The following is a 53,884-nucleotide window of genomic DNA, read 5'->3' as shown; positions in this document are numbered from 1 at the left end:
GAGCCAGGCGCGTGACGGGTAATTGTAATAGCGGCCGAGCTCGTCCCGGCCCTCTCCGGTTCCAGCCTTGAAACTGGCATGAAGCCTGCCGCCGGGCCTCAGCGCAGCAAGGATGCGGATGAGTGCGCCGGCGAGCTCGGCGCGCGGTACGTGCAAGAGGCATGCTTCGGCCCAGATGCCGTCGAATGCCTCGTTCCAGGTGAGCTCTTCGCAGCGGACGATTTCGACTTGGCGATCAAGCAGGCGGGCGGCTTCGGCGGCCAGTTCCGGCGAGGCGTCGGTCGGCGTTACCTCAAAACCCCGGGAGATCATGTAGGCGCTGTCCTGGCCGCCGCCGCAGCCGAGTTCGAGCACCGCGGCGCCCGGCTTCAGCGCGGCCAGGAACTGATCGAGCCGGGTCGCCGGCGGCTTGCGCTCGCGACTGGCATAGGTTGCGGCATTCTCGCGATAGAAACGGGCGGTGGCGTCATCGGCGGCCATGACAAAGAGCCTTTTCTGAGGGATGTAGCTACAGGTAGCACGGCGCCCCCCTTTGGCGGCAAGGAGGATGACGGTTCGAGGATAATGATTTGCGCACCGGCTGTCCGGGCATTCGCCCGGAACCTGCCGTTGCGGGGTCGCTGCGAGAGCCCGCACCCTGTATGCTTTGCCCGATCGACGAAACAACTTGTGGTGCGCTGCCGGGAGATGGCGCCCGGTCGAGGAAGGAACTGATGTCAGACATGCGTCGCAAGCTGACGACAATTTTCTCCGCCGACGTTCAGGACTATTCGCGCCTGATGGGAGCGGATGAGGAAGGAACGCTCGCCACTCTGAAGCGGCATCGAGATGCCATGGCGCGGCTTATCCAGGCGTATGGCGGCCGCGTGGTCAACACCTGGGGCGACGGTCTGATCGCCGAGTTTCCAAGCGTCGTCGAGGCCGTGAGGGCGGCGATCGACGTGCAGAACGAACTGGCGGGACTGAACGCCGACCGGCCGAGCGCGGCGCGGATGCTCTATCGCATCGGCATCAATCTTGGCGACGTTATCGCGGACGGCAGCGACATTTATGGCGACGGCGTCAACGTCGCGGCGCGGCTGCAGGCCTCGGCGCCCCCGGGCGGCATCGTGATATCGAGCACCGTCTATGACCAGGTCCGCAACAAGGTGGCCGTCGGTTTCGAATTTCTGGGCCAGCTCGCGGTGAAGAACATCGAAGGCGGCGTCGCGGGCTACGCTGTCCGGATCGGCACGGCGGAAGACGAGGCGGTGCCGGCGAGGCCTGCCGATGGGTGGGGTCGGCAAGGTGCCGGCAACGACCGGGCGCCTGTCGGCGAAGAGACGAAGACCGGGACCGCCGGAGCACGCAACCGCGTCTTCGGCAGTCTCGGGTTTGTGGCGGCCGGGATCGTCGCCATCAATCTCCTGTCCTGGGATGGCGTATTCTGGGCCCGCTGGCCGCTCCTTGCTTTCGCCCTGGTCGCGACGCTCTTTTGGATAAGGAGGACGACGCAGGTCGATCGCGGCCTCGCGCTGCTGGGCGCCGCCGGAGCCACCGTCGTCGCGGTCAATCTCCTCTCCTTTGAAGGGACATTCTGGGCGGTCTGGCCGTTGCTTGGAATAGCGATTGCCGCAGGGCTTCGATGGCTCGCGCGCGGCCGCGGCGGGGCTCGGCGATGATGGCGGCAGCGCGAGCCAGATGAAGGTGCGAAAATGGAAGTGATGACAGGAATTTTGAAGGGTGAGGCCTTGTCGACGCGCAGGCCGGCAAGATCGCCGGTCAAATGGTGCGTGCTGGCGGCCGCCCTGCTTCTTGCGGGATGCCAATCGGCGCCCGAATCCCGCACCACGGCTCGCCCGAGCCGGCAGGCTGCACCGGCCGACCTGCAACTCATCTGCGCCAATGCCGTCGTTCCCCGCGCCGCCGGCGCCAGGATCCGGCCGACCCGGTCCAGCCAGATCGATGCGAGGCGCTATAGCGTCGACGTCGATGCCGGCGGGCGCAAGTTCAATTGCATCATCGATACGAGCGGCAGAGTCAGGTCCGTTCGTCCGGCCTGAAATGAGCAGGCGCGGCTTATAGTAGGAGAGCCGATCATATCCTGATATACTGGCCGCCAGGAGGAGTGGCCATGGCGACAGTTCTGCAGCATTTCGCTCTCTTCGATCTGCTGATCCTGGCTGCGATCTGCTTCCTGCTCGTCTGCAGCTATTTTGAGGGCGAGGCCTGAGCGTTTTCCGGCAGCAAGTGCAGCTTGCCGCTTGTTGTGCCGGCGCGTCTATGCAACTTTGCCGTCATGTACCATGACGCCATCTCTTCCCCGTGCAGTTACGAAAAAGGCAATGGCGAACCTGCGTGTCGCTTCCTTCCGGTCGTGCACCGCACTCCTGCTGTGCGCCCCGAATGCTGCCGGTTCACTCTGCCCATAGATGCCCAAAGAGAAGCGCCTGCCGCATGGCACGACAATCCGGCGGAGTGTCGCCGTCGCGTTCGTCCTGCATGTGATCATCGGCTTCGCTTTGTCGTCCCTTCCCCTCGTGCGCCCTATGCCGGCGCCGCGCGACGAGGTCGTTGCCGTCGAGCTTCTTCCCCCTCGAGCGATGAAGGCGCCGACGCCGTCGGTTGCCGCGGATCCAGGCAACGCGCTTGCCAGCGCCCGATCGACGCCGCCGGCCAAGGAAGGAAGCGGGCCGGCGTCCGCGTCATCGGCGCAGTCCGAGACAGCGGTGGTCCGGGCGACCGAATTCTTCGCGGCGAGGACACTGGCCGATCCGCGCAGCAAGGCTGCCCGCGAGGCATTGCAGCAACTGGCCACAGGCGAACGGATCGTGCAGCTTTGCAACGTCGAGGCGATGGAACAGGTGCATCGCTGGGACGCCGATTTTCAGCCGGATTTTCTGGTTGCCTATGCGATGGCGGACCCGGTCCTTTCCGGGCGCGTGCTTCGGGCCGAGGGCGGCGCGTTTCGTAGCCGGCGGAACTGGTACAACATCCGGTTCAAATGTGAGATCGCCCCGGACATGGCGAAGGTCGTGGCGTTCGAATTCTCGGTCGGCAGCGCAATTCCGCGGGAGGAATGGGAGGCGCATGCGCTGAGTGCGGACGACGAAGCAACCGAATAGAGCGATAAAGAATGGCGAAATAGGTCAGGAATATTGACTTAAATCATGCCGTGTGGTCATCTCCGGCCTTCGCGAACGGGAGGACCCCATGCTGAATTGGGAAAGCATTTTAGCCACGCGCTCGAGCCGCATGAAGGCTTCGGAAATCCGCGAACTCTTGAAGCTGCTGGATCGTCCGGACATCATCTCGTTCGCCGGCGGCATTCCCGATCCGGAGCTTTTCCCCGACCGCGAGTTCGCCCAAGCCTATGCGGATATTTTCGGCGGGCCGGCGGTCAGTGCCGCGCTGCAATATTCGGTAAGCGAGGGCTATCGGCCGCTGCGCGCCTGGCTCGCCAAGGAACTGGCGGCGATCGGGATTCCGGCGACCGTCGACAATATTTTCATCACCTCCGGTTCGCAGCAGGGGCTCGACTATCTCGGCAAGCTGTTCCTCTCGCCGAAGGACACGGCGCTCGTCACATGGCCGACCTATCTCGGTGCGCTCCAGGCCTTCAACGCCTATGAGCCGACCTATGACCAGTTGAACCCGGCCGGCAATCGCACGCCGGAAGCCTACGTCCAGGCCGCAACGGAGGCGGGCGGACGCGTCAAGTTCGCCTATCTTTCCGCCGATTTCGCCAATCCGACCGGCGAGACGGTCGACCGCGCCGGCCGCGAGCGCGTGCTCGACCTCGCCGAGGAACTCGGCATTGCCGTCATCGAGGACGCGGCCTACCAGTCGCTGCGCTACGATGGAGAGGCGATCCCGCCGATCCTGGCGCTGGAGATCGCCCGCAAGGGCGACATCAACACAGCCCGCACGATCTATTGCGGCAGCTTCTCGAAGACACTGGCGCCGGGGCTTCGCGTCGGCTGGATCTGCGCCGCCGAGCCGGTGATCCGCAAGCTGGTGCTGATGAAGCAGGCGGCGGACCTCCACTCCTCGACGATCAACCAGATGGCGATCGCAACCGTCGCCGAGCGCGGCTTCCAGGCGCAGGTGGCGAACGTGCACAAGGCCTACAGATACCGCCGCGACGCCATGCTCGCCGCGCTCGAGAAATACATGCCCGCCGGCGTCACCTGGACCCGGCCGGAAGGCGGCATGTTCATCTGGGTGACGCTGCCGAAGGGAACCGATGGGGCCGAGCTTCTGGCGAAGTCGATCCAGACGGCGAAGGTCGCCTTCGTGCCCGGTCGCGCCTTCTTCGCCGACGGCTCGGGCGAAAACACGCTGCGCCTGAGCTTCTCCTGCGCGAATGACAAGATGATCGAGGAGGGGATTCGCCGGCTCGGCGATTTGATTCGCGGAGAGGTGGCACAGGCCGCCTGAATTCAGACGTTCGTCAAAGGCCGCAAGCCTTTCTGCAGCGCTTTTGCTGCTGGCCTAAGCCTTTGCTTTCGCATAGATTTTTTCCATCGGTCGTGACGAACGGAGGAAGGTCCGACGCGGCCGGCCCTTATTGACGCCACATTGTCGAACAGGATCGCGCCCGTTGTGCCGTGTCGCAGCGAGGCTGCTGCGATGCATCATGGAACTTTGCCTCCCGCCTACTGAGGGCATCAGCAGGGGGCGACCAAGGGACAGGGCATCGGTTGGTATGAGTTTACAGGCAGCCTCGGCAAGCTTTCGCCCGGACATCGAAGGCCTGCGCGCTTTGGCCGTGTCCGGCGTCGTCGCCTTCCATTTCGGGATGACGGACCTGCCCGGCGGATTTGTCGGCGTCGATATCTTCTTCGTCATATCGGGCTTTCTGATCACCCGGCACCTGCAGCAGGAGATCGCCAGGAGCGGCACGGTCGACCTCTGGCGCTTCTACGCGCGCCGTGCGCGCCGGCTGCTGCCCGCCGCCCTGTTCGTGATCTTGACGACGCTGATTTTCGGTTATTTCATCCTTTCGCCCTCCGAACAGCAGTTCTATTCCAAGGGATCGCTCTTCGCCTCGGCCTATATGATCAATCTTTGGCTGATCCGGTGGGCGGTCGATTACTTCGCCTCGGACGCGTCGAACAACCCGTTCATTCATTTCTGGTCACTCTCGGTGGAGGAGCAATTCTACCTCGTCTGGCCGGCGCTGCTTCTCGTCTTAGCGCGGCTTCGGCCGGGAAAGGCCGGCCTTTTCCTTCTCCTCGGTGTCGTCGCGGCTGTGTCCTTTGCATTCTGCTGGCACATGACGGCCGTGTCTCAGCCCTGGGCCTTCTATTTCTCACCGCTGAGAGCCTGGGAATTCGCCTTCGGCGGCCTCGCCTCGATGGCTCTGCCGCAGGAATGGGCGCGGCGCTTTCGCTTCTCGCCCGCCCTCGGCTGGCTCGGCCTGCTGCTCATCGCCACCGCCTATCTGACCGTGACGGAGGAGATACCCTTTCCGGGCTCGATCGCGCTCGTTCCGGTTCTCGGAACGGTGATGGTCCTCTTGAGCGGCGCGCATGAAAGCCGCGCCGGTCCGAAGTCCGTTCTCGCCTTCCAGCCGCTGCAAAAGATCGGGAAGCTCTCCTATTCCCTTTATCTGTGGCACTGGCCCGTCATCGTCTATGCCGGCATTCTCAAGCCGGAGCTGACGATCATCGACCGGCTCCTGTGTCTTGCCGCCACGCTGCTCCTGTCGCTCTTCAGCTATCACTTCGTCGAAAACCCGGTCCGACATAACGGCTGGCTGGCGGCCCGGACCGGTCGATCGCTGGGACTGGCGGCGCTGCTCACGGCAGCCGGCACGACGCTCGCCTACGGCAGCGCAGCCCTGGCGGGCTACAGCCTTGATGGCGAGCAGCGGCTGATCCAGGAAAGTGCCGAACGCAAATCGGCGGCGCGCGAGCTTGATTCGGCATGCGTTCTCGAGCGGGAGGCGGTCGAGCCCAAGGCGTGCCGGTTCGGCGCCGCACATCCGAAGAAGACCATCGTGCTTTTCGGCGACTCCCATGCCGACCACTGGTCGACGCCCCTGAAGAAGATCGCCGAGGAGAACGGCTGGCGGCTCGTCACCTATCTCAAGTCATCCTGCCCGGCGGCGGATGTCTCGACCTGGAATGGCGTGCTGATGCGGAACTATGACGAATGCGATCAATGGAAGCGCCTCGTGTTCGGCGAGATCGCAGCGCTGAAGCCGGACGTCGTGATCCTTGCGCAATACTCGTCGAGCTACGTCCGCAACGCCATCAACCACATATCCAGCCATCAGATGGATGTTCGCGACTGGGCGAGGGGCCTCGAGCGCTCCGTCGCGAGGCTGGAACGCGCCGGCAGCGACGTCGTCCTCCTTCGCGACGTGCCGGTGCATAAATCCTATCTCGACAAATGCGTCGCCCGGGCGCTTTGGCAGGAACGGAGCCCGAGCGTCTGCGACACGCCGCGCAGCGAAGCGGTGGAGGAGACCATTCCCGCCGCCGAAAGAAAGGCGGCCGTGGCGATGCGCGCGTCCTATGTCGATGTCGTCGATCTCTTCTGCGACAGGACGACGTGCCCTGCGGTCATCGACGGCAAGCTGACCTTCCGCGACCGGCACCATATCGCTACGCCCTATGCGGAGTCGCTGGCGCCGTCCCTTGAGCGGGCGGTCTTTGGAGAGACGCGCGTCGGAGCGGTGCGGCCGTAGAGGAGTTAGAGGGGGCAACCCCGCGAGCGCTTCGCTTGAGACCGCGCCACGCTCACACATGCGGGCCCAGCAGCGACAGGTCGGCCTCGCCGAGCCGGTCCTTGGCGGTCCAGAGCTGGTGCCAATAGGGGTAGATCACGGGCGGGAGGCTGACGGCGCCGGGGAGACGTTGCGTTCCGCGGCGATCGCCACCAGCATGTCGACGATCTTCCAGAGCCGTTCCTCGTCGCGGATCGGCGGCTCGTTCCAGCCGGCGAGCTGGCGGGTGCCCTCCGGCGTCTCGCCGCGCCGGTGCTTGCCGGAAAGGAGGCCCCCCGCGAGCGGGCTCCAGACGAGGATACCGAGGCCCTGATCGATCGAAATCGGGATCAGTTCGTATTCGGCATCGCGGGATTCCAGTGTGTAGTGGATCTGCTGGCTGACGAAGCGCTGGCGATGTTCGAGCGCGCTGATGCCGAGGGCCTTCATGATGTGCCAGCCGGAATAGTTGGAGCAGCCGATATAGCGCACCTTGCCCTGGCGCACGAGCGTGTCGAGCGCCTCCAGGGTTTCCTCGAGCGGCGTCTGGCCGTCCCATTCGTGCACCTGGTAGAGGTCGATGACGTCGGTCTTCAGCCGCCTGAGGCTCGCCTCGCAGGCGCTGATCAGATGGTGGCGCGACAGCCCGCCGTCGTTCGGTCCAGGCCCCATGGAGAAGCGCGCCTTGGTGGCGATGAGGACGCCGTTCTTGCGCTTGCCGCCAAGAACCTCGCCGATGATCTCCTCGCAGGTCCCGGTCGAGTAGATATCGGCGGTGTCGATCAGGTTGACGCCGGCATCCAGGCAGAGATCGACATAGCGGCGAGCGTCCCCGACCCCGACATCGCCGACCTGGGCGAACTTGCCGCCGCCGCCGATCGTCATCGTTCCCATGGTGACGGTCGAGATCCTGAGGCCGGAGCGGCCGAGCTGACGATATTCCATTGTCTCGCTCCTTGCATGGTTGGTCGCCGGATAGCGTAGCGGGCGGGGGCGTGAGCGCAAGTGGTCTCTTCAGAGAGGGACCCGGCCGCCGCCATCAGCTCGAATGCGTTTCCCGGGCCTGCCTGAAGGCGGCGACGAAGTGCTCCAGACTTTCCTTGACGAAAACGGTGACCGGCACGCGTGGATCGAAGCTCCACCAGAGAAGCGCGCCCTGCCATTGTGCGGCCATCATAAGGCCGATGCCGGCCGGCGCGCCTGGCATATGTGCGAAGCGCTCCTCGAGGGCGCCGGAGAGGACGTCGCGCCAGGAGGCGCCGCGGGCGCGCAGGAGAGGGTCGCGCAGGTCCTCCCGCAGGATCAGGAGGTCGTCCGCATAGCTTTCTATCGCGCCATAGTCGCCGGAGAGGCCGACGAGCAGCGCCACGGCGCCCGCCGGCGTCTTGGCCGTGCTGGCCGCGAGTTCTGCGGTCAGCCGGTCGAGCCGGTCCCAGGCCTGCAGCAAGGTGGCCCGGACGAGACCGGTTTTGGTCCCGAAGCGCTGCACCAGGGTGGAGGCGGAAAGACGGCATGCGGCGGAAAGGGCCGCGAAGGTCAGGGCGTCAGGTCCCTCTCTGCGAATAATTGCAAGGGCGGCGTCGAGCACCTCCTCGTTGGGGAGGGTTTTAGGACGAGGCATTTTTTTACCTTTATTTATAACCGAATAAGCGTTTATATATCGGTGGAGCGGCATAGGCCAGATGATTTTCCCAGGGAGGAGGAGATGATGCTCGAAGGCAAGGTGGCGCTGGTCGCGGGTGCAACACGCGGCGCCGGCCGCGGTATCGCGGTAGAACTCGGTGCGGCGGGCGCTACGGTCTATGTCACCGGGCGGACGACGCGCAGTGAACAATCGGACTATCAGCGACCCGAGACGATCGAGGAGACTGCCGAGCTTGTGACCGCCGCAGGCGGGAAGGGGATCGCCGTGCAGGTGGATCACCTGAAGCCGGAGGCGGTGCAGGCGCTCGTCGAGCGCATCCGCCGCGAGACGGGCCGGCTCGACATGCTCATCAACGACATCTGGGGCGGGGAGAAGCTCTTCGAGTGGAACACGCCGGTCTGGGAGCACGACCTCGACAACGGGCTGAGGATCCTGCGGCTGGCGATCGACACGCATCTGATCACCGCCCATCATGCGCTGCCGCTCTTGATCGAGCGGCCCGGCGGCCTGCTCGTCGAGGTGACCGACGGCACGGCCGATTATAATGCCGGTCACTACCGGAATTCGCCCTTCTATGATCTCGCCAAGACCGCTGCCAACCGCATGGCCTGGGTACACGCCAAGGACCTCGCGCCGCACGGCGCCACCGCCGTCTCGCTCACCCCGGGCTGGCTGCGCTCGGAGATGATGCTGGAGGCCTTCGGCGTGACGGAGGAGAACTGGCGCGACGCGACGAGACATCAGCCGCACTTCGTGATCTCGGAGACGCCGCGTTTCGTTGGTCGCGCGGTGGCCGCTCTCGCGGCTGATCCGGAGAAGGCGCGCTTCAATGCGCAGTCGCTTTCGAGCGGCGGGCTCGCGCAGGTCTACGGCTTCACCGACCTCGACGGTTCGCGGCCCGATTGCTGGCGCTACATGGACGAGGTTGTGGAGGCGAACAAGCCGGCGGATGCGACGGGGTACCGGTGAGGCGGCGGCAGAGCGTGCACCTGACGCAAGGTATGGCCAGCGTCGCAACATTCAGAAATGATCCCAACAACCTGAAGGCGCAGCACTTTCCCTCGTCACATGAATGGCGCTTCGGAAAGGCTGCGCGAGGACGTATGATCCTTTGGTGAGGGCCGCCGGCAGGCGCGGTCCATCGACAAGGGGAGAAGGGCCATGGCGGAAAAGGACAAGCTCTTTGCCGGGGCGATACCCGAGATCTACCAGCGGCTGATGGTGCCGCTGATCTTCGAGCCCTATGCGGCCGATCTCGCCGAGCGGGTGGCGCGGCTGAAACCTCTCGACGTGCTCGAAGTCGCCGCCGGCACCGGCGTCGTCACCCGGGCGCTGGCGGCCAGACTCGATGTCGAGGCGCAGCTTGTCGTAACCGATCTCAACCAGCCGATGCTGGATGTCGCCCATGCGAGTCTGGCCGACGACGATCGGATCGTCTGGCAGCAGGCGGATGCGCAGGCGCTGCCCTTCGACGACGAGAGCTTCGATGCCGTCGTCTGCCAGTTCGGCGTGATGTTCTTCCCCGACCGGGTGGCGGCTTACCGCGAGGTCGCCCGCGTCCTCAAGCCAGGCGGACGTTTCCTCTTCAATGTATGGGACCGGATAGAGGCGAACGAGCTGACGCAGGCGGTGGTCGAGGCGCTGGAGGCCCGCTTTCCGGAGAACCCGCCAGGCTTCATGCGGCGCGTGCCGCACGGCTATGCCGACCCCGAGCGGATCCGCGCCGACCTCGCGGCCGCCGGCTTTCGCGATATCGCGATCGAGGCGCTGGAGAAGCGGAACGGTGCCGCCACGGCCCTGGACGCGGCGACCGCCTTCTGCCAGGGAACCCCGGTCAGAAGCGAGATCGAGGAGCGCGAGGCCGCGGACCTGATGGAGGCGACGGCGGCTGCGGCCGAGGCGCTCAAGGAGCGGTTCGGGAGCGGAATGATCGAGAAGCGGATCAGCGCCTTCGTGGTGGAGGCGGTGCGGTAAATCGGTCGTCCGATCATCAACTGTGGATTGTTGCGCCAGCCTCTTGCCTGAATCGCGATTGCCGGCCATCAATTCCATCGCGATGCCCGTCATCGTTCACGCAATGCCAGGGGCTGGAAATTTCGCATGTTCATCGCGCATCTGCCCGCCGGCTATCTGCTCACCCGCCGGATCGTCGGCACGCGCCAAGGGCTTCGGCGTGCCGCCTTCGCCACCGGGTTGACCTTTTCCGTCCTGCCAGATTTCGACCTCCTCTATTTCTATCTCATAGACGGGCGGCGCACGCTGCACCACGATTACTGGACCCACACGCCGCTCTTCTGGCTGGCCGTTGCCGCCACCCTGGCGCTCGCGTTACGGCTTGCAGGCAAGCGCCAGTACCTGATCCTCGTCTGGGTCGCGCTTGCCAACGTCCTGCTGCATCTCTTTCTCGATTCCATCGCTGCCGATATCCGCTGGTTCCATCCGGTGCTGGAGACGCGCTTCAATCTCGTCGAGATCCCGGCGCGGTTTCAGCCTTGGTACTTGAATTTCATCCTGCATTGGACGTTTGCGGCGGAAGTGGCGATTTGCGCCGCGGCAGCGTGGATTTGGGCGAGGGCGCGGCTCGCCGCGCGGCCGGTGGAGGCAAGCGCGTCCGAGTGAGGCGTACGTGAACCAGGGGCGAAACGATCCGGTGGTCGGAGGTGACTGACCAGAGTGGCGGTCGCTGGTTTGCGCAACCAACCAGCCCTGCTGCATTTCTCCTTAAATCGACCTCGATTGACGGACAAAGACATGCAGATCAACGTACTGCCGCGACCTGTGCACATCTGATAAGGCGCGCGGCGCTGGAGGGTCGCACGTTGACCAGAAGGTGACGGCGACCGCTCCGCGACGGAGGCTGCGCGCTCATGTATTTCATGGCCCTTGCGACGGACTATGATGGAACCCTGGCCGACCATGGCACTGTCCGGCCGGAAACTCTGGAATCGCTGAAGAAGCTGAAGGAGACTGGGCGCAAGCTATTGCTCGTTACGGGACGTGAGCTGCAGGACCTCAAGCGGGTCTTCCCGCAAATGCATCTTTTCGACAAGGTGGTTGCGGAAAACGGCGCCGTTCTCTATTCGCCCGACACGGATGAAGAGAAGGTGATTGCACCGGCGCCGCCGCCGGGGTTCGTTGCACGGCTGAGGCAGAAGGGCGTCGACAACATATCGGTCGGACGCTCCATCGTCGCGACCTGGGAACCTCATCAAGCCGCCGCGCTCGAAGCGATCAACGAGCTTGGCCTCGAACTCGAGATCATCTTCAACAAAGGCGCCGTCATGGTGCTTCCGACCGGGGTCAACAAGGCGACGGGTCTCAAATCGGCCCTGAAAGAGATGCAGCTTTCCATGCTGAACGTCGTGGCCGTGGGCGATGCGGAGAACGACCACGCGCTGCTCCGGATGTGCGGGTGCGGCGCCGCCGTGGCGAACGCGCTGCCGGCGCTGAAGGATACCGCCGATCTCGTTCTCGAAGGAGAGAGGGGTACCGGTGTCGAGGAACTGATCGCCCATGTCATCGAGCGCGAATATACGCTCGTTGGCAGAACGAAATGAACCTTCGCGCCCTTGCTGCAGACAGCCGAAGGCGAGACCTGGGAGCATCATTTCAGAGCGGGCGGCTCTTCAAAAAGGTTTGCCGAGCGCATCGGCGATCCGGGACTCGCCGAGGAAACCGCGGGGATCGAAGAGGATCGTTCGCTCTCGTCCGCGGAGAGCCGGCAGAGACAGAAGCGATGCGCCGGCGTTATACTGCGCCGGCATCGGTGAAACATTAAGAGCGCGGCGTTGCCTGACTGGACGGTCTACCGCTTGGGCTTCTGCTTCGCGCCCGCGCTCCTGCCGTCCGAGCTTCGGGAACGCTCCTCGAAGCGATCGGCGCCTTTGGCGAGATCCGACCCCTTCTGCGCCTCGACCTTTTTCTCTTCTTTCGCGGTGCTCTCGTGCAAGTCGCGCGCGGATTTCCTGCCTCTTTTCGTCGGGGCCTGATCGACACCCATCGCAGCCACTCCCGCATTGATGAAGGACGCAGTTTGAACGTGGAAGGACGTCTCCTTGTTCCTCGACGCATGGGACTGGCTTCAGCCATTAAGGAGACGGTCCGGCTGCCTCGCACGTAGCTGTGGACTTGCCTTGTTTTTGCCCCTCTTGCCCTCTCCCTGGCTTTTTTGAATTCCTAGACTGGAAGCGCCTGATTCGCGCCGCACCGCTTTCGATCGCAGCTTCCCGCCCAGCGGGAACTGCCCAAGGAGAAGAGCCATGACAGAGTACAAGAAGCCGATCATCACCGAGATGCGTCCTAAGATCACTGTCATCGGCGTCGGCGGCGGCGGCGGCAATGCGATCAACAACATGATCGCGGAAAACCTGCAGGGCGTGGATTTCATCGCCGCCAACACGGATGCGCAGGCGCTGTCGATGTCGAAGGCGGCGCGGCGGATCCAGCTCGGCGCCGCCATCACCGAAGGTCTCGGCGCCGGCTCGGTGCCGGACATCGGCAATGCGGCGGCGCAGGAATCGATCGACGAGATCATGGACCATCTCGGCGGCACGCATATGTGCTTCGTCACCGCCGGCATGGGCGGCGGCACCGGTACCGGGGCGGCACCCGTAATCGCCGAGGCGGCGCGGCGGGCGGGCATCCTGACGGTCGCGGTCGTCACCAAGCCGTTCAGCTTCGAGGGCCGGCGGCGCCTGCAGACGGCGGAGCTCGGCATCGAGCGGCTGCGCGAAAGCGCCGACACCGTCATCGTCATTCCCAACCAGAACCTCTTCCGTATCGCCGATGCCAAGACCACCTTCGCCGACGCCTTCATGATCGCCGACCGGGTGCTCTATTCCGGCGTCAGCTGCATCACCGACCTCATCGTCAAGGAGGGCCTGATGAACCTCGATTTCGCCGACGTGAAGACGGTGATGAAGGGCATGGGCCGGGCGATGATGGGCACTGGCGAGGCGGCCGGCGAGGGCAGGGCGATGATGGCGGCGGAGGCGGCGATCGCCAACCCGCTGCTCGACGAAGTGTCGATGCGCGGCGCCAAGGGCGTGCTCGTGTCGATTTCGGGCGGCATGGACATGACGCTCTTCGAGGTGGACGAGGCGGCGACCCGCATCCGCGAGGAAGTCTATGACGAGGCCGACATCGTCGTCGGCGCGATCTTCGACCGCGAGCTCGACGGAACCTTCCGCGTCTCCGTCGTGGCGACCGGCCTCGACAGCAACCGCGGCGCCGAGACGGCGCCACCGGAGGCGATGAACGGCCAGCCGGCGCCGGTGCGTACGCTGCAATAGGCGGGCGCGATACGATAAGTTCCGCAGCGCTCGGGCAGCGGGATTTGCCCTTCACCCTAACCCTCTCCCCGCACGCGGGCGCTCGCGGGGAGAGGTACTGGGGCGGCGCCGCGCGTCCCTCGTGAGGACGGGGAGAAGGTGGCGCAGGCCGGGTGGGGCAAGCGTGCGCCTTAAGAGATCATCCCGGCAGGCGGGTGAAGGGGCGGACGTGCCAACAAGGCATCACTCCGGCACGCCGGCGTTGCGCAGGTCCTCGACGAAGCGATCGATGAATTCCTCCGACATTGCCGGGATGCTGCCGAAATAGAATTCCGCGCGCGCCTTCTCGAGCGTCATGTCCGGCCGGCGGTGCAGGAGTGCGGCAACCGCGGCGCGCGCTTCCTCCGTGCGCCCTTCGGCGCCGAGAGCGGCCGTCAGCACCATGGCCGGCCAGAAGGTGGCATTCACCTGGCGCAGCGATGCGCGGGCGGCCGCGGCGGACTCGTCAAGCCGGCCCGACTGGTAGTGGGCGATCGCCAGCATGTTGTGGAAGGTCCACAGGTGCGGGTCCCGGGGGCTCAGCCGGAACGCCTCGCCGATCTCGACGATGCCGTCCTCCGGCCGATCGACGTAGCAGAGCGCCTGGCCGAGCGCGAAATGAGCCTGGGCAAAGCTCGCGTCTAGTCGCAGCGCATGGCGCAGGTGGTCGATCCCGCGCAGCGGCTCGCCACCGAGCGCCAGTGCACGACCGAGCGCCAGATGGGCGGCCGGCTCACGGCTGTCAAGGGCAATCGCCCTTTCGGCAAGCGCGCTGGCATCGGCGATCCGCTCGGCGCGTTCCTCGAGCGGGCCGTACCAGCCGAGCTGGATGTGGACATAGGCAAGCCGGGCATGGGCCTGGGCGAAGGCGGGCTCGAGACCGATCGCTCGCTCGAAGAGTGTCCTGGCGATCTTCAGATCGTCGAGATTGAACTTGTAGAGGTGCCAGAGGCCCTTGAGATAGATATTCCAGGCATCCATGTCGGCGGCCGTCTGGCCGCGCAGCGCGGCGAACTCGATCATGCCGAGTTCCGGTTGCACGGTGCCGGTGATCTGGCCCGCGATCTCGTCCTGCAAGACGAAGATGTCGTCGAGGGTGCGGTCATAGCGCTCGGCCCAGAGCAGCGTGCCGCTTTCTCCGCTCAGCAGTTGCGCCGTGATGCGGATGCGGTCGGCCGAGCGGCGGACGCTTCCCTCGATCACATATTTGACGCCAAGGTCTTCGGCGACCTTCCTGACGTCGACGGCCATGCCCTTGTACGTGAAGGAGGAGTTCCGAGAGACGACACGCAGCCAGCGGCAGCGGGCGAGCGTGGCGATCAGCTCCTCGGTGAAGCCGTCGGAGAAATGCTCCTGTTCCCCGACGCTCGAAAGATTGGCGAAGGGCAGAACGGCGACCGACGGGCGCTTGTAGTCCGCGAGTGCGCGCGCCTGCGCAGGAGTTGCCGGAGCGGGGACCTCCGGCGTCTCGTTCGGCAGCCATCGCCATACACGGACGGGCTTGGCGATGTCGCCAAGCCTTCTTCGGCCGAGTTCGGTCGCGGGAAAGTCGAGCTTGGCGCCAATCTGATCGTAGACATGCTGTGAAATGCAGATGCCGCCGGGCGGCGCCATTTCCTGGAGGAGCTTTGCAACCACGACGCCGTCGCCATGAATCTCCCCGTCCTCGACGATGACGTCGCCGAGATGGACGCCGATGCGCAATTCCATGCGGCTGGTTTCGCCGTCTCCGTCATGCGCGTGCATCGTCCGCTGGATCGCGACCGCGCAGGCGACCGCATCGACGACGCTTGCGAATTCCGCAAGCGTACCGTCCCCCGTCTGCTTGACGATCCGCCCGCTATGGCCGGTGACGGCAGGCAGGATGAAGGTGTTGCGGCAGGCTTTCAGCGCCTGGAACGTGCCGGCCTCGTCGAGCCCCATCAACCGGCTGTAACCGACGATGTCCGCGTCAAGGATCGCTGCCAGCCGCCTCATCCCTAACCCCCAAGCCACCCGATCCGGATCAAGCCTCCGCCGGGACGCGGCCGCAAATCGCCCGCGTTACCCTGCTCCCGGCCCCGAAGGCGCGTGGCGGCACGTCGTCGCGCGCCGCGCCGCAGGTCCCTGTTTTTATGCATGTCGCTGCCCCAAGGTCGCTGCCCAGTCTTGGGGCGACATGCATGAGACGTGAGATGCGGGTTGTCCACGAAAGCCCTCCCGCGCGTTTCCCGATCCCGCTTGTGAACACTAGCAACGGCTGAGATGGGTGTCCATTAGGGGAAGCGCATGGACGACGTGCTCGACGAATGCTGCCGCCCGGTTGAAGCGGCGTTCCTGTCGCCGCAGGGGCTATGCCGGCCTGCTGTCACAAGGGCTTTCGCAGCCGCACGCTGGGGAGGGCTGCACGCACGCCTGGAGCGGCCAGCTCACATGCGTTCGCGCCACCGCTGCCCGCTCGTCTTTGCCGTGTTTGTGCGACGCCAGGTACCGCAAATCCCCTAAACAACACAGGACCCGCCGTCGGCAGCGGGCCCTGAAAATTCGCGGCGAAACATTGCCTATCACAGTTAACGACAGAAACGTTGCGCCCGCAGTTAATGGGTTTCGGGCCATATCAATTCAGCATCCGCCCGGGCGCCGCCGCTCGCTCGACCCGGGTTGCTCTCCCAATCAGAGCCCACCATTCGGCGAGCTCTGATCTAAATTGATACTGAAATCATTTCGATGATTTGCACCCTGATATTTGCCGGATCGGCGGCTCCGGTCCAGTAACTTTTGCGGGCGATCTGTAACGAAGCACGATCGATTCTTGCGCGTTGATTGTATCGATCGCCACGACCAAATCCGCCGGTCGTGGGCTCAACGGTGGCGCGGGACATGCTGCCATCAGCCGACCGCTACCGGAACCGGGCCAGACAGCCATGCGTTGTGACAATGTGACCAGTACGGCGATGGAGAAGACCAATGGCACATCCCGACGGAAATCCCGCTCATCACACGCAGAAGATGAAAGGCGAACTCAACGCCATCATAGATCATCTGCGCGAGGACATAACCAAGGTCGACGATCCCCAGTTCAAGGCGATGTTCGAAACCTCGGCGGAAGTCCTCGGTGGCTTGGTGAAGGCATTCACCCATTATGAACAGAAGAGCGAGGCGGCCTGGAAGGGGTAACGGACGCTTGAAACGCGGCGGCGAAAAATTGCCTCCGATGGTCTCGCTGCCGCAAGCATTCCAAGAATTCCTTAAAAACTGAGGGGATTTCCTAACGCTTCGTAAATTAGTCAATGCTTAAGTAAAGCGGTGGTGTCTGTTGGGGGCGAAGGCTATGAGGGCCGCGACATTCCGCTTGCAACTAAGAAGGCTGGTGCGCAACGAGGATGGGAACTTCGCCGTACTCGGCGCAATCGGGTTCATTCCCATCATCGGAGCTGCCGCGCTGACGCTCGATTTCGTCGGGGCGTACCTTGAAGCAGAAAAGATCCAGAGCGCGCTGGATGCGGCAGCGCTCGGGTCCGTGCGGGCCTACGGCGAGGGAGCGACCGAGGACGAGGCCCACGAGACGGCCGAGAAATTCTTCTGGGGCAACTACGCCCTGCCGCAGCAAAGCGTCGTCGATGCCCTGGCGGCGCCCACCGATCCGGCCACGGTCGCGTTGTCGGTGGATTTCACGCGAAGCGTAAACGAGGACACGGCCGCGGCCGCGTTCAACTTCGAATACAAGCCGCTTTTCCTCGAGCGCCTGCCGCTGCAAATCCGGCGCCAGGCTGTTGCCACGCGAACGGCCGGAGCCGAGGCTTGCATCCTGGCGCTCCACCACACCGCGGACCGTGCGTTCGAGGTCAGCGGCAGCGCGGCGGCAGACCTCACCGGCTGCGCGGTCCTCTCGAATTCCAACGACGACCAATCGATCTATATCGGCGGGACGGGGACGCTCAAGGCCGAATGTCTTTATGCGGCCGGCGGCATCTACGGCTCGACGCAAGCCATCGAACTGGCCTGTCCGAGTGCGGTCGAGGGATCGCCGCGCATCTCCGACCCGTTCGCCGGCAAAGTGCTGCCGAAGACCTCGACCCGGATCGACCTTTCCGGTTGCGGCCAGAACTTCGTCGCCGGCGGCGGCGGCAACGGCGATTGCAACGGCACCGGCAAGACACCCAAGAACGCCGACGGCTACGTGGTGACCCTCAAGCCCGGAACCTATGCAAGCCTCGAATTCAAGGGCGCCGTCAAGCTCGAGCCGGGCGACTACATTATCGACGGCGGTCTGCTGGAACTCGGCAGCCAGACGGTCGTGAGCGGCGAAGGCGTTACCTTCTTCCTGATGAACAATGCGGCAGTCAAGATCAACGGCGGTGCCACGTTCAACATCTCGCCTTCGCTCGAGGGCGACTGGGCCGGCTTCTCCATCGTCGCAGCACATGGCAACGCCAAATCCGCCATCATCAACGGCAACAGCATGTCGTCGCTGACCGGGATCGTCTACCTGCCCGATTCCGCCGAACTGCAATATTCGGGCAACGGTACGACAAGCGGCGAGTGTATCAGGCTGATCGCGCAGGAAATCACCCTGACCGGCAACAGCACGTTCAAGATGGATTGCAGCAGCCAGTTGGCGAACACGCATTTCAACTATCCGGGCATCATCCGGCTGGTGCGCTGAAGCTGGTCTTGAGCATTCGGCCGCCGAGGCATCGGCAGGACACGGAGGTTCGGCGACACGCATCGGGGACCTTCAAGCCCGTCGAAAACGCGCCATTTCCGGCACAAAACAGGCAAATCGGCCGATGAAGTCGCGCTTTCGCGCAAGACAAACGGCCTTCGCCACAATTTCGCTCCACCTCGCCGGCAAAGTCTCGCCGCTATCCACCGGCTGGCAGGGGAATTCCAGGTTTCGTAAAGCGAACGCCATCAGGTTGGGGGCACGGCCATTGCCGTTCGCAGGCGGGCTGCATCGTCGAACCGAAACGGGAGGTTTCGGCGGTTGGCGAAGGGCGGCCTCAAAGCGCTAGAGCGTCTTTCGTGCGTTTTTGCGAAGGCGGGTGTTGCTCGCATGGCTCCTTCGATCGGGATCGGTCGAAAGGATAAGGCCATGCCGCAACGTCTGTGCATCCGAAAGGGATGCACAGCGCTGCCGAGTGGTGCTCGCCGAGATTTCAAGGACGCTCTAGCCCTTTGATTCCTTAGCTTTTTAACCGCGTTCAGAATGTTGGCTGAACGCGGGCGGCTTCGTGCGCGCAAAAAACTGCGCACGGTGGAAGGGCGAATTTCCCGCAATGGACGGAGACGAAGAGGCGGGCGCATGACCGGCATGAAGTCCGGCGTGCGCATCAAGGAGACCCAACTCATGAAAGTTGCAGCGCTTCTCGCAGCGGCGGTCGTCGCTTTCGCTTCGCCCGACACAAGTTCGGCCGGCATGCTGACCCAGGCCAAGCAATATACCGGCCTGCATGAGGTCAAGAACAACAGGCGGCTTCGCGCCGCGCTCGGCATCAACCCGGCCCGCACACCCTGGTGCGGCCATTTCATGGGACTGGTCGCCCGCAGAGCTGGCCGGCAGCCGCCGAAAAGCTTCGGCATCGCCCGTTCATGGTTGAGGTTCGGCGCGCCGGTCAAGCTTTCCTATGCCCGCCCGGGCGACGTCGTCGTCGTCAGAGCCGGCCGGAGCTACCACGTCGGCATACTTTCGCAATTGTCGAAGTCGACGGCGAGCCTCATCGGCGGCAACCAGTCGGGCCGCGTGCAGCTGTCGTATTTCAGCCGCGCACAGGTGGTCGCCGTCAGGCGATAGCGAGCGCCGCGGCGGGCAGCCGCATCGGACGAGCGCTTCCGGGAGAGGTCGGGCGTGCGACCCTCTGCGGGACAGTGAAGAGGACGCGACCGGTCGAAGGGCCGCGCTCTCGCCCTGCGTCCGGTTATCGGCAACCTGAGCTGCCGCTTTACACTTTTGCTCGTCCCGCTCTAATCTCCGCGGCAATTCAACTGGATTTGCCCGATGTCGGTTCGACTTGCCACCTTCAATATCGAGAATCTCCTTAGCCGCTTCGATTTTTCCGGCTTCCGCAATCAACTCAAGCAGGATCGCGTCCTGAGACTCTTCGACGTTCGCAGCGAGGCGGAGTATCAGCGGCTCGAGGAGGCGCGCACCGTCGCACATACGGACGACACCCGGCAGATGTCGGCGTTGGCGATCGCCGACTGCGATGCCGATATCCTCTGCCTGCAGGAGGCAGACAGCATGGCGGCGCTGCAAGCCTTCGAATACGGCTATCTTTTCCGGATGGTGGGCAATGGCTATCGCCAGAAATATCTGATCGAGGGCAACGATTCGCGCGGCATAGATGTGGCCGTCCTGATGCGGGAGGAGACCCGCGACGGCCAGAAGATCGAGTGCCTGGAAGTGAAGAGCCATGCGGCGCTCACCTATGACGATCTCGACCTTTTCACCGACGAACTGGCGGTGACGAACCGGCCCGGCGACCGCATCTTCAAGCGCGACTGCCTGGAGGTGGACTTGAGGATCGGTGGGCGGCCGCTGACACTCTATGTCGTCCATTTCAAGTCCATGGGGCCAGCCCGCGAAGGGCTTGACGGCCGGCAGGCGACCATGGCCCTGCGGGTCGCCGAGGCGAAAGCCGTGCGCCGTATCATCGAGAGCCGTTTCGGTCGCGGCCATACGGCGGACAAGATGTTTGCCATCTGTGGTGACATGAACGATTACCAGGAAAAGGTGGACATCCTCGGCGACCGGCGCAACGGCTATGAATTCGTCCCGCGCGAGGAGGCGGCGAGTGCGCTCGATATCCTCAGCCACGACGGCTTCGTCGAAAACCCGATGTCGCGGCGCCCGGTCCTCGACCGCTGGACCCTTTTCCACAGCCGCGGGCCGGCAGAGCGGCATCTCTGCCAGCTAGACTACATCTGGTTGTCGCCGGCGCTTGCCCGCCGCAATGCGACCCGGGTGCCCGAGATCATCCGCGCCGGGCAGCCCTACCGCACGATCTTCCCCGCGGGCCAGGAGGTGGAGCGTTATCCGCGTACCGGCTGGGACCGTCCGAAGGCTTCCGATCATTGTCCGGTCGTCATGACGCTGGATATCTGACCATGATCCTCCTTGAAAGCAATGAGGCTGAATGGCCCGCCGAGGGCACGATCTTTCCGGTTTCCGAGATAGCGATAGAGGTCGCCGCGGCGCCGCATCCATTTCATATCGAGGAGGCGGAGAGAGCGCAGGAGAGCTGGCGAGAGGAGATTGCGGCCAATCCCCATCTCTTCGACGGCCGGATGGTGTTGCAGCGGGCGGTCCGGATCGCCGACGGGCGCATCGCCGCGCAGGCCCACGTGGTGCCATACTCGACCTTCCTGTGGTGGCGAAAGACGCGCTCGGCGCGCGCCTACCACATCTTCGGCATGCCGATGCTGGTTTCCGCCGACGGCGCCATGATCGCGATCCGGATGGGCGCGCATACCGCCAACGCGGGACGCGTCTACAGCCCCGGCGGCTCGCTGGAGCCGGAGGACATCGTCGACGGGCGCTGCGACGTCGCCCGGAATATCGCGCGTGAGGTCAAGGAGGAGACCGGGCTTGTACTCTCCGACGCGGTCGCGGAGCCGGGCTGGCACGCGATCCGCATGAACGGCACCATCACCGTCTTCCGGGTCTTCCGGCTCATGGAGCGGGCGGACCAGATTGTCGCGCGGGTCGCGGCGCATGTCGCCGCCGATCCGCATCCCGAGATCGACGAGGCCGTTGCGATCCGCTCGGCGGATCCGAGGGCGCACAATTATCCGGATTTCATCCCACCGATTCTCGAATGGCTCTTCGCGCGGTGTTGAGGCGCCGCCACCATGGCCTGCGCCGGGTCGACCTTGGTGATCGAGCGGCCGCCGAGCGCCCGACCACATAGGCGGGCAGCAACGCATATCTGATCACCGACGGCGGCTCTTTTGGTCTTGCCGCGGGGACAATGGCATTGCAAGGTCTGTTCTGGCGCCGTACTCGCTCGGCGGTCCGCGGCCAGCGCGAGCGGCAGTGAAATACGCCTGTCCAGCGCGGAAAATCGATCTGGTTTTCGGGACATTGGCTGGAAGCGAGGGGAGAAAGCGCGGGCGCCTGGCGCCCGTGCAACAAGAGTCGATCGGCGCCATTGGAATTGCGGCGATCCGAACCGGGTGAGGGGAGAAGCATGGCACGACGCTACGCGATTTACGACGTCTTTACCGACAGGCGTCTCCGAGGCAATCCTCTCGCCGTGGTATTCGGGGCCGACGGCCTGAGCGACGAGACCATGCAGGCGATCGCCCAGGAGTTCAACCTTTCCGAGACGGTTTTCGTCTTGCGGCCGGGGAGTGCCGCCCATTCGGCCCGCTTGCGGATTTTCACGCCGGTATCCGAGCTACCCTTTGCCGGACATCCGACGGTCGGTGCGGCGGTGGCGATCGCGGAAGCACTTCATGGCGATTCCGGCAGGCCGCTCGACCTCATGCAGGTGCTGGAGGAAAAGGTGGGGCCGGTGCGTTCGGCGGTGCGGCTGAAGCCGGGGGAGGCGACCTTCGCCGAATTCGACCTGCCACGCAAACCGAGCAGGCTTCACGTCGATTTCGATCGGCAGGCGATCGCCGATGCCCTGAGCCTCAAGACGACGCAAGTCGGCTTCGAGAATCACGTGCCGTCGTTCTGGACCGCCGGCGTGCCCTTCGTGATGGTGCCCCTGCACGATGTCGGCGCTTGCGCCTCGGTGGAGTTCGACCCGCAGCGCTGGGAGCAACTGGCCCCGCTCGCGGAAGGCCGGCTTGCCGGCGCCTATCTCTACTGCCGCGGCGGCGTGAACCACATGGCCCGCTTCCACGCGCGCATGTTCGCCCCCGAAATGGGACTCGTCGAGGATCCCGCGACCGGTTCGGCGGCCGCCGCCCTTTCCGGCGCGATCAACCTTTTCGACGAGCTGGTGAACGGGCATCATCCCATTCTGATCGAGCAAGGCGTGGAGATGGGCCGCCCATCCTTCATTCATCTGCATCTCGACGTTGCCGACGGCAGGATCGCCACCGCGCGTATCGGCGGCCATGCCGTAAAGTTTGCCGAGGGGACGCTGGCGGTCTGACGCGCTCTCGAACGACCCAGACCCGGCAGGCCCCGCTGAAGACGGCACATCTGCCGCCAGACCGCCGCCAGCTGAAATTTTTCCCAAAAATTCTTGCAAGGGTGCTGGACAAGCCGGGCGAACGCCATTATACGCCCCACCAGACCGCAGCGACGCGGTCCGGACGGGTGATTAGCTCAGTTGGTAGAGCAGCTGACTCTTAATCAGCGGGTCCACGGTTCGAGCCCGTGATCACCCACCATTTTCTTCAAACGCTTGGCAAAAGCATTGCAAATGTCCGATCCGGAAACTGGCCGGACCCCTAGCATTCGAACGCCGCTCTTCCTGTCATCATCCGGTCCTCAATCGGTCGACTTGGCGGAAACGAGGCGCAGGCTGGGGGAGGCGGGTTGCGGCAGCGCTTCCGCGGAGACGTGCGCGGGCAGCTTCTCCCGCCAATCCACTTCCGTGATCTCGTAGCCGAGTGCCTGCGCGATCTTCCGCAGCATTTCGCGGGCGCGAAACTCGTGACGCGCGGCAGTCTCCCTTTCTGTCACAAAATAGGCGGCACTGGCGGCCTCGATGAGGTTCAGTGCTGCGAGATTGACGACGGCGTAGGTTTCTGCCCGCATCAGAGCGCGCCTCCGAATTGCTGGCGGGCATTGTGCGTGCCGAAGAGGCGGCGCAACTGGTCGCCATTGGCGCCGCCGGAAAACTCCCGCTCCCGGTTGAGCGCGAAGAAGACGTCGCCGACAAGCTCCGCGGCGGGTCGGGCTTCGCGCTGGAAGACATCGCCATTGCCGCCGAGATGCCAGGCGAGCGAGGCGAGACTGGAATAGGTGGAGGCCAGAAAGGTCTTGAGCGCCGCCTGATTCTCGGCGTCGCTCGATTGCAGGAGATCCGCCGAGAAGAGTTCGCCGACATGGCCCTGAAGGTCGGATCTGATGCGGGGTATGGACATGTTGGCCTTCTCCTTTCGTCCGTGAAAAGCCCTGCGCTCTTCTTGCTAACAATGTTGATGAAACATCGCATTCGACATTTTAAATGTCAACATGTTTCGTGTCGACAACGGTCGTGACATCATGTGTGTTGTCGGTCAGCTGTGCAGGAGAGGGGGCGCGAGGGCGGCCAAGGATGAGGCCTCTACATGGCGGCAACGAAGCGCAGTTCATCGATGCGGCAAGGAATTTGCGAGGACTGATGCCGTTCGGATTGAGCGGATGCTGGCCGAGCGGTCGCTGGTCAAAGCCTGCGGGTGGCGTTGATCCTGGGCGCGCCCCGTGCAGCGCGTGCTTGTGCCGCATTGCGGCGAGCGGCTTCGGCGGCAGCAATGCTGCCGCGCCATCAGGCGTTGCCGGCGAGCGCGATATAGTGGACGGAGTGCACGGTCTGGGCGTCGAAGCGCAACTCCTTGGGCGGGTTGAACTGCTCGAGCACCAGTTCGGACGTGTTGTGGCGCACGAACTTCTTTACGTAAGCGAGCAAGGGGCCTTCCTCTTCCAGGCGGATCTGGGCAATCACGTAGTCGCCTCGTCTGACGGTGCGCCTCGGGTCGACAAAGCAGACCTCGCCGTCCTCATAGCGCGGCGACATGGAATCGCCGGACACCGACACCGCATAGGCGCCGGAAATATCCGAAAGAATCGGTGGCGCCATGACCTCGTACAACACATTGCCATTCATCAAGAATTCACCATCAACCCCGCCGACGGCCTGGCCGAAGACGGGGATCTTCTTTCCTTGACCGATCACCTTGTTGCGGATTTCGGCATTCGGCGGGTCGGCTTCCGGTATTTTGCGGTTCGCCACGTCATCGACCGGCGTCTGGCGGCCCTCGCCCGTGAGCAGCCAGTAGGGGTCGACATTGAACTTGCGGCCGTAGATCCCGGCTTCGTCGATCTCGTATTCGTTCTGGCCGTTTTCGTGGGCGCGATAAGTCGAGGCGACGATGCCCAGGGCATTCGCCGCGTCGGAGGCGAAGCGGTAACCCGCGTTGATGCGCGCCTGGCGCAACCTTTCAGCTCTGTCGCTCATAACACGATCCATAGCAACATGTATAACATAAATCATGTTGACATTGCAACATTTGAAGTGTCATGTGTGTTTCACGGACGCCGCGCGGCGGTCCGGATCGAAGGGGCGGCGACGGAGTTGAAGGAGCAAAGGATGACGGAGCGTTCGGAACTGGCAAGACAGAAGCGGCACTATGGCGCCGTAAGGGAGAGACTGGCTCGTTCTGCCACGGCAGGCCGGTCCGTCCTGATAGCAGAACTCGAAGGCCAGTTGGCCGAACTTGCTTCAGACAACGATGCAAAAGCGCGGCGGATCGCGGCCCTGGAGTTCGATCTTGCCGACGCAGAGGCGCGGCTGCTGGCGCAGGCGCAGGTGTTGCTTTCCTCCAGGGGGGATGCCGACGCGGTGGAAGACGTGTGCGATCGCGACAACCCGGCAGTCGAAGAGATCGTGGCGGGCGTGCTTGAGAACTTTCCGGGCGTGACTTGGGAGGACATCATCAGCGTGCGTCGCGACCGGTGGCTGGTGAAACCAAGGCATGCCTGCATGCGCGCGGTTTACGAAAGGCGCAGCGACCTCTCGCTGTCGCGGATCGGCCGCATCTTTCGCCGCGATCACACGACGGTGCTGCAGGTGGTGCGCAAGCCGGGCGCCGAAGGCACGCGCGACCCGGATCGCAACTGACACCGAAAACACCGGGCGCCGCTCTGCAGCGCCACGCGTCTTCTCAGACGCGCGAAGGTCCCGGTAACACTTTGAATTGCTGCATGTCTTTGTCCTTAATCGAGGTCGATTCAAAGAGACATGCGGTAGGTGCATGCCCTGCGGCTTGCCTTGCGGGCAGTCGAAGCCCCCCCCACAAAATTCATCAAGCAAGAGAGGATTCCCCATGATGACGAAGGCCCAGAAGCTCCGCGCGAAGCGCAAGGCCCAGCTCGGTCGGCCGCGCAAGGCCAATGCCGAGCGCTTCGCCTGCGGCAAGATCAAGCCCGAATGGTCGAAACGGGAAAGCGAAAAGGAGGCGATGGCGGTTGCGCTCGCGGCGCGCAAGCGCATGCACGGACTTAGACCCGAAGCGCCTTTGCCGGCTATACGCTCGGGCGCCTGTTCCTCGACGGGCGGATCACGGAACAGCAGCGCGAGGCAGGTGACGACTATGCGGCGGCGATGGTGCGCTATTACCACCTGACCGGCGTTCCCTTTCCGAGCGTCAGAGCCCAACAGATCGGCCGCGTCCAGGGGCATCCGGGCGAACAGAGTGATGAGCGGGCGCGCATGGCGAAGAAGGCCGCCGAAAGAATGATGCGTCTCGAAGGGCTCCTGCTCGGCTGCGAGGAAGGGCGGCAGGTCAAGACGACGGTCTTCAACGTGTGCTTGATGGACTATGAGGGATTGCGGATGATGCCGGAGCCACAATTGTTGTGGCTAAAGCGGGGATTGAATGCTCTTCTGTTCGAGAAGGGCTTGCGCGAACATGGGGAAGGGGATTATTCCTTTAATCAAGGATAGGAATTTTATCCTTTCAATGCGGAGCCGGCTGTAGACACGTGCCCTCCGGAAGAGCGCAGCCGCGAGATGCGGCAACAGCCGAAATCGATCCCGTGCACGTCGCTTGCTCACGAAAACGTGCGTACCGCCTGATGGCGCCATGGGACCACTTGGGCCATTCTCGGCACTTCGAACGAGATGGTGAGCTCAGTGAAGGTTGCGGCAACGATCGGCTTCGCCCTCATGACCGCGGTTGCAGGCGCGGCGGAGGCGCAGGTGTGCGCCGTCGCCCCGTGCGGCGCAGGGACGAACCACAACCTGTTTATCGAGCGGCAGTATCGCGATTTCCTGCAGCAGCGCTATCCGAGCTATGGCTCCCGCTATCGCGGCATGAGGCCGGACATCAGCATAGGGCCGGGCGCGACGGTCGGCGGACCGCTGCCTGGGGCGGCCAACCGCGCGCGCCCGCGCCAGAGGCCGAAGGCCCAATTCGACGCCAACGCCCATTTGCGCTGGTGCCTAGAGCGATACCTGTCGTATCGTCCCTCGGACGACACCTTTCAACCCTTCAACGGTCCGCGCCGCTCGTGCCATTCGCCGTACAACTGAGCGCTGGCAGGGGCCCGGTCGGGAGCATTTGAGTTCGGGCGTCAATCGCTATGCGGTTCCGCTTCAGCCCCGCTTCTGCAGGAGCTTCATGGCAACGTGCGCGGCAGCTTGTGCCTGAAGCTGTGTGCTGAACTGACCCTCGGCCGGATACGTCACGCCGCGGTAGCTGAGCACGAAGGCCCAGCGGCCGTTCATCCGCTTCTCGATCCTGATGCTGGCGTCGGGCTTGGTGTTCACAGCGGTGTCCTCAATCATCGTTTCACGCCGAAACAGCGGCGCGCGAGTAAGTTGCGCATTCGAGGGGGAAAGGCAAGGAGGAATGCCCTTGTCCTCGCGGTCGATTAAACAGAGATGACGAGACGCGCCCGGGCGCTCCGCGAAGCTCGGGAGAGGGCGGCGCGCTGCTGCAGAAGCCTTTGATGTCCAGCGTTTATTCGACTGAGCGTGCCGGGCCGAAACGTTCCATGGCGAAAGCGGCCTGGACGGCGGGGCCCTGCACGCGTTCCGTCTTTTCAAGCTTTATGGTGGCGAACTCGGCGGTTTCGGCCGGTGGCGTGCGCTGCCAGGCGGTGGTGAGAAACAAGCCAGCGCCGGCGACGAATCCGATGGCGACATAGATCCAATGATTACGCATGGATAACTCTCCTTCTCGCAGGAAGGCAATGCGCGGAGGGCTTGTCAGGTTCCCCGACAGGCCGCCGGAATGCGGGCTTTCGGTTTCAGTTCTAAAAAAGGTTCAAATCAATATGTTCCGCGCGGGGACAACGCCAATCGGCATCGATCCGATGGTGTGCTGTCAGTATGGCCGTTGCCTGCTTCCGGCGCGGCATTTACCAGTCAAGATTACGCCCAAACCCTTGTGCATCAGCCTGATGGAATTGAAGCAGAGGCCAATGTCTTATGCAAGGAAATTGTAATATTCGGTTGTACAACAAAATTCGAGCGGCCTCCGGCTGCCTTGTGACCGGATCCAGGCGCCGGCGGCTCTATGTCGAGGCTGGGATCAAGTGGAGGGGCGTTCCAATTTTCCCCGTGGGTAAGACGAAAATCGGGTGCATTTCGTCAGACGGAGGCTTGCCTCGGTGGGGCAGGTTGCGTTATTCCATAAATCAACGATAGGAATTTTGTCCTTTTGCCGGCTGCTACGACAGCCACTTCGTTAGAAATCTACACCGCAGCGCTTCGACTGCGACATGCTTTCGCGGTTGCTTTTTTCAATTCAAGGCTTACGGCGACCTTGCGCGTCTGCGGACGCAGCGGCGCCGTTGGCGGCCGGCGATGTGCCTCCGCGTCAACCCGAATCCGCAGACGGTCGGGAACGATGGCGACGCGTTGACTACAGCTCGCATTGACGCAGACGCCTCCAATGGCGGGCGGCTGCGCGCGAGCATGGCAGCATCGCCGGCCGCAATGGGATTGTCGAGGAAGCGGGCAACGGGGATTGGCGCGAAGACTCTCGGCTGATCGCGCACAGACCTGAATTCACACGCACCTGATCTGGCTTTTCGAGATCCTCGACGACGATGATCACCTTGCAGTTCGCCAAGTTAAGCCGCGAAGGCGGAGGTGGTCGAGGCGATCACGATGGCGCTAAAGATAATGCGCATGTCCGCCTTCTGGCGGCGAAGCGGCCGGTGACGGCAAGCAATGATGGCGTTCACCATGCAATCTCAATCGCGATATTGGCGCAATTATGAGTGGCGCGTCGTGGTTAAATACACGTGAACGCGTGCTCCTCGTGCGACGAACAAGAGAAACGGAGAGCGCGATGCTCGATGATGAAAGCCCCGGTACCGCGACGGATTTGTGCGGCGGCGCGCATGTCGATCCCGGCCCTTCCGAGGGGCGGGCGAGGGGGCGCGGCTGGCTCGGCGGCGCCTTTCTCGATGCAGTGCGCGCGGACTTCGCGGTGCATGGCGTCGACGTTATTGCCCGGATTCGGGCGGAGAAGCCGGAGAGCTACCTGAAGCTCGTGGCCTCGCTCCTGCCCAAGGATGTGAATGCCGCTGCGGGCGGCTTGGAGGAGCTTTCGGACGACCAACTCATCGCGCGGATCCGTGGATTGGATGCGGCGATCCGGCCCTTGCTCGAAGCAAAGAAGGCGCGTACGCGCCGATCAAGGCGGCCGGCGCGCGTTGATTCTCAAGCTTGACCGGGGCACGTCCGAGTAAGGCGGGGCCCCTTGCGTCGCTGTGGGCGCGCGTCAGCGCGCCGCAGACGCCGCGGTGGCGACGGCCTCGTCGCTCGAGAAGATGATGACGGCGAACAGGAGAACGCCGGCAAAGGCGATGAGCGACGAGACGGCGACGATCGGCTCCATCGCGGTATTTCCCGAAAGCAGGAGATAGAGCGACGGAATGAGCACGGCGACGCCGAAGGTGTAGACGCCGTACTGGATCATCGCCAGGCGTCTCACAGCCTTTTTCGGATTGAGTGCGTGATAGACGCCGAAGATCGCCATCGTCACCCAGCCGAGCAGATTGGCGTGTGCATGGGCGCCGGTCGGGGCGTGGTTGCCGGAGATCGACATATGAAGCCCGATCGAGATGCCCAGGATCAGAAAGATGATGGCTGTCCGAAAATAAAGATTGGCAATACGCGGCATTGGTTTTTCCCCCTGTTGCCGAAGGAACTTTAGCATGCCCTCAAAAATCTGAGAACAAGGCGATAAAAGAGCCTTTCGAGCACGCCTGCTGTTACCACTGTTACAGGGTGAAGAAGGCAAGCTCGGCAACAGGCGGTATTCGACAGCCGCCAAAACCTCGGTTGTGCCGATCGTGCGAGGACGGAACTTATCGGATTGTTCTGCATTCGGTAGGAGGACGCTAAGTTGCCTGTGTCGCCTTAATGGTCGGCACAGTAGTTTGAGTCTTTATGCTTTGTCCTGGAAGAAGAATTATGCCGCGGAGGATCGCGATATGCTTGGTACCGTCCTTCTCATTATTTTGATCCTGCTCTTGGTCGGTGCCATTCCGGCCTGGCCGTATTCGGCGAACTGGGGCTACGGCCCTTCGGGGATTCTCGGGGTCCTGCTGGTGGTGCTCTTGGTTCTGTTGTTGATGGGCAGGATATGAAGGCGGCGCCGGTCGGCCGCCGACCGGCGTGATCACCAGCTTGCGCCATCGATCAGACGGTGGGGGATTTCCTCCCAAACCGAGCGATCGAAGACGCGCATGTTGACGCCCATGCGCGATGATTTGCGCCCGATCGGCGACCAATGCGTGGTGCAGCCGCAGACGCTGCAATGATGCATGGTCAGCGTCCTGTCTCCCTGAACATAGCCGACAAGCTTTCTCTCGGGGTCACTGACCGTAACTTCTTCGATGCGATAGTAGCCCCACAGTGCGCCGACCCGGCTGCAGAGCGAGCAATTGCAATCGCCGAGCGTCTCGGGGCGCACGGGGACGGTGATGTGAACCGCCCTGCAATGGCAATGGCCTTCAAGCATTGTAGTGCCTCCCGATCGGCGACTGCCGGCGCTCAGCCGGCAGGCTACAGGCATGAGGCCATTATCGACCTTGTTCGATCAACGTCCAGCGAAGACGGAGGCTTATGCTCGAAAACGACTTGCATTTTACGGGAAAACGCAACGCGATGGACAATTCGGGCGATGCGCGAGACCTCCAGGCCCCCGGCCTCTCCGCCATGCTCCGGGAGCAGGTGCTGCTCATGGCGGAACTCGACCGGCGGCAACGGACGAACCTTCTTGCCGGCTACCAGCCCTATGCCAGGCAGAAGGATTTCCATGCGGCCGGCGCCACGGTGCGCGAGAGGCTGTTCATGGCCGGCAACCAGCTCGGCAAGACGCTGGCGGGGGCTGCGGAAGCGGCGATGCACTTGACCGGGCGCTATCCGGACTGGTGGCGCGGCCGGCGCTTCGACAAGCCGATCGTGATGCTCGCCGGTTCCGAATCCTACGAACTGACCCGCGACGGGGTGCAGAGATTGCTCATCGGCCCGCCGCTCAACGCGGAGGATTGGGGCACCGGCTTCATCCCCAAGGCGGCGATCCTTGCCACGACACGACGCTCCGGCGCGTCCGGCGCCCTTGACAGCGTGACGGTGCGGCACGTCTCCGGCGGCGCATCCACATTGCTTTTCAAGGCTTATGAGCAGGGGCGCGGCAAGTGGCAGGCGAATACCGTGGACTATGTCTGGTTCGACGAGGAGCCGCCGGAAGACGTCTATTTCGAGGGAATCACCCGCACGAATGCGACGCGCGGCGCGGTCGCCGTCACCTTCACGCCGCTCAAGGGCCTGAGCAACGTCGTGGCCCGCTACCTGATGGAAGAATCGCCGGACCGCGCGGTCATCACCATGACGATCGAGGATGCCGAGCACTACACGCCGGAGGAGCGGCGGAAGATCATCGACTCCTACCCCGCACATGAGCGCGAGGCGCGTACCAAGGGCGTGCCGGCGCTCGGGTCCGGCCGCGTCTTCCCGGTGACGGAGGAGGCGATCCGCATCGATCCTTTCGCAATCCCGAAGCATTGGGTGCAGATCGGGGGCCTCGACTTCGGCTGGGACCACCCTTTCGCCGCGGCGGGCTGCGCCTGGGACCGGGATGCCGACGTCTTCTACGTGACGAAGATCTACCGGGAACGGGAGGCGACGCCGATCATCCATGCGGCCGCCTTGCGGTCCTGGGGCGCTTCGTTGCCCTTTGCCTGGCCGCACGACGGCCTGCAGCACGACAAGGGCAGCGGCGAGCAGCTTGCCGCCCAGTACCGCACGCAGGGCCTGGCGCTGCTCCCCGAACGTGCCACCTTCGACGACGGCACCAACGGCGTCGAGGCCGGGCTTTCCGACATGCTGCAACGAATGCAGACCGGACGCTGGAAGGTGTTTTCCACCTGCGCCGAATGGTTCGAGGAATTCCGCCTCTACCATCGCAAGGACGGCAGGATCGTCAAGGAACGGGACGACCTGATCTCCGCTTCGCGCTATGCGCTGATGATGAAGCGGTTTGCGCGGGGGAAAGCCGATGCGGCGGCGTGGAAGTTCACGGACCGGAAGGTGGTTTGAAGTGGTGCTTCGCCCGGCTCTTGGTCTTTTCTGGCGGTCGATCGCCGCCGCCTGGGTAGGGTGAGACATTACTCTCTGCGCGGTGGAGCGGCGTAACCCATAGGTAGTAGAAGTCCATACTTCGTTCGTGAAGCGTTCCTTGCGTGTTCGTAATTATTTGAGCCGAAGTTTGTGTAAACGGGCCCGGCAGGCCCAACCTCGCTCCGCGAGGAAAGCTGCTGCACGGCTTTATGGGAAACGCCGGGAGCGAGATGCGCGCACATGCGTTCGCGCCACCCGTCGGTCTGTTTGTTCTCGCCGCATTTGTGCGACGTCAGGAGTTGCCCGGCGCAACTGCCGGTCTGCTGGGCGGTGGCGGCGCTTCAGGTTTGACTGCCAGGATGCTCACGACGAGACCGATGAGGATGAGTATGAGGGCCAGGAAGGCGATGCCAGCTTTGTCCATTGCTCATCATGGCGAAGCGAATGTGAGCAAATCGAGGCGATCGCGACGCTTCCGCCGAGCGTGCCGTCGCGGGCAGGGCGCATCGCCTCCCGATCTTCGTCAACAGCGGCAGTCATTCCTGCCCTGCAACCGAGCCGAAGCCAGCTCCTGATGCGGCTCCGCCTTGCACGGGCGGCGAAGCGCTGCGGCTGAACAATAACAACACAACTTCACCGCCAGAAAGGTTTTCTGATGGCTGCAATGACCGATGAACGGCTGGCCGCACTGGTCAGCCAACTGGTGAAGGATTGCGAGAATTATCGCGACGAACTCGCGATCGATCGCATCAGGGCGATGGAATATTACGACGGCACGATGAAGGATGTGCCGGCGGATGCCAACCGCTCCAAGGTCGTCTCGCGTGACGTGCGCGCGGCAATCAAGAAGGTGCTGCCATCGCTGATCCGCACCATCCTCGGCAATGACAAGGTGGTGGAATACGCGCCCGTGAACGAGGGCGACGAGGCGGCTGCCGAACAGGCGACGGACTACCTCAACTATGTCGTCTTCCCCGAAAGCGACGGTTACGACGCGGTGCAGGATGCCGCGCACGATGCGCTGAAGCTCCGCAACGGTGTGATCCGCTGGTGGTACGAGACGCAGACCTCCGTTGCGGTCTCGACGCATACGGGGCTGGACGAGGCAGCGCTTATCCAGCTTGTCGGCGATGACGAGGTGGAGGTGCTGGAGCAGTCGCAGACGATCGAGACGATCGAGACGCCGCAGGGCGCGGTCGCGCAGCCGAGCTACAGCGTGAAGATCCGCCGCCGCATCGAGCGGGGGAAGCCGCGGCTGGCGGCTGTGCCCCTGGAGGAGTTCCTGATCCATCCGGACGCGATCTCGATCGAGGATAGCCCGATCACCGGCATTGCCATGCGCATGCGGCGCTCGGACCTGATTGCGATGGGTTACGATCGCGACCTGATCGAAGGCCTGCCGGCCTCGGCCAGTGACAGCGGCCGCGACGACGAGGAGTTCACGCGCCGACGCGACGCCTTCGAGGCGAAGCACGCGGTGCCGAAGGCGCTGGAGGAGGTGGACTACTACGAACTCTATGTGAAGGTGGATGCCGACGACGACGGCATTGCGGAGCTGCGTCGTCTCGTCTTCGCGGGGGGTACGGGCGAGGACAACTGGATTGATACGGGTTGCACAACAGGCGTGAGCGAGGCGATCAAGGGAATTGGGCCATTCCACCGTGTCGAGCAAACCATGTGGCCGACCAAGCTGGACAATCAGCTCAAAGGTTTGAGCAAGCATGTGGGCGAAGCCAATGATGTCGAGAGCTTACGACGGTTGCTGTCCAAGTAGGTCAAATTGCAAGATGATCGGCGCAGGGAAAGCGGAAGCGTTCCTAAATTCAATCGATGCTGGCATTTGCATATTGCATCCATGGCGAGCGCAAATGCGCCGCAATTCTGCTGGATGGAAGGTTTACCAATCCGCCGTGCATCGGATTGAGCTAACTGAAGATAATCTTTTCGAGTACTATGATGCCGTACGCGGTTCTAAATATGGTTCGTGTGTTCCTCAGCTATGCCGTCATGCTTGTATTTGCGGCATGGGCCTATCAGCGCCACTTTACAGTCGGTGCGGCCGCATTGTTTTCACTTCTTTACGTGTTTGCCTTCGTTCCCCTTCCCAAAGTGCGTCTGTGGAAGCGCCTCCTGTACATCACGTTGGCAGTTGTGCCGCTGATGATCGTGCCGTTGGTGCATTCTGCAGTTTTCTACAGAGTTGGCAGTCTCAACGTTTTTTGGGAGGGAGTGGAAATTATGTTCCTGGCTGGGTTGTTAGGCCCACAGTACATGGTGTTTCTTCTGACCTACGTTGTTCTTGAGTTTCTGATCGTCAAAAAATTCGCTTCGACGCAGGACCGCGGCCGCATATAGGGGGCACGCGGACCGATTTGATATCCTCGAACAGGGCATTTCATTCAACGGCTTTGCGCGCCTTAGAGCACGATGATTTTGGGTCTGATCGACCCAAAATCATAAACGTGATCACTCGGGCCGGTTGCGGCCGATGGTTGCGTAAAAGCGCCACAATCAAGATGGAGCGAAGCAACCAAAGGGCAGCTGACAGCTTGCAGCAAGAACGAAGGGGATCGGATGCGTTATCGCGATCCTCGTACGAGCCTGCCTATTCAGCGCTACATCGCCGACCCAAGAGGCAATATCGCCTTTGAGCCGCTGGGAGGCAGTACGGGCATCGTCCCGTCTGAGCTGACGGAGGGTGATGTGACCGCGCTGAGGTACCCGTTGGCGGTTCTGTTGTATCTGGTGCTTGGGCCACACTACTTCGTGTTCATCCTAAGCTACATCGCCTCGGAACTGCTGGTGATGAGAAGAATCGCACCGGCTCCGTCGTTGGCACAAGGCGGCAATTAAGCTGCTGACAGCCTGCCACAGGAGCTTGTATCTCGGCAGAGAACCTGTGCGAGCGCATCTGGTCAGTGTGGAGGCGGCGGGGCGACCTATCAGCAGGGGGCGTTTCTTGATCGATTCCTCGTCTTCGAAGGGGTCGATCATATTTCATTCGATCCGCCGAATTCCGAACGACGAGATCAGCGAAATCGAGTTTCTGGCTGCGATGGCGATCGTTTCACGGTGTTGCTCGAAATCGGCTCCGGATATGAGCTCGGTAATTACGTGAACGTCAAAACGACCATCCGAGCGAAGGCCGTGGCGATCGGGAACATAGTACCCCGGAACAGCCGTGATGCGCGCTGGCCGATGAGGAGATGAAATGAAGCCTGACGAATTTTTGAACAGCGTTTATCTCGGCGATCGCGCCTGTAAGGCCATAGTGCTCGATGGATGGAAGGATGAGGTCAAGATCCAGATCGATTCCATATCGCGCGTCCGCGGTGAGACGTGGGACTTCTATATGGAGGAAGACGTTGATGATGGCTTCCTGGTGTTTGAGGGGGTCGATCACGTTTTTTTTCGATCCGCCTGGCCGTATTCCGAATGGTGAGATAGGTGACATTGAGTTCGTTAGAAATGAGAACGAGCGGTTCACGGTCAACATCGACATCGGCTATGCCGAACAGACTGACGGCAATGTTAAATTTCATAACATCAAGCTGACAATCCGGGCGAAGGCCGTGGCAATCGAGAAGCCGGGCGGGGAAGGCGCGCGGATTCGGGATTAGCAAAGCCGCCTCGTTTTCGCCGGCAAAGCGGGCGAGATTGCAAGTAAGGGATGCGGAGGAATTTTGCGTTCCTCAAGGTATTCTTGGAGATGGCCCGGAGCGCCTTCATGCTAGGCCGTGGCCTACCGATTACGTTGAAGCTTTCCAATCCCTCCGAATAGCGACCGATCGCGTTAAAAAAGCCAGGTTGATTTGGACGAACTCATGAACGAGTGGGGGAGGTATAGAGACATCCTTGCGGCCGCCGAACGACGAAGCGCCATCGACGATGCACACACGACGGTCGGTCGTGAACATCTGTCGGTCGAGCACATACGCGCGGAATGCACTCGACTTGAGCAATTATGAGAATGCCGGCGTACCTCTGAGCAAGCCTCCTGGTATGCCAACGAAGTGTGGTGGCTTTGCAGAGCGGGGGCGGAACTGGAATACGCCCGTCGCGAGGTGGCCGAGGCCGATTCGGAGAGGGCGCGACGGGCCTGAACGGCTACGTGCAAGCGGCAAGGAGCGGGCTTGCAACCTTCCGCTCTTCAGATTAGGGCTAGTGTTATGAAAAGCCATCGCTGCATCTCTTTGTTTTTGATCGCGCTTCCGCTCGTGCTGTCCTCGTGCAGCGAAACGCATACGCCGACGACGCAGGCGCGTAACTCGGTCAAGCTTCAGTCGACCATGGCCCACCCCGCAGCCAAGCCGGGGCCCCGGCAGTGCACGACCCCAGAGCAGGTTTGCCCCTATGGTACTGGCCCGGCGGGTGAGCCATGCTCTTGCTGGGCAACCGACGGTTCGCCGGACATCGGGATCACCACCATCGAGGCGCCGGTCACCAGGGCATCCGCGCCAAAGACAAGCCAGCCATCCAAGGGCTGAGTGCGTGTTAAGCCGGCATAGGCAGTCGGCGCCAGCCGGCGACGTCAATGGCGTGATTGAGCGTCCACCACACGGTCCGCTGATCTTCACGCCTCCCTTGTGCCGAGGATAAACAGCGCCAGGCAAAGGAACCAGAAGACCGCACTGGCGAACTTGCTCATCGAAGAGCTCAAAAGGAAACGGCCGGACGGCAGGCGCTTCAGGCCGAGCCAGCTGAACCCGGTGTCATCTGCATAGATTTTTCTGAACTTGAAGTTTGCCGTGGCTCGCCAGGGGCACAACCATCCGCGCCGTTCGGTGCAGGAAAACCTCGAAGATGAGAAGCTCGACAATATTGAGGACGACGCCGGCGACAGCGTCAAATGGAGGCCGACTTTCTTCATGCTTAAGCCCTGTGTGTCACGAAGGGGAGCATTCTCTCTCTTCGTCCACTCGCAGCCTTCTCCGCAAGGGCGCTTCCGAGCTTGCAAGCTGTGGAACAGAACAAAGAGAGAACCAATCCTGCCGGGCATCGTTATTTGGACTCCGCGCACGCAGTGATGGTGGGCGGCGCTAGTCAAAGGAGACGCGTGATGAAACCAGAAGACCGAATTGCGACGGCACGAGCGCTTCTCGACAATCCGCTGTTCGAACGACTGATGGATGAGTTGGAGACGGCGGCGATCAACGGTTGCGTCAACGCAAAGCCCGCCGATCACGAGACCCGTGCCGCCTTCGCGGCCGAGGTGCGGGCGATCCGGAATTTCCGCGGCAAGCTCAGGTTCCTGACGGAGCAAGGCAAGGCCGAGGGAACCAACGTGCCGGCGTGAAGCGAAAGAAATCCCGCCGTCCGAGTTTTTGTCGGGGGCGCGGGCACGCTTACGGCCACGCGCCGCCGGAGAGGGGTGGCCTCCCGTAAATGGCAATTTCAATTTGCCCGCCCCGTCGTCTGCAATGGTTCTATTCGAAAGCAACGCAGACTATTTCAGCGACGTATTTTTTACATTCTAGAAAGGAACCACCATGCCGAAGAAGCGAATTGCGCAGGGCTTACGGAATGCAGGCAGGGAATTGCTCTTTGAACTGCTCAATGACAAAGTCAATCTCCCTGAGGCTTATGCCGACAGAATTGCGCGAGATTACGGGAATTCATGGCACGACGCGTATCAAATCTATCGCCAGAATCCGACGTTTTGGGATGATGCCTATAACGGAGATCCCAACAACCGGCAGGCCGGCCCGAAAATCGCGCCCGTAACGCGAACGTCCCGCCTACCTGTGACCGACGCGGACGAGGGAAGCAGCTTTTGGGAGAGGCTGTTTCCCGGCCGAACATCATTGCGGCGCGCACCGGCCAATTGGCGCGAGTGAAATTGCGGGTGCGGGGAATCCAAACGCCTGGCCCCTGAGTCAAAGGCCGCGCGGGAAAACGACATAGGCGAGGGCGCAAAGCACCCAGAAGACGACCGCGGCCAACTTGCTGATGTCGGAATTCACGAGATATCGGCCATCTTCCCGACGCTTCAGCCCGAACCAGTTGAAGCCCTTGTCTTCAAGGTAGAAGTCGTCGACCACAAGTCTGCCGAAGCTCAACAGCGGCACGACTACGCGTGCGGTCCCGTAGAGGAAGAACTCGAAAACGAGGAGACCGATATTGTCCAAGGCAAGCCAGAATGCAGTATCGAACGTGAGGCCGCCTATCCGTTCTTTAATTCGCTTCTTTTCCAATTATCGACACCTCTCGACCAAGTTGGACTTGATGTTTGGCGGCTGCAGGCCCTTGCCTCACATGACGACCGCGCTGCCTCGTTATTGGTAGCGGAGAACAAAACAGGAATCAATCCTGCCGTCTGACACAATTATTGCACGGGTGCCGGGGCGCCAGCTCCACTCCCCGGCGAACCCACGGGCCGTACTCCAATAACAGCGGTCTGAACTGTCATGCTGCTCGTCAAACCGGACGATACTGCGACTAGCGCCGCCACCGATGCCGAAGTCTTTTCCAAAAATCTCTTCTCCATCCAAATGACCGCCCCGGACTATCCCGGTTATTGGGGCTACTCGGCGATGATGGGGTTGGTTGGCGGTTGGCGGCGGCGCAAATAAATTGGACGCGCGCCCTAGCAACTTAATCCCGTTTGATCTGCGCGGTAGCGTCGTGGCGACCCCGTTTGCGCGTAGCTCTATATGCATAACTAAACACGCAAGCGGTGACGAACATAGCAGCCGCAAGCAAGGCTTTCCAATTTTAGGAACCATCTATCTGCAAATGCTGGATAAACGAGGCTTATCAAGGCAGACAAACTGCCAACGAGAAGGCTGATCCATGGACTCGGTCTGGGTACGTTCGCGCTCACTCCGCGTGCTTTCTCTCCAGATTTCTCCGGTCTATATAATTTAGTATTTTATATATAGCTTTCCTATAACAGAAAACTTTCTTTTTACAAGAAGATCGAAGCCTCCAAAGGTCGGTTCTTCATCGGTTATCGTAAACTCTTTTCCATTTTTACTATTTCCAAAATATACGCTGTTCCTTCCATTGTCAAAAGAACATCCAAAATCTTCGCAATCAATCTTGATTTGATCGTGCGTACGATCGTCGCGTGATCGAATTAGTATGATTTTGATTTCCGCATTTGATCCGATGGCCAGGCGGCAAGACTTTCCCCGCTCACACTTTTGTTCCATCAGCAACGGGCTTTTGCCATTCATTATCAGCGCGTATCTGACCAAAAAGTCTTCTGCACCCAGCGATTGTGCTCGCGCTTCAAGCGAGAGAGATGCGCCACAAAGTAGGATTAAGGCACACAACGTTCTTTGAATAGAGGCCAACGGAAACTCCCACCTTAGCAACCCAAATGATCGTTGTGATTACTTATCACCACAGGTTGCAGCCAAATTATGTCGCCGCTTCCCTTGGATTTGGCGGCTAAAAGAGTCCTTTCCCGGAGAATAGAATGGTCAAGATGAAGCCGCTCCCGCCTGTAAATCCCGATGCGCCTACAGTCACCGATCAAGATGGGACACGTCAAGCTATAGTTGATGCGATCGACCACATTATCAATGGCGCTGGCTCGTATTATCCTGACGGACGGAAAATTCGGCCGGATATTATCCAGAAAAACCTCCAGAGTTTTATAGGAAAGTTGCAAATATTCCAAGGAACAGTACACGATCCCACAGGACAATTAAATGAAGTTGTTCAAAGAGCCAAGAAACTTAATGACGTATACCGAGACTATGTCGAAAAGAACGTAAAGAACGAGCTTCCGGGAGGGCCGGTAATCATTCCTCCCGAACTCGATCCTGGCATACTCATTGAACCTACGCGTGACGGTGACTTCCCAACCCCTCCTCGACTAACTCCTGTTGACTTGCCGGCTGATCCGTCGAGCGACCCACCGTCCGATTGGCCGCTTACGGCCGAAACCGAAGATGGAAGAAGCTTTTGGGAGAGGCTTTTTCCTGGCCGAACGTCGCTGCGACTGGCACCGGGCAATTGGCGCGAATGAGGTGCAGAAACATTGGCGATGCAATGGGGCGCAAGTGCCCATCCTCCGCGTTGCGTCAAGCCGACAATCCAGAAAAAGGCATATACCGGAACAAAACAGGAATCAACCTAACCGTGAACGATAGCCCGTAAATCCGTGCGAAGCTGAGGTCGACGGCTGGGCATCGATCGACCGAGTGCGCCGCCGTCCACAGCATGACTTCACTTTTCCCCGGGGCGACGGGCTGCACGAGCCGCCTTCGCCGAAACAAAGGGACTTCCCATGATGAACGATAGTGCCAACCAGCCTTTCGGCGGGAGCAAAACCACTGGCGGCTCGCTTGAGCCCGCAGGCTTCGACGACCTCCACTTCTGGGAGCCACACGAGGCCAACCCACAGGACGAGGAAGAGCGGGACGGCGAGCAGACCGTGAACTACGCTCAAGAGCAGGATGATGATGGAATCGACGGCGACATGCCGGCCTTTCCTGACGAGGACCAGGCGGACAACGAAGCCGAGGACATGATCGTCACGCTCAAGGGCGGCGAAGAGGTTCCGCTTCAGGAACTGAAGCTCGGATATATGCGGGACCGCGACTACCGGGAAAAGACCCAGGATCTCGCCAATCGCGGGCGGGCACTCGAAGGCATGAGCAGCCGGGTCGCTGCGACGGCCAATGCCGTCGCGGAATTGATCGCGGCTCAGATACCCGACGAGCCGCCGGAGGAACTGAGGATCTACGATCCGCAGGCCTATCAGAGACAATGGGCCCTGCATCAGGCGGGGCTGGAGCAGCTTGCGCGGGTAATGGCGCTCGGCGAGGAGCCGGCGGGCGTCGCGACGGAACTGCAAGCGGCGGCGAACGAAGAGAAGCTGGAGGCAGAGAACGCCAAGCTCATCGAATCTTTCCCGCAGACGGCACATGACGAGGGGCGGGAGGCCTTCTTCGCCGATGCGTTCGAGACCGCGCGGGAACTCGGCTTTTCCGATGGCGAGGTGCGCGAGGTCGCCGACCACCGGCTTTTCAAGCTCGCGCATTACGCACGACTTGGGCTTCTTGCGGAACGCGCGCGGACCAAGGCCCTGCAGAAGGTCTCCGCCGCACCGCTTTCGGCGCCGCGCATGAGGGCCAAGAGCCAAGCGCGCCAGCAAGGGCGCGAAAGCCGCGAGGCGATGCAGCGACTTGCGCGGACCGGGTCGATCCGCGACGCGATGGCGGTCGATTTCGAATAGCCCCTCAATCAGGTCATCGCGAGCGGCCCAGAGCTTTCACTCAGCAACATCAATGGCTTCTCGCGCGCCAGGTCGGCGCGCGGGCGGCCGCTCTGTTTTCACCATAGAAGGACCAGCAAATGGCAGTTCTTACCAATACGTTCCAGACCACGCAGGCCGTCGGCAATCGCGAGGAGCTTTCCGACGTCGTGTCGCGCATCACGCCGGAAGATACTCCGATCTATTCGCTGATCGAAAAGGGCAAGTGCACGACCTATCACCCGGAATGGGAGACGGACGAGCTGGCCGCGCCCGGCGCCAACATCCGCGAGGAGGGCGAGGAATATGCTTTCGGCGCGATCACCCCGCCGAAGCGGCTCGGCAACTATACCCAGATCATGCGCAAGGACTGGATCATCTCCGCCACGCAAGAAGTGACGGCCGAGGCCGGCAACGTCCAGAAGCGCAAGTACCAGAAGCTGAAGAAGGGCGTCGAAATCCGCAAGGACGTGGAGTTCGCGATCGCCGACACCAATGCGTCGGTCAGCGGCGCCACCCGCGAATTCGGCTCGCTCAGCACGTGGCTGACGTCGAATGTGTCGCGCGGTGCCGCCGGCGCCAACGGCGGTTTTGACGCCGCCACCGGCCTGACGGTGGCGCCGACGGACGGCACGCAGCGTCCGTTCAGCAAGACGATCCTCGATTCGGTGATGCAGCAGGGCTACCAGAACGGCGCGAATTTCCGCCATGTCTCGGTCTCGCCCTATGTCAAATCCGTCTTCGTAACCTTTATGTCCGACAGCAATGTCGCGCCCTTCCGCTACGCGGTTTCGCAGGGCGGCGAGCGCAACACCATCGTTGCGACGGCGGACTACTACGAAGGCCCCTTCGGCACGGTGATGATCCACCCGAACCGGGTCCAGGCGGTGAGCGCCGGCTTGGCCCGAAACGCCTTCTTCATCGACACCGACATGCTTTCCTTCCTGTGGCTGCGCAAGATCCAGGAAGACCGCGAGGTTGCCAAGACCGGCGACGCCGACAAAGGCGTGATCATCGGCGAGGGCACGCTGAAGGTGCACAACGAAAAGGGCCTTGGCGTCGCGGCCGATCTTTTCGGCTTGAGCGACGCAAGCTGACGACTGGCGCTACGCTGAAGGGTGCACAACCAAAAGGCCCTGGGCGCCGCGGCCGACTTGTTCGGCTGGCGGCGAATTGGTCTTCAGCACAGTGAGAGACGACAAAGGGCGGATTTGGTCCGCCCTTTGTCGTTGAAGCCGGGCAGTGCGGTCGAACGATCAAGTTAACAGAAGGGGCTCTCAATGGCCGAACCGACTTCAAAATTTCAACCGGAGACGTTGGACTTCATCGCTCGCAACGCGCGCGCAGTGGATCGTATCGCGAAGATTCTGGGGGTTCCGCCCGAATTGCTAATCGGCGCCGTCGCCAACGAACATGATACGCGATTCAACCCTGAGCTCTTTTGGAAGGGAACGGGGCCCATTGTTCAAAAGCTTGGCGATGTTGCGGCCACTGTCGATCTGCTTAGTAGAGAGCCGATCGACCATGAAGATATTGACCAAAACTACAATGCTTTACGGAAGGGGGAGAGAAACTCGTTCGGCAAGTTGGGGAATCCCGCAACAGTCGACGTGGGGCCAGGCAACATACGGATTAGCACTGCCATCGATCTTTTGCATGAATACGCGGAACAACATCCGGTCCACGAGGACGATCCATTGGAGCTCAAGAAGTATCTTGGGCACTACGATGCGTTGCGCGACGATCTCCTGAAATTCGACAAACCAGAAACAACCTTGGCTTTCGCTGGCCTGATGACGAGGAAAGCGGCTCTATTCTTTGAGAGCATCGACAGCGCGGCATGGCGTCGGTTGGCGCCGGAGCAGCAACACGCGTTGGGCGTCATGTACTACAAAATGGGCCCGCAAACCCTTGAGAAGAACATCAATGAAAGGCGCAGGAAGCTGAATGGAGCAGTTTTCTCCTTTAACCCCCACGGCGATGGCGGCGAGCAGCATCTGAACAATCTGCCCGGGATCAACAATGCGCTCCGCATCGGCCGTATCCAAGGTGAAAATGTGGTGCCTCACGTCCCTGAGGACGAACTCGTGAATATGCGTTCCGTAAACGGCCCAGTTATTCCCCGAAGTGCATGGCAAGGGCCCCGGAGGACAAATCCGGAGTTTACCTACGATGGCCGCGCAGCTGTATTGAAGATGCGCGGTGAGCTGGACGGGTATCGCGGGTTTGATACCCCCAGGGAGCGGCGAGCCTTGGAGCGGGAGGCGCCGCCATCTTCGTTGGGGAGCGTGCATGACAAGCGAGACGCCCAGCAGTGGCCGACCAAGTGGGCGCCTCCCTTTTCAGGTCTTGCACGTATTGGCAGAACAAAGAGCCGGACCGGGATAGCCTCCGCAATGTCGTACTGAGCTGGTTTGAATGACTCTCGGCAATGCGATGCGACCGCGTTTTCAGCGCCAGAACGGCGCCGCGCGAGGCTTTCTCGGAAAGACGCGACAAAACGAGATGTCCTCTTGCGCGTGTTCACGAAATGTTCTACAAGCAAGGCGAGCGATGCCCTTCAGCGCAACGGGCGTATTTGCGGCACGGTGGAGTAGGTTTGGAATGGTGCGGAGGGCGACAAGTTGAGGGTTTCTCGTTGTTTCACAAGAGGTCTGATCGTGGCTGCCATCGCGGCGCACGCGATGCCGGCGTTGGCGGCCGGCAAGGGTGCTGGCGCGGAGAGAGCTTTTGACGCCTTCCTGGGCTGCACGTCTGAGTTCTTTACGGTTCTGCAGGCCGAGGGATCAGCCTTCGGCGTGAGCGAGATCGTCGCTCCGGCGCCCGATCTCGCAGGCGAAGGCATGACGGAGACCGCCCAGGTGACCTTTGCCGCGCCCGTCGACGCCAATGGGATTCATCTTCTGAGATACTCGCAAATGAAAGCCTCCGGCCAACCGGACGCGTGGTGGTGGGGTTTCGTCACCGACCGTAAGCCAAGGGATCTCGTCGAGGGCATTCGCTTGGGCGAGCCGTCGGCGGAGTTCTTCGAGCAAGGCGGCTCATTTTACCGCGTCCTCGAAGAGGGAAACGCGCAGGGTGACACGGCATCAGCGCGCACGATGATGATCAACTCGACGGGAAAGCCGGATCACTCTCTCGTTCTGTGCGTCGTCACCGCCGACATGATGGGCGGCATGAAGGCGCTGCCCAACGCGGCGGACTTGTTCAGGCAATAGATTCCAGGAGCAGGAAGTGGGAACACGAGCGATGGCGTTTGTCGGTTTCATGCGCTTTCTGGCGGCACTGGGTGCCTTGGCATTCGCGGTGCCTGCCGCTGGCGCTGAGCCCGGCCGGGCGGACGTCGAAAAGGTGTTCGACGCATTTTTGAGGTGCAGGGCCGAATTTTTCGACCTGCTGGCCAGCCGCCGGGCGGATTTCCCTGCGAGAGAGTTCCGGGCGCATGAGGACTTTACTGCGCCGATCTGGGTGGACGCGCGACTGGTCCCGTTTTCCGCCGTGGTGAATGCCTATGGCGTGCCTCTCAGCGGATACCTTCAGATCCACAAGGAGGCTGCAGAGGGGCCCGGGCTGATGTGGGGATTTCGGGTGAATCGGGAACCGGTCGAGGTCGTGAAGTTGATCGAGGCGCGGCTTCGTGGCACCAAGTTTGCTAGAATCGGTGAAAATGCTTTTGAATTCCGCCTTGAGCCGACACCTGCCGAGGCGACCTGGGGGAGGCTGGCTACACCGAAAGCAACCTATCGGCAGCTGGTCGTCGACGAGGCCGACAGCCCCAAGCATTCTTTTCTCCTCTGCAATGCGACGGAAGACAGAATGCCGGAGCTAAAGACCGATGAGAGGACGGGCAGGAAGAGGCTTCCGCCCACGACAAGCCTTTTCGTTCTGCCGAAAACGGTGAGCGAGGAGGATGTGCTCGAGGAATTCTCTCGGTGCCGCCCCGAATTGTTTGCCACGCTCGCGCGGGCTAAAGGGCGTTTTGGAAAGGTGACAATCGAGCCCCTGTTTGTGGCCGCGCCGGATGGTCAGGCCGGGGAGGTGTCGGGGAGTACGGTGACCTTTGCTGAGCCGGTCAGAGCCTTCGGGTTGGATCTCGTCGCTTATACCCAGATGCTGCACACGAAGGACGGCAAACCCGTTTCCTTTTGGTGGGGGTTCCGAACGACGGGAGATCCGGTCTTCGCGGCCCATTGGCTCTCGATGCGCGCCGAGAGCCTCGGTGCAGCGCAGCGCATCGGTTGGGGGGAATGGGTGTTGGAAACGCGCCCTCGGACGAATGCGAAGGCTGCCGACGCGGCGGAGGAGGATCTTGCCTACCGCGTCTTCAAGGTCGAGCCGTTCGACTACCCGAATTTCACCAATGTGCTTTGTGGTGCGACCGCCGACATGACGGGGGCGATGAAAGCGCTGCCCGATCCCGCGGAATTATTCGAGCAATGAGATTGGAGCGGAATGGGGCATCGGGCCGATGACGCGTCCTAAAGTAAGGCATTCCCGAACTCAAAATCCGTCACTCGCTCCGTAGCGGCACATCGAAGCGGCTTTTTCGATTTTTTGCGGCGCCGCGACATCGAAGGACGCTCCCGCGGGGGGGGGGGAACGGTGAGCTGTCACCGGCACTCGCGTCCAGATTTAAAGTCCGCCTAGGACCGCAAGGCCGCCGGGCGACATTCACCAGTACCACGGTTTTTGAATATATTCTTATCCAGGAAATGCTCTCGGCCGCGATGGCGACTTCGCATCATGCAGAGTTTTCTGAACTAACGTGCCACCGTCATGAACAATTCGGAGGGATCAGGCAGGCCCGCCGCGGTAAAATCATCCGAGTTAACGGGGATTTTCCCGATCAGCCGATGGATTCTTTCGAAAGTTGTGCACGGGTAGCGACTGACATCTCAGGTCGTGAGACGTCAGCGAGAAACGCGATGAAACTCCCGGATTACCAGCACGACATTCCTTACGACCTTCCGCCGTGGCGGACGCCGATTCCGGCGGCCGTCCGGACTCTGATGGCAAGCCCTGGCGGTATTGAGCGCGTGTCTCAATACCTCCTTACCAAGGCGGTTCTTCGGAGCCGCCTTTTTTATTGGAGAAGGCAAATGCACGAAACAAAGAAGCCGGTGCCTGTCCGGCTGATCTATGACGTCTGGCTTAACGATGGCGAGCGGACGCCGGCCGGAACCGTCGTATTCTTGAGCCTTGGCGACGCCAAGGCGCTGATCGCCAGCGGCAAGGCCGAGCGGGCCGATCCACTGCCGGGAGAGTGACCATGGTGATCCGCGACGGTGAATGGAAGCTCTTCGATTATGATTTTCAGACCGGCCGTTCCGTCTGGGTGATGGAGGACGGCAACAGGACCCATTGGCGGACGGACTATCCGGTCGAGAACCTCGTCCGCCAGAACCAATTCACACGCCATGCCACCGCCGGCAATGCCTTCGGGGAATGGACGAAGGTGGCGTCGATCCCGCTCAACCTCGCGCATTCCGAAAACCTGGTGCGGGCGCATTCCGAAGGTGACGACCGCTATGTGAAGCGGTGGCTCAACGACGGCGACAACCGCGCCTGGCGCAGCTTCGAGGGACATCTATGACCATATCCGACTATGCGTCGCTGCTCGTCGACGCCGGTGAATATTCCGGCCGCGACGACGTTGCTCATCTCTTTCCGCGCTTTCTCGCGCTTGCCGAACTCAAGCTCAACCGTGTGATGCGCGTTGCCGAGATGGAAAAGGCAGCGAGCGTGCCCTTGGCGGAAGGCGTGGGCAGCCTGCCTGCGGATTTCCTGGAGGCGCGGCAGGTCCTTGCCGGCGACGGCCGACCGCTGCGAGCGCTGCCGCTGCAGGAGCTCAGCGGTCAAGGGACATCCGGCTGTCCGGCGATCGGCTATGCGATCGTCGGCAGCGCCATCGAGGTACGGCCGAAGAGCGGCGCGGACATCCGCCTGACCTACTACGCGAAAATCCCGCCGCTGACCGCCGAAGCCCCAAGCAACTGGCTGACCGAAAAGGCGCCGGATGTCTATCTCTACGCGCTCGTCGAGGAAATCGCCGTCTGGGAGCGCGATGCCGCCAAGGCCGGCGCGGCCGAGGCACTGAAGCGCCAGGCGATGGCCGGGCTCGGGCTTGCCGACGAGCGCCTGCGCTGGGGCAACGCCGAAATCGTCATCGGAGGGCTGACGCCATGACGCTTCTGACTGTGATCAACGAGGTTTCCGACGTCGTTTCGCTCGACCGTTTCGAAAGCGTCTACGGGACGAACGATCCGAACGCGCAGACGATGGTGGCTTTGGCCGAGGAAGCGGGAGCGGAGATTGCGCGGCGTGCCGACTGGAGGCGGATGCTGAAAGCGCATGTCGTCTCCGCTTCGCCGGAAATCCTCCCGGCCGACTACCAGCGGCTGGCACCGGGCGGCGCGGTGCGGGCAGGGGATGGCCGGTTCTTCCGGCTTGTCACCAACGGCGCACAATGGGCCGTGATCGTCGGCATCGCCTCGGCGGAGCCCTATTGCCGCTTGAGCGGCAGGGAGATGTTTTTCTCGCCGGCCGCTGCCGCCGCTGGCGCGACGATCGACTACGTCTCGAAGAACTGGGTCCTCGGCGATCCTTACGAGGAGCGTGACGTGTTCCGCGCCGACGACGACACGACGCTCTTTCCCGAGCGTCTGCTCGTCAAGGGACTGATTTGGCGCTGGAAGCGGCAGAAAGGCCTGCCTTTCGAGGACAATCTGGCAGAGTTCGAGGCCGATCTCCTGCAGGAGATAAATGCGGACAGGGGGACATCATGACGACATGGACGAATGCAGTTCGCCCTGGCCGCCTGCTGCAGACCAACCGCAGGCAGGCAAGCATCGGCCGGCCCCAGACATCGCAATCGGTGACCTTTCCCGCGCCGAAAGGCGGACTCGTGACGACCGCCGACATGGCGTCGCAGGTGCCAGGCTCCGCCACGGTGCTCATGAATTTCCTGCCGACGCTTGCCGGCTGCAAGATTCGCGGCGGTTCGCGCAAGATCGGGCTTGCGGCCGACGGCGGCGCCATAGGCAGCGCCTTCAAATACAAGTTCGGCAGCAATGAGAAGCTGTTCATGGCGACGGCGAGCGCGATCTACAACATGACCGCGCCGGCCGCGCCGCCGGCGACGACGGCCGCGGCCGTGAGCGGGCTTTCCGGCGGCGATTGGTGTGCCTTCCAGCATACGACCGCCGGCGGCTCGTTTCTCGTCTGCCTGAACGGCGCTGATACGCGCCGCGTCTATGACGGCACCGCCTGGACGACGACGCCTTCGATCACCTTTTCGGATGCGACGACCATGGCGCAGCTCAACTATGGCTGGCTGTTCAAGAACCGCGAATTCTTCCTGAAGAACGCGACGCTCGATGCCTATTACCTGCCGGTGAACGCCATCGGCGGTGCGGCTGCCGTGTTTCCGCTCGGCGGGGTGATGAAGAAGGGCGGCTCGCTCATCACGGGCTTCTCCTGGTCGCTCGAGAGCGGCGACGGGCTTTCCGATCTCTGCGTCTTCGTCTCGACGGAAGGGGAGATCGCGGTCTATGCCGGTTCCGACCCGTCGAGCGCCAGCGATTTCGCGCTGAAGGGCGTTTACCAGGTCGGCAAGCCGCTCGGAAAGAACGCCTGGATCCGCGTCGGCGGCGACGTGCTGATTGCGACTACGGACGGGCTGACGCCGATGTCGCAGGTGTTTCAGCGCGACCGGCAGGCGCTGACCCAGGTTTCGGTTTCACGACCGATCGAGGACGACTGGCGGCGAGCGGCGAATGCCACCGGTTCGGGCTGGACGCTCAAACCCTGGGCCGAGCAGAACCTGGTCTTCGTCGCCTTTCCCGACAACAGCGTCGTCAGCGACAAGACTTTCGTGCTGAACGTCTTGAACGGGCGCTGGGCGACGATCAGCAACTGGCGTGCGAACTGCTTCGAGACGCTGCAGGGCGGGCTCTTCTTCGGTTCGCGCGATGGCTATTGCTGGCAGGGCGACACCGGCGGCACTGACGACGGGCTGACCTTTGCGGCCACGTATCTCTCGCAGTTCACGCCGGCCGGGCAATTCGGCCAGCGCACGGCGGCAACCATGGCGCATATGTATTTCCGCGCCAAGACCCGGCCCAAGGTGCAGCTCTTCGCCCGCGCCGACTTCGACAGGACCGCGCCGCCTTTCGACCGGGTGACGGAAGGCGACGCGACCTCCCCGGAATGGGACGTCGGCCTCTGGGACCTGGCGCGCTGGGACGGCGTCTCGGAGACGCTGCGCCACGACTTTCGCCAGAACGTGCGGGCGAGTGGCGACATGCTGGCGGTCGGCTGCGTCATCACCTCCGGCGGGGCGGTGAAACTCGACATCGAGGTCGATCTCGCCACGCTGCAGGTCTCGGCCGGGGAGGCGAGCGCGTGAGCATCATCTGGGGCGGGGCGGGTGACCCCGCGACCAACGACGCGGTCGCCGGCTTCGTCGCCGCCCATATCGACGGCTGCGAAAGAGGCTTTGCCGATTTCACCACGCTCGGCGTGGCAGAGGAGGGCAGGCTTGTCGCCGGCGTCGTCTACCACAACTATTCACCCGAAGCGGGCGTCATCGAGCTTTCGGCCGCCTCGACCAGCAGACGCTGGCTGACGCGGCCGGTGCTGAAAGCCATGTTCGGCTATCCCTTCGACGAGATCGGCTGCCAGCTCGCCGTGCTGCGCGTCTCCGAGGAGAACCGCGGCATGGTCGACATTGCCCGGCGTTTCGGGTTCACGAGCCATCGTATTCCCCGTCTTCGCGGGCGGCAGGAAGCGGAAATCATCTTCACTCTGACGGACAACGGCTGGCGGGCGCACCCCGTCAATCGAAGGTAGGTGTGCTATCGGAAAATCAAAAGCTCCCACTCCCCCGGATCCGAAGGCGACGGCGGCGGCACAGACCGCGACCAATATCGGCACCGCGGTCGCCAACGGATACATGGGCAATGTCAACCAGGTGACGCCGGACGGCAGTCTCACCTACAGCTATGCGATGCAGAAATGGACCGATCCCTTGAGCGGGAACGTCTACGAGCTGCCGGTGGCGACGGCGACGCAGAAGCTCTCGGAGGTGCAGCAGAAGATCAAGAACCAGAACGACGCGGCGAACCTCAACCTGGCGACGCTCGCCACATCGCAATCGAGCCGGCTGAACGACCTGCTCGGCAAGCCGATGGACATTTCGAAGGCTCCAGCCGCGGGCGACCCGACGAAGCTCACCTTGCCGCAGTACCAGCAATTTACCAGCGGCCCCGCGCTTCAGACGTCGGTGGGCAACGCCGGAAACATCACCCGCAGCTATGAGACGGATTTCGACACGTCGAAATATGAGAATGCGCTGATGGCGCGGCTCAATCCGCAACTCCAGCGCGACCGCGCGGCGCTGGAAACGCGGCTTGCCAACCAGGGCCTGCAGCCGGGATCGGAAGCCTATAACCGCGCGATCGACGAGGCGAACCGGACCTCCAACGACGCCCGCATCGCGGCCGTGCTGAACGCCGGGCAGGAGCAGACGCGGCTTGCCAACCTCGCCAACCAGAAGGCGAGCTTCGAAAACGCCGCCCAGGCGCAGGCCTACGGCCAGGCGCTGCAGAATGCCGACTTCGGCAACAATGCTCGCCAGCAGATGCACCAGAACAGCCAATCGGCCACGGCAGCCAACAACGCGCTCAAGGACCAGAACTTCAACGCCGAGCAGGCGCGGATCAATGCCCAGAACACGGCGCGCTCGAACTTTCTCAACGAGCAATATGCGCAACGCAACCAGCCGATCAACGAAATCTCGGCGCTGCTCTCCGGCGCGCAAGTCAGCAACCCGAATTTCGTGCCGACGCAGGGTCAGTCGATCCAGCCGGTCGACTATGCCGGTCTGGTGCAGCAGAACTACCAGAACCAGATGGCGGCCTACAACGCCCGGCAGCAGGCGGGCGAGGGCCTGTTCAATTCTCTCCTGGGGCTCCTGCCCAAGTCCGATCGTCGCGCGAAGAAGAATATCGAGAAGGTCGGCAGGCTCAAGGGGCATAACCTCTACGAGTTCCACTACAAGGGCGAGCCGGCCGACGGACCAAAGCATATCGGCGTGATGGCGCAGGAAGTGGAAAAGACGCGCCCCGACGCGGTCAGCCGTGGACCCGATGGAATGCGTCGGGTGGACTACGGCCGGCTTTTCGCGGCGGGGAAGAGGCTGAAGTAGTAAGCGTGCAGCTCTGGCGCAATTTTCAGGCGGCCTCCCATCGGGAGGCCTTTTTCATGGAGGCCACATTGCCAAGAACAGGCGGAGTCTATTCCCCACCGGCCGGCACCAAGGGGGTGCCCAATACGACGATCCAGAGCGTGCCTTACAACGCGCTGATCGACGACCTCACGGCCGATGCCAATGCCGCGCGGCCGATCACCGCGGGCGGCACGGGCGCGACGAGCGCCAGCGCCGCGCGCGCAGCACTTGGCGCTCAGGCTTCGAGCGCGGCCCTGACCTCGATCGCAGGGCTTGTGACGAGCGCGGACAAGATGATCTATACGACGGCGGCCGACGCCTATGCGACCACCGCGCTGACGCCGTTTGTGCGGACGCTGCTGGATGACGCGACCGCCGCGGCCGCGCTGACGACGCTCGGCGTTTCAGCCTTCGCCCAGACGGTGCTCGACGACGCGGATGCCGCCACAGCGCGCGCCACGCTCGGGGCGAACAACGCGTCGAACCTGACGACCGGCACGATCCCCAACACCCGCGTCTCCGGCGTGTACGATCAATTCACCCAGGTCCGCGCCAGCTCCGACGGCGAAGCCTTTTCGCTGCTCGGCTCCGCGACCGGCGACCCCTTCATCGCGTTTTGGAAAGCGAGCGACCGCAAGGGCTATATCCAGCACCGGGATGGAACGGCGAATGGCGATGGCATTCGCGTGGCGAACGACGACACGGGCGATTATCTGTACGTTTCGAACGTGAACAGTATCGACGCCCTCAAATTCTACGACAGCTCGGTCGCGGCACATAACACGGTGTGGCACTCGGGCAATCTTGCCGCTTCCGACATCAACACGCTCTACGGCTACACGCCTGCGAGCAATGCGGTGCAGGTGGCAGCCGGCAACGGGTTGACCGGGGGCGGCGCGATTTCGGCAACCCGCACGCTCACATTGGGCACGCCGTCGGATATTACAAACTCGACGACGAACTCGGTCACGGCGACGAGCCACACGCATGCGTTGGGGTTTATCGCGGCGGAGGTATACACGGGTACGAGTGCGACCAACACAAATTACCCCGTCGGCACGTACATACTTGCACAAGATGCCGGCACCAACCGAAACGCGTCATCCCCAGTCTACTACAATTCTGGGGACAGTATCCGATTTAATACTGTATCCGGCACAGCTCTTTCCGGTACATGGCGCGCGCGCGGATATGAAGATCAATCTGGAGCTCGCGCTACTCTTTTTCAGAGGACGGCTTAAGTGGAACGAATTGATGCATCTCGGTTAAGCCTTAATGAAGTTTTCGGCGTTGTTGCCACTGCTGAAGTCGGTGTCTACAGAGTGCACTGTAATGTCGCCGATACGGCTGGTGAGATCTACGATTGCGAGTATATTAGCCGACCTGATGATCTCCACGGACTCAATCCCACAATCCGCCGATGGCTTGACGATCATCCAGATTATTCAATTGTTCCCTACACGCCACCAGCAGACGAGGACATCAGGAGATTGATGCCCAGCCTTACGGCGCGTCAGCTTCGCCTTGGGCTGATGGACGCAGGCATCACGTCGACGGAGGTGGTTGCGGCAATTGAGAAAATGCCGACGGAGCGAGATCGAAAGACAACAGCGGTTGAGTGGGAGTACGCCACGAATTTCGAGCGTTGCCACCCGCTGATAACTGCCATAGGTAACTTCCTTGGTTTAACGAACGCGCAGATCGACTTAATGTGGCGCTCGGCTAGCCAGATTTAGCCAATTCTCATTCTCAGGGTTGCGCGCAAATCCCAAGAATATGGAGTGTTGGTGAGGCGTTAAGAGGAGACGAAGTGACAGGCTCCACGCATGATAGGTGCGCGGCGATATAGCCGCCAACGCCCCTCAATCTTTCGCGTCCAGTAAGAGATTGTGCCACTGTCTGGAGAGTTGCAATGTACCCCTCCGGTGACGGCCGCCTTGCCGAGGTAGCCTGAAGACTGCAAGTCCTAGTGCAAGCACTAGGGATAGTCCTATGACGAAGCATCAGATTGAGGTCATTACGTCGGTCGAGCGGCGTCGGCGCTGGTCTCGTGAGGAGAAGGAGCGACTGGTCGCGGCGACGCTTGAGCCAGGCGCAAGCGTTTCGGAGATCGCGCACTCGGCCGGCATTCATGTGAGCCAGCTTTTTCGCTGGCGCAAGGAGCTCTGCCAAATCTCCGCGCCGTCTGTCCCGCAGCTCGTTCCGGTGGAGGTCGTCGAAGCGCTGCCTACGCCATCGATCTCGGCCGAGCCGCCGCCGGTCTCCCGGCCGCGCAAGAAGGCAAGCATCGTCACGATCGAGCTTGGCAATGGCCGTCGTCTCCGGGTCGGGAGTGACATCGATATCGAAGCCTTGGCCCGCATCCTCGATGTGCTGGAGCGGCGATGATCCCGGTTCCGAGCGGTGTGAAGGTCTGGCTGGCGACAGGCTATACCGATATGCGCAGGGGGTTTCCTGGCCTGTCGCTGATGGTGCAGGAGACGTTGAAGCGCGACCCGATGATATGCGTCGGATGAGATTATGTGGCGGCGTCGCTCGCAGTGCTGCGTTTCCCGGCCGGGTGCCCGCTCGGCCGC

Annotated in this window: 59 protein-coding genes, 1 tRNA gene and 4 pseudogenes (1 of these 64 cut by a window edge); 48 read left to right on the top strand and 16 right to left on the bottom strand. The window is 62.2% G+C overall.

Annotated features, from left to right (window positions below; genetic code table 11):
- Positions 1-480: the 5' portion of a class I SAM-dependent methyltransferase gene (locus tag ATB98_RS26545; protein WP_066879304.1), read on the bottom strand. It extends 135 nt beyond the left edge of the window; only the first 480 of its 615 coding nucleotides appear in the window; its start codon is at positions 478-480; its stop codon lies off the left edge, out of view.
- Positions 481-713: 233 nt separating this feature from the next.
- Between ATB98_RS26545 and ATB98_RS26540 the strand changes: the two genes are divergently transcribed.
- The 5 genes from ATB98_RS26540 (at position 714) to ATB98_RS26520 (ending at position 6,676) form a co-directional block, all read left to right on the top strand.
- The gene (locus ATB98_RS26540; protein ID WP_066879301.1) at positions 714-1,661 is read left to right on the top strand and encodes an adenylate/guanylate cyclase domain-containing protein; all 948 of its coding nucleotides are present in this window, start codon (positions 714-716) and stop codon (positions 1,659-1,661) included.
- 33 nt (positions 1,662-1,694) lie between these two features.
- The gene (locus ATB98_RS26535) at positions 1,695-2,042 is read left to right on the top strand and encodes a hypothetical protein (RefSeq protein ID WP_234782030.1); all 348 of its coding nucleotides are present in this window, start codon (positions 1,695-1,697) and stop codon (positions 2,040-2,042) included.
- Positions 2,043-2,411: 369 nt separating this feature from the next.
- Positions 2,412-3,104, top strand: coding sequence for a DUF930 domain-containing protein (locus ATB98_RS26530; RefSeq protein ID WP_066879298.1), 693 nt, complete (start codon positions 2,412-2,414; stop codon positions 3,102-3,104).
- Positions 3,105-3,192: 88 nt separating this feature from the next.
- Complete coding sequence (locus ATB98_RS26525; protein ID WP_066879879.1) at positions 3,193-4,419, top strand: aminotransferase-like domain-containing protein; 1,227 nt, start codon at positions 3,193-3,195, stop codon at positions 4,417-4,419.
- A 268-nt stretch (positions 4,420-4,687) separates the two neighbouring features.
- Positions 4,688-6,676, top strand: coding sequence for an acyltransferase family protein (locus ATB98_RS26520; RefSeq protein WP_066879294.1), 1,989 nt, complete (start codon positions 4,688-4,690; stop codon positions 6,674-6,676).
- Positions 6,677-6,728: 52 nt separating this feature from the next.
- On the opposite strand, the pseudogene ATB98_RS26515 reads toward ATB98_RS26520, so the two are convergent.
- Both ATB98_RS26515 and ATB98_RS26510 read right to left on the bottom strand, forming a co-directional pair.
- A pseudogene (locus tag ATB98_RS26515) lies at positions 6,729-7,639 on the bottom strand (aldo/keto reductase).
- 94 nt (positions 7,640-7,733) lie between these two features.
- Positions 7,734-8,315: a helix-turn-helix domain-containing protein gene (locus ATB98_RS26510; protein ID WP_066879289.1), complete on the bottom strand. Its 582-nt coding sequence runs from the start codon at positions 8,313-8,315 to the stop codon at positions 7,734-7,736.
- 84 nt (positions 8,316-8,399) lie between these two features.
- On the opposite strand from ATB98_RS26510, the gene ATB98_RS26505 reads away from it, so the two are divergent.
- The 4 genes and pseudogenes from ATB98_RS26505 to ATB98_RS30300 all read left to right on the top strand — a co-directional run.
- On the top strand, positions 8,400-9,308 hold the full coding sequence (locus ATB98_RS26505) for an SDR family oxidoreductase (RefSeq protein WP_066879286.1): 909 nt from the start codon (positions 8,400-8,402) through the stop codon (positions 9,306-9,308).
- Between the two features lie 192 nt (positions 9,309-9,500).
- Positions 9,501-10,313, top strand: coding sequence for a class I SAM-dependent methyltransferase (locus ATB98_RS26500; protein ID WP_066879283.1), 813 nt, complete (start codon positions 9,501-9,503; stop codon positions 10,311-10,313).
- 126 nt (positions 10,314-10,439) lie between these two features.
- On the top strand, positions 10,440-10,958 hold the full coding sequence (locus ATB98_RS26495) for a metal-dependent hydrolase (protein ID WP_066879281.1): 519 nt from the start codon (positions 10,440-10,442) through the stop codon (positions 10,956-10,958).
- A gap of 248 nt (positions 10,959-11,206) precedes the next feature.
- Positions 11,207-11,878 (top strand): annotated as a pseudogene (locus tag ATB98_RS30300) (HAD family hydrolase); the annotation flags it as partial.
- Between the two features lie 266 nt (positions 11,879-12,144).
- Here the strand turns inward: ATB98_RS30300 and ATB98_RS30295 are convergent.
- A complete protein-coding gene (locus tag ATB98_RS30295; protein WP_066879275.1) occupies positions 12,145-12,339 on the bottom strand; it encodes a hypothetical protein in 195 nt (64 codons plus the stop codon).
- Positions 12,340-12,598: 259 nt separating this feature from the next.
- Here ATB98_RS30295 and ftsZ point away from each other — a divergent pair, with 259 nt between their 5' ends.
- On the top strand, positions 12,599-13,630 hold the full coding sequence (gene ftsZ / locus ATB98_RS26475) for a cell division protein FtsZ (RefSeq protein ID WP_066879273.1): 1,032 nt from the start codon (positions 12,599-12,601) through the stop codon (positions 13,628-13,630).
- 222 nt (positions 13,631-13,852) lie between these two features.
- Here ftsZ and ATB98_RS26470 read toward each other — a convergent pair whose 3' ends face one another.
- Together ATB98_RS26470 and ATB98_RS29290 are read right to left on the bottom strand one after the other, a co-directional pair.
- Positions 13,853-15,625 (bottom strand): adenylate/guanylate cyclase domain-containing protein, encoded by a 1,773-nt coding sequence (locus ATB98_RS26470; protein ID WP_066879270.1) that lies wholly within the window; start codon positions 15,623-15,625, stop codon positions 13,853-13,855.
- A gap of 704 nt (positions 15,626-16,329) precedes the next feature.
- Positions 16,330-16,509 (bottom strand): hypothetical protein, encoded by a 180-nt coding sequence (locus ATB98_RS29290; RefSeq protein ID WP_153435949.1) that lies wholly within the window; start codon positions 16,507-16,509, stop codon positions 16,330-16,332.
- A gap of 85 nt (positions 16,510-16,594) precedes the next feature.
- Here ATB98_RS29290 and ATB98_RS26465 point away from each other — a divergent pair, with 85 nt between their 5' ends.
- The 7 genes from ATB98_RS26465 to ATB98_RS26435 all read left to right on the top strand — a co-directional run bounded on the left by ATB98_RS26465 (position 16,595) and on the right by ATB98_RS26435 (position 22,975).
- Positions 16,595-16,804 (top strand): hypothetical protein, encoded by a 210-nt coding sequence (locus ATB98_RS26465; RefSeq protein WP_066879267.1) that lies wholly within the window; start codon positions 16,595-16,597, stop codon positions 16,802-16,804.
- Positions 16,805-16,958: 154 nt separating this feature from the next.
- Positions 16,959-18,293 carry a TadE/TadG family type IV pilus assembly protein gene (locus tag ATB98_RS26460; RefSeq protein WP_066879264.1) on the top strand — a complete coding sequence of 445 codons (1,335 nt, stop codon included), beginning with the start codon at positions 16,959-16,961 and terminating at the stop codon, positions 18,291-18,293.
- Between the two features lie 684 nt (positions 18,294-18,977).
- Positions 18,978-19,421, top strand: a complete 444-nt coding sequence (locus ATB98_RS26455; RefSeq protein ID WP_066879876.1) for an NlpC/P60 family protein — start codon at positions 18,978-18,980, stop codon at positions 19,419-19,421.
- Positions 19,422-19,625: 204 nt separating this feature from the next.
- Entirely contained in the window at positions 19,626-20,732 is a 1,107-nt protein-coding gene (locus ATB98_RS26450) for an endonuclease/exonuclease/phosphatase family protein (protein ID WP_066879260.1), read from the top strand.
- A 2-nt stretch (positions 20,733-20,734) separates the two neighbouring features.
- Entirely contained in the window at positions 20,735-21,466 is a 732-nt protein-coding gene (locus ATB98_RS26445) for an NUDIX hydrolase (protein ID WP_066879256.1), read from the top strand.
- 350 nt (positions 21,467-21,816) lie between these two features.
- Positions 21,817-22,734, top strand: coding sequence for a PhzF family phenazine biosynthesis protein (locus ATB98_RS26440; protein ID WP_066879253.1), 918 nt, complete (start codon positions 21,817-21,819; stop codon positions 22,732-22,734).
- A gap of 165 nt (positions 22,735-22,899) precedes the next feature.
- A tRNA-Lys gene (locus tag ATB98_RS26435) sits at positions 22,900-22,975 on the top strand.
- Between the two features lie 100 nt (positions 22,976-23,075).
- Here ATB98_RS26435 and ATB98_RS26430 read toward each other — a convergent pair.
- From ATB98_RS26430 to ATB98_RS26420, 3 genes are all read right to left on the bottom strand, one after another.
- Positions 23,076-23,345, bottom strand: coding sequence for a hypothetical protein (locus ATB98_RS26430; RefSeq protein WP_066879250.1), 270 nt, complete (start codon positions 23,343-23,345; stop codon positions 23,076-23,078).
- Positions 23,345-23,674 (bottom strand): hypothetical protein, encoded by a 330-nt coding sequence (locus ATB98_RS26425; protein WP_066879247.1) that lies wholly within the window; start codon positions 23,672-23,674, stop codon positions 23,345-23,347. The genes ATB98_RS26430 and ATB98_RS26425 overlap by 1 nt, the downstream gene beginning before the upstream one ends.
- A gap of 383 nt (positions 23,675-24,057) precedes the next feature.
- The gene (locus ATB98_RS26420) at positions 24,058-24,747 is read right to left on the bottom strand and encodes a S24 family peptidase (protein ID WP_066879244.1); all 690 of its coding nucleotides are present in this window, start codon (positions 24,745-24,747) and stop codon (positions 24,058-24,060) included.
- A 132-nt stretch (positions 24,748-24,879) separates the two neighbouring features.
- Between ATB98_RS26420 and ATB98_RS26415 the strand changes: the two genes are divergently transcribed.
- The 3 genes and pseudogenes from ATB98_RS26415 to ATB98_RS26405 all read left to right on the top strand — a co-directional run bounded on the left by ATB98_RS26415 (position 24,880) and on the right by ATB98_RS26405 (position 26,823).
- Entirely contained in the window at positions 24,880-25,410 is a 531-nt protein-coding gene (locus ATB98_RS26415) for a helix-turn-helix domain-containing protein (protein WP_066879873.1), read from the top strand.
- A gap of 205 nt (positions 25,411-25,615) precedes the next feature.
- Positions 25,616-26,235, top strand: a pseudogene (locus ATB98_RS26410) (hypothetical protein).
- A 177-nt stretch (positions 26,236-26,412) separates the two neighbouring features.
- Positions 26,413-26,823: a BA14K family protein gene (locus ATB98_RS26405; protein ID WP_084435822.1), complete on the top strand. Its 411-nt coding sequence runs from the start codon at positions 26,413-26,415 to the stop codon at positions 26,821-26,823.
- A 63-nt stretch (positions 26,824-26,886) separates the two neighbouring features.
- Here ATB98_RS26405 and ATB98_RS26400 read toward each other — a convergent pair whose 3' ends face one another.
- Both ATB98_RS26400 and ATB98_RS26395 read right to left on the bottom strand, forming a co-directional pair.
- Positions 26,887-27,078 carry a hypothetical protein gene (locus ATB98_RS26400; RefSeq protein WP_066879241.1) on the bottom strand — a complete coding sequence of 64 codons (192 nt, stop codon included), beginning with the start codon at positions 27,076-27,078 and terminating at the stop codon, positions 26,887-26,889.
- A 175-nt stretch (positions 27,079-27,253) separates the two neighbouring features.
- Positions 27,254-27,457: a hypothetical protein gene (locus ATB98_RS26395; protein WP_066879238.1), complete on the bottom strand. Its 204-nt coding sequence runs from the start codon at positions 27,455-27,457 to the stop codon at positions 27,254-27,256.
- A 1,134-nt stretch (positions 27,458-28,591) separates the two neighbouring features.
- On the opposite strand from ATB98_RS26395, the gene ATB98_RS26390 reads away from it, so the two are divergent.
- A complete protein-coding gene (locus ATB98_RS26390; RefSeq protein WP_407695302.1) occupies positions 28,592-28,975 on the top strand; it encodes a hypothetical protein in 384 nt (127 codons plus the stop codon).
- Between the two features lie 51 nt (positions 28,976-29,026).
- Here ATB98_RS26390 and ATB98_RS26385 read toward each other — a convergent pair whose 3' ends face one another.
- The gene (locus tag ATB98_RS26385) at positions 29,027-29,428 is read right to left on the bottom strand and encodes a hypothetical protein (RefSeq protein WP_066879235.1); all 402 of its coding nucleotides are present in this window, start codon (positions 29,426-29,428) and stop codon (positions 29,027-29,029) included.
- A gap of 313 nt (positions 29,429-29,741) precedes the next feature.
- On the opposite strand from ATB98_RS26385, the gene ATB98_RS26380 reads away from it, so the two are divergent.
- Positions 29,742-29,897: a DUF3309 family protein gene (locus ATB98_RS26380; RefSeq protein ID WP_066879232.1), complete on the top strand. Its 156-nt coding sequence runs from the start codon at positions 29,742-29,744 to the stop codon at positions 29,895-29,897.
- Positions 29,898-29,929: 32 nt separating this feature from the next.
- Here the strand turns inward: ATB98_RS26380 and ATB98_RS26375 are convergent, their stop codons facing one another.
- A complete protein-coding gene (locus tag ATB98_RS26375; RefSeq protein WP_066879229.1) occupies positions 29,930-30,271 on the bottom strand; it encodes a GFA family protein in 342 nt (113 codons plus the stop codon).
- Positions 30,272-30,417: 146 nt separating this feature from the next.
- Here ATB98_RS26375 and ATB98_RS26370 point away from each other — a divergent pair, with 146 nt between their 5' ends.
- The 6 genes and pseudogenes from ATB98_RS26370 (at position 30,418) to ATB98_RS30285 (ending at position 35,492) form a co-directional block, all read left to right on the top strand.
- A complete protein-coding gene (locus ATB98_RS26370) occupies positions 30,418-31,851 on the top strand; it encodes a terminase large subunit domain-containing protein (RefSeq protein ID WP_066879861.1) in 1,434 nt (477 codons plus the stop codon).
- A 676-nt stretch (positions 31,852-32,527) separates the two neighbouring features.
- Positions 32,528-33,469, top strand: a pseudogene (locus ATB98_RS26365) (portal protein); the annotation flags it as partial.
- A 359-nt stretch (positions 33,470-33,828) separates the two neighbouring features.
- Positions 33,829-34,227: a hypothetical protein gene (locus ATB98_RS26360; protein ID WP_153435946.1), complete on the top strand. Its 399-nt coding sequence runs from the start codon at positions 33,829-33,831 to the stop codon at positions 34,225-34,227.
- 219 nt (positions 34,228-34,446) lie between these two features.
- Positions 34,447-34,725 carry a hypothetical protein gene (locus ATB98_RS29605; RefSeq protein WP_066879223.1) on the top strand — a complete coding sequence of 93 codons (279 nt, stop codon included), beginning with the start codon at positions 34,447-34,449 and terminating at the stop codon, positions 34,723-34,725.
- Positions 34,726-35,083: 358 nt separating this feature from the next.
- The gene (locus ATB98_RS30290; protein WP_234782028.1) at positions 35,084-35,314 is read left to right on the top strand and encodes a DUF6258 family protein; all 231 of its coding nucleotides are present in this window, start codon (positions 35,084-35,086) and stop codon (positions 35,312-35,314) included.
- Positions 35,241-35,492, top strand: a complete 252-nt coding sequence (locus ATB98_RS30285; RefSeq protein WP_327197946.1) for a DUF6258 family protein — start codon at positions 35,241-35,243, stop codon at positions 35,490-35,492. The genes ATB98_RS30290 and ATB98_RS30285 overlap by 74 nt, the downstream gene beginning before the upstream one ends.
- 953 nt (positions 35,493-36,445) lie before the next feature.
- On the opposite strand, the gene ATB98_RS26345 is transcribed toward ATB98_RS30285, so the two are convergent.
- On the bottom strand, positions 36,446-36,742 hold the full coding sequence (locus ATB98_RS26345) for a hypothetical protein (RefSeq protein ID WP_153435945.1): 297 nt from the start codon (positions 36,740-36,742) through the stop codon (positions 36,446-36,448).
- Between the two features lie 189 nt (positions 36,743-36,931).
- On the opposite strand from ATB98_RS26345, the gene ATB98_RS26340 reads away from it, so the two are divergent.
- Together ATB98_RS26340 and ATB98_RS29280 are read left to right on the top strand one after the other, a co-directional pair.
- On the top strand, positions 36,932-37,168 hold the full coding sequence (locus tag ATB98_RS26340; protein ID WP_066879216.1) for a hypothetical protein: 237 nt from the start codon (positions 36,932-36,934) through the stop codon (positions 37,166-37,168).
- Between the two features lie 193 nt (positions 37,169-37,361).
- On the top strand, positions 37,362-37,709 hold the full coding sequence (locus ATB98_RS29280; RefSeq protein ID WP_153435944.1) for a hypothetical protein: 348 nt from the start codon (positions 37,362-37,364) through the stop codon (positions 37,707-37,709).
- Between the two features lie 39 nt (positions 37,710-37,748).
- Here the strand turns inward: ATB98_RS29280 and ATB98_RS26335 are convergent, their stop codons facing one another.
- On the bottom strand, positions 37,749-38,066 hold the full coding sequence (locus tag ATB98_RS26335; RefSeq protein ID WP_066879213.1) for a hypothetical protein: 318 nt from the start codon (positions 38,064-38,066) through the stop codon (positions 37,749-37,751).
- Positions 38,067-38,279: 213 nt separating this feature from the next.
- Here ATB98_RS26335 and ATB98_RS29275 point away from each other — a divergent pair, with 213 nt between their 5' ends.
- Complete coding sequence (locus ATB98_RS29275) at positions 38,280-38,444, top strand: hypothetical protein (protein ID WP_153435943.1); 165 nt, start codon at positions 38,280-38,282, stop codon at positions 38,442-38,444.
- A 291-nt stretch (positions 38,445-38,735) separates the two neighbouring features.
- Here ATB98_RS29275 and ATB98_RS29270 read toward each other — a convergent pair whose 3' ends face one another.
- Positions 38,736-39,170, bottom strand: coding sequence for a hypothetical protein (locus ATB98_RS29270; protein WP_153435942.1), 435 nt, complete (start codon positions 39,168-39,170; stop codon positions 38,736-38,738).
- Between the two features lie 125 nt (positions 39,171-39,295).
- On the opposite strand from ATB98_RS29270, the gene ATB98_RS29265 reads away from it, so the two are divergent.
- From ATB98_RS29265 to tnpB, 17 genes are all read left to right on the top strand, one after another.
- The gene (locus ATB98_RS29265) at positions 39,296-39,850 is read left to right on the top strand and encodes a hypothetical protein (protein WP_153435941.1); all 555 of its coding nucleotides are present in this window, start codon (positions 39,296-39,298) and stop codon (positions 39,848-39,850) included.
- A 261-nt stretch (positions 39,851-40,111) separates the two neighbouring features.
- Positions 40,112-41,062 carry a hypothetical protein gene (locus ATB98_RS26330; protein ID WP_066879210.1) on the top strand — a complete coding sequence of 317 codons (951 nt, stop codon included), beginning with the start codon at positions 40,112-40,114 and terminating at the stop codon, positions 41,060-41,062.
- 119 nt (positions 41,063-41,181) lie between these two features.
- The gene (locus tag ATB98_RS26325) at positions 41,182-42,177 is read left to right on the top strand and encodes a DUF5309 domain-containing protein (RefSeq protein WP_066879207.1); all 996 of its coding nucleotides are present in this window, start codon (positions 41,182-41,184) and stop codon (positions 42,175-42,177) included.
- Positions 42,178-42,360: 183 nt separating this feature from the next.
- Positions 42,361-43,488: a hypothetical protein gene (locus tag ATB98_RS26320; RefSeq protein ID WP_153435940.1), complete on the top strand. Its 1,128-nt coding sequence runs from the start codon at positions 42,361-42,363 to the stop codon at positions 43,486-43,488.
- Positions 43,489-43,740: 252 nt separating this feature from the next.
- Positions 43,741-44,298, top strand: coding sequence for a hypothetical protein (locus ATB98_RS26315; protein WP_066879201.1), 558 nt, complete (start codon positions 43,741-43,743; stop codon positions 44,296-44,298).
- 31 nt (positions 44,299-44,329) lie between these two features.
- Positions 44,330-45,520 (top strand): hypothetical protein, encoded by a 1,191-nt coding sequence (locus ATB98_RS26310; RefSeq protein ID WP_066879198.1) that lies wholly within the window; start codon positions 44,330-44,332, stop codon positions 45,518-45,520.
- 659 nt (positions 45,521-46,179) lie between these two features.
- Positions 46,180-46,347, top strand: coding sequence for a hypothetical protein (locus ATB98_RS29600; protein WP_167354118.1), 168 nt, complete (start codon positions 46,180-46,182; stop codon positions 46,345-46,347).
- Between the two features lie 2 nt (positions 46,348-46,349).
- Entirely contained in the window at positions 46,350-46,673 is a 324-nt protein-coding gene (locus tag ATB98_RS26305; protein WP_066879196.1) for a hypothetical protein, read from the top strand.
- Complete coding sequence (locus tag ATB98_RS26300) at positions 46,670-47,266, top strand: phage adaptor protein (RefSeq protein ID WP_066879193.1); 597 nt, start codon at positions 46,670-46,672, stop codon at positions 47,264-47,266. The genes ATB98_RS26305 and ATB98_RS26300 overlap by 4 nt, the downstream gene beginning before the upstream one ends.
- Positions 47,263-47,865, top strand: coding sequence for a hypothetical protein (locus ATB98_RS26295; protein WP_066879190.1), 603 nt, complete (start codon positions 47,263-47,265; stop codon positions 47,863-47,865). Before ATB98_RS26300 ends, ATB98_RS26295 begins: the two co-directional genes overlap by 4 nt.
- Positions 47,862-49,487: a hypothetical protein gene (locus ATB98_RS26290; RefSeq protein ID WP_066879186.1), complete on the top strand. Its 1,626-nt coding sequence runs from the start codon at positions 47,862-47,864 to the stop codon at positions 49,485-49,487. The genes ATB98_RS26295 and ATB98_RS26290 overlap by 4 nt, the downstream gene beginning before the upstream one ends.
- Positions 49,484-49,930, top strand: a complete 447-nt coding sequence (locus tag ATB98_RS26285) for a GNAT family N-acetyltransferase (protein ID WP_066879183.1) — start codon at positions 49,484-49,486, stop codon at positions 49,928-49,930. Before ATB98_RS26290 ends, ATB98_RS26285 begins: the two co-directional genes overlap by 4 nt.
- A 7-nt stretch (positions 49,931-49,937) precedes the next feature.
- On the top strand, positions 49,938-51,287 hold the full coding sequence (locus tag ATB98_RS26280) for a tail fiber domain-containing protein (RefSeq protein ID WP_066879180.1): 1,350 nt from the start codon (positions 49,938-49,940) through the stop codon (positions 51,285-51,287).
- Between the two features lie 56 nt (positions 51,288-51,343).
- Positions 51,344-52,549 carry a hypothetical protein gene (locus ATB98_RS26275; RefSeq protein ID WP_066879858.1) on the top strand — a complete coding sequence of 402 codons (1,206 nt, stop codon included), beginning with the start codon at positions 51,344-51,346 and terminating at the stop codon, positions 52,547-52,549.
- Positions 52,550-53,044, top strand: a complete 495-nt coding sequence (locus tag ATB98_RS26270; RefSeq protein ID WP_066879177.1) for a hypothetical protein — start codon at positions 52,550-52,552, stop codon at positions 53,042-53,044.
- 256 nt (positions 53,045-53,300) lie between these two features.
- Positions 53,301-53,696 carry an IS66-like element accessory protein TnpA gene (gene tnpA, locus ATB98_RS26265; protein WP_066879174.1) on the top strand — a complete coding sequence of 132 codons (396 nt, stop codon included), beginning with the start codon at positions 53,301-53,303 and terminating at the stop codon, positions 53,694-53,696.
- Positions 53,693-53,824, top strand: a complete 132-nt coding sequence (gene tnpB / locus ATB98_RS28445) for an IS66 family insertion sequence element accessory protein TnpB (RefSeq protein WP_084435820.1) — start codon at positions 53,693-53,695, stop codon at positions 53,822-53,824. The genes tnpA and tnpB overlap by 4 nt, the downstream gene beginning before the upstream one ends.
- Positions 53,825-53,884: the final 60 nt, after the last annotated feature.

Source organism: Sinorhizobium saheli (assembly GCF_001651875.1).
GTDB classification, from domain to species: domain Bacteria; phylum Pseudomonadota; class Alphaproteobacteria; order Rhizobiales; family Rhizobiaceae; genus Sinorhizobium; species Sinorhizobium saheli.
This window is presented reverse-complemented; position numbering and strand designations above follow the sequence as displayed.

Excerpts from the sequence above, each read along its gene's own strand:
- ATB98_RS26540 (WP_066879301.1), top strand. The coding sequence starts at position 714 with ATGTCAGACATGCGTCGCAAGCTGACGACAATTTTCTCCGCCGACGTT.
- ATB98_RS26535 (WP_234782030.1), top strand. The coding sequence starts at position 1,695 with ATGGAAGTGATGACAGGAATTTTGAAGGGTGAGGCCTTGTCGACGCGC.
- ATB98_RS26530 (WP_066879298.1), top strand. The coding sequence starts at position 2,412 with ATGCCCAAAGAGAAGCGCCTGCCGCATGGCACGACAATCCGGCGGAGT.
- ATB98_RS26525 (WP_066879879.1), top strand. The coding sequence starts at position 3,193 with ATGCTGAATTGGGAAAGCATTTTAGCCACGCGCTCGAGCCGCATGAAG.
- ATB98_RS26520 (WP_066879294.1), top strand. The coding sequence starts at position 4,688 with ATGAGTTTACAGGCAGCCTCGGCAAGCTTTCGCCCGGACATCGAAGGC.
- ATB98_RS26510 (WP_066879289.1), bottom strand. The coding sequence starts at position 8,315 with ATGCCTCGTCCTAAAACCCTCCCCAACGAGGAGGTGCTCGACGCCGCC.
- ATB98_RS26505 (WP_066879286.1), top strand. The coding sequence starts at position 8,400 with ATGATGCTCGAAGGCAAGGTGGCGCTGGTCGCGGGTGCAACACGCGGC.
- ATB98_RS26500 (WP_066879283.1), top strand. The coding sequence starts at position 9,501 with ATGGCGGAAAAGGACAAGCTCTTTGCCGGGGCGATACCCGAGATCTAC.
- ATB98_RS26495 (WP_066879281.1), top strand. The coding sequence starts at position 10,440 with ATGTTCATCGCGCATCTGCCCGCCGGCTATCTGCTCACCCGCCGGATC.
- ATB98_RS30295 (WP_066879275.1), bottom strand. The coding sequence starts at position 12,339 with ATGGGTGTCGATCAGGCCCCGACGAAAAGAGGCAGGAAATCCGCGCGC.
- ftsZ (WP_066879273.1), top strand. The coding sequence starts at position 12,599 with ATGACAGAGTACAAGAAGCCGATCATCACCGAGATGCGTCCTAAGATC.
- ATB98_RS26470 (WP_066879270.1), bottom strand. The coding sequence starts at position 15,625 with ATGAGGCGGCTGGCAGCGATCCTTGACGCGGACATCGTCGGTTACAGC.
- ATB98_RS29290 (WP_153435949.1), bottom strand. The coding sequence starts at position 16,509 with ATGTCCCGCGCCACCGTTGAGCCCACGACCGGCGGATTTGGTCGTGGC.
- ATB98_RS26465 (WP_066879267.1), top strand. The coding sequence starts at position 16,595 with ATGGCACATCCCGACGGAAATCCCGCTCATCACACGCAGAAGATGAAA.
- ATB98_RS26460 (WP_066879264.1), top strand. The coding sequence starts at position 16,959 with ATGAGGGCCGCGACATTCCGCTTGCAACTAAGAAGGCTGGTGCGCAAC.
- ATB98_RS26455 (WP_066879876.1), top strand. The coding sequence starts at position 18,978 with ATGAAAGTTGCAGCGCTTCTCGCAGCGGCGGTCGTCGCTTTCGCTTCG.
- ATB98_RS26450 (WP_066879260.1), top strand. The coding sequence starts at position 19,626 with ATGTCGGTTCGACTTGCCACCTTCAATATCGAGAATCTCCTTAGCCGC.
- ATB98_RS26445 (WP_066879256.1), top strand. The coding sequence starts at position 20,735 with ATGATCCTCCTTGAAAGCAATGAGGCTGAATGGCCCGCCGAGGGCACG.
- ATB98_RS26440 (WP_066879253.1), top strand. The coding sequence starts at position 21,817 with ATGGCACGACGCTACGCGATTTACGACGTCTTTACCGACAGGCGTCTC.
- ATB98_RS26430 (WP_066879250.1), bottom strand. The coding sequence starts at position 23,345 with ATGCGGGCAGAAACCTACGCCGTCGTCAATCTCGCAGCACTGAACCTC.
- ATB98_RS26425 (WP_066879247.1), bottom strand. The coding sequence starts at position 23,674 with ATGTCCATACCCCGCATCAGATCCGACCTTCAGGGCCATGTCGGCGAA.
- ATB98_RS26420 (WP_066879244.1), bottom strand. The coding sequence starts at position 24,747 with ATGAGCGACAGAGCTGAAAGGTTGCGCCAGGCGCGCATCAACGCGGGT.
- ATB98_RS26415 (WP_066879873.1), top strand. The coding sequence starts at position 24,880 with ATGACGGAGCGTTCGGAACTGGCAAGACAGAAGCGGCACTATGGCGCC.
- ATB98_RS26405 (WP_084435822.1), top strand. The coding sequence starts at position 26,413 with ATGGTGAGCTCAGTGAAGGTTGCGGCAACGATCGGCTTCGCCCTCATG.
- ATB98_RS26400 (WP_066879241.1), bottom strand. The coding sequence starts at position 27,078 with ATGATTGAGGACACCGCTGTGAACACCAAGCCCGACGCCAGCATCAGG.
- ATB98_RS26395 (WP_066879238.1), bottom strand. The coding sequence starts at position 27,457 with ATGCGTAATCATTGGATCTATGTCGCCATCGGATTCGTCGCCGGCGCT.
- ATB98_RS26390 (WP_407695302.1), top strand. The coding sequence starts at position 28,592 with ATGCTCGATGATGAAAGCCCCGGTACCGCGACGGATTTGTGCGGCGGC.
- ATB98_RS26385 (WP_066879235.1), bottom strand. The coding sequence starts at position 29,428 with ATGCCGCGTATTGCCAATCTTTATTTTCGGACAGCCATCATCTTTCTG.
- ATB98_RS26380 (WP_066879232.1), top strand. The coding sequence starts at position 29,742 with ATGCTTGGTACCGTCCTTCTCATTATTTTGATCCTGCTCTTGGTCGGT.
- ATB98_RS26375 (WP_066879229.1), bottom strand. The coding sequence starts at position 30,271 with ATGCTTGAAGGCCATTGCCATTGCAGGGCGGTTCACATCACCGTCCCC.
- ATB98_RS26370 (WP_066879861.1), top strand. The coding sequence starts at position 30,418 with ATGGACAATTCGGGCGATGCGCGAGACCTCCAGGCCCCCGGCCTCTCC.
- ATB98_RS26360 (WP_153435946.1), top strand. The coding sequence starts at position 33,829 with ATGCCGTACGCGGTTCTAAATATGGTTCGTGTGTTCCTCAGCTATGCC.
- ATB98_RS29605 (WP_066879223.1), top strand. The coding sequence starts at position 34,447 with ATGCGTTATCGCGATCCTCGTACGAGCCTGCCTATTCAGCGCTACATC.
- ATB98_RS30290 (WP_234782028.1), top strand. The coding sequence starts at position 35,084 with ATGAAGCCTGACGAATTTTTGAACAGCGTTTATCTCGGCGATCGCGCC.
- ATB98_RS30285 (WP_327197946.1), top strand. The coding sequence starts at position 35,241 with ATGATGGCTTCCTGGTGTTTGAGGGGGTCGATCACGTTTTTTTTCGAT.
- ATB98_RS26345 (WP_153435945.1), bottom strand. The coding sequence starts at position 36,742 with ATGAAGAAAGTCGGCCTCCATTTGACGCTGTCGCCGGCGTCGTCCTCA.
- ATB98_RS26340 (WP_066879216.1), top strand. The coding sequence starts at position 36,932 with ATGAAACCAGAAGACCGAATTGCGACGGCACGAGCGCTTCTCGACAAT.
- ATB98_RS29280 (WP_153435944.1), top strand. The coding sequence starts at position 37,362 with ATGCCGAAGAAGCGAATTGCGCAGGGCTTACGGAATGCAGGCAGGGAA.
- ATB98_RS29275 (WP_153435943.1), top strand. The coding sequence starts at position 38,280 with ATGCTGCTCGTCAAACCGGACGATACTGCGACTAGCGCCGCCACCGAT.
- ATB98_RS29265 (WP_153435941.1), top strand. The coding sequence starts at position 39,296 with ATGGTCAAGATGAAGCCGCTCCCGCCTGTAAATCCCGATGCGCCTACA.
- ATB98_RS26330 (WP_066879210.1), top strand. The coding sequence starts at position 40,112 with ATGATGAACGATAGTGCCAACCAGCCTTTCGGCGGGAGCAAAACCACT.
- ATB98_RS26325 (WP_066879207.1), top strand. The coding sequence starts at position 41,182 with ATGGCAGTTCTTACCAATACGTTCCAGACCACGCAGGCCGTCGGCAAT.
- ATB98_RS26320 (WP_153435940.1), top strand. The coding sequence starts at position 42,361 with ATGGCCGAACCGACTTCAAAATTTCAACCGGAGACGTTGGACTTCATC.
- ATB98_RS26310 (WP_066879198.1), top strand. The coding sequence starts at position 44,330 with ATGGCGTTTGTCGGTTTCATGCGCTTTCTGGCGGCACTGGGTGCCTTG.
- ATB98_RS29600 (WP_167354118.1), top strand. The coding sequence starts at position 46,180 with ATGCACGAAACAAAGAAGCCGGTGCCTGTCCGGCTGATCTATGACGTC.
- ATB98_RS26305 (WP_066879196.1), top strand. The coding sequence starts at position 46,350 with ATGGTGATCCGCGACGGTGAATGGAAGCTCTTCGATTATGATTTTCAG.
- ATB98_RS26300 (WP_066879193.1), top strand. The coding sequence starts at position 46,670 with ATGACCATATCCGACTATGCGTCGCTGCTCGTCGACGCCGGTGAATAT.
- ATB98_RS26295 (WP_066879190.1), top strand. The coding sequence starts at position 47,263 with ATGACGCTTCTGACTGTGATCAACGAGGTTTCCGACGTCGTTTCGCTC.
- ATB98_RS26290 (WP_066879186.1), top strand. The coding sequence starts at position 47,862 with ATGACGACATGGACGAATGCAGTTCGCCCTGGCCGCCTGCTGCAGACC.
- ATB98_RS26275 (WP_066879858.1), top strand. The coding sequence starts at position 51,344 with ATGGAGGCCACATTGCCAAGAACAGGCGGAGTCTATTCCCCACCGGCC.
- tnpA (WP_066879174.1), top strand. The coding sequence starts at position 53,301 with ATGACGAAGCATCAGATTGAGGTCATTACGTCGGTCGAGCGGCGTCGG.
- tnpB (WP_084435820.1), top strand. The coding sequence starts at position 53,693 with ATGATCCCGGTTCCGAGCGGTGTGAAGGTCTGGCTGGCGACAGGCTAT.